The 57,671-nt window shown below is 47.7% G+C and carries 50 protein-coding genes (1 of these 50 running past the window's edge); 41 read left to right on the top strand and 9 right to left on the bottom strand.

From position 1 onward, the window contains the following. From AC3WU2_RS24965 to AC3WU2_RS24880, 18 genes are all read left to right on the top strand, one after another. Positions 1-626, top strand: partial view of an MFS transporter gene (locus AC3WU2_RS24965; RefSeq protein WP_492457697.1) — the 3' portion only. 568 nt of this gene lie to the left of the window's left edge; the window shows 626 of its 1,194 coding nt (coding positions 569-1,194); its start codon lies beyond the left edge, outside the window; the stop codon is at positions 624-626. Positions 627-644: 18 nt separating this feature from the next. Then, a complete protein-coding gene (locus tag AC3WU2_RS24960) occupies positions 645-1,436 on the top strand; it encodes a Cof-type HAD-IIB family hydrolase (RefSeq protein WP_492457696.1) in 792 nt (263 codons plus the stop codon). A 185-nt stretch (positions 1,437-1,621) separates the two neighbouring features. Further along, positions 1,622-2,050: a GntR family transcriptional regulator gene (locus AC3WU2_RS24955; protein ID WP_492457695.1), complete on the top strand. Its 429-nt coding sequence runs from the start codon at positions 1,622-1,624 to the stop codon at positions 2,048-2,050. Beyond that, the gene (locus tag AC3WU2_RS24950) at positions 2,043-2,732 is read left to right on the top strand and encodes an ATP-binding cassette domain-containing protein (RefSeq protein ID WP_492457694.1); all 690 of its coding nucleotides are present in this window, start codon (positions 2,043-2,045) and stop codon (positions 2,730-2,732) included. The genes AC3WU2_RS24955 and AC3WU2_RS24950 overlap by 8 nt, the downstream gene beginning before the upstream one ends. Continuing rightward, positions 2,729-3,559 (top strand): hypothetical protein, encoded by an 831-nt coding sequence (locus tag AC3WU2_RS24945; RefSeq protein WP_492457693.1) that lies wholly within the window; start codon positions 2,729-2,731, stop codon positions 3,557-3,559. The genes AC3WU2_RS24950 and AC3WU2_RS24945 overlap by 4 nt, the downstream gene beginning before the upstream one ends. A 13-nt stretch (positions 3,560-3,572) precedes the next feature. Continuing rightward, complete coding sequence (locus tag AC3WU2_RS24940; protein WP_492457692.1) at positions 3,573-4,790, top strand: hypothetical protein; 1,218 nt, start codon at positions 3,573-3,575, stop codon at positions 4,788-4,790. 17 nt (positions 4,791-4,807) lie between these two features. Continuing rightward, positions 4,808-5,080 carry a hypothetical protein gene (locus tag AC3WU2_RS24935; protein ID WP_492457691.1) on the top strand — a complete coding sequence of 91 codons (273 nt, stop codon included), beginning with the start codon at positions 4,808-4,810 and terminating at the stop codon, positions 5,078-5,080. 172 nt (positions 5,081-5,252) lie between these two features. After that, positions 5,253-7,535 carry a glycoside hydrolase family 3 protein gene (locus AC3WU2_RS24930; protein WP_492457690.1) on the top strand — a complete coding sequence of 761 codons (2,283 nt, stop codon included), beginning with the start codon at positions 5,253-5,255 and terminating at the stop codon, positions 7,533-7,535. 559 nt (positions 7,536-8,094) lie between these two features. Then, the gene (locus AC3WU2_RS24925; protein WP_492457689.1) at positions 8,095-8,631 is read left to right on the top strand and encodes a cupin domain-containing protein; all 537 of its coding nucleotides are present in this window, start codon (positions 8,095-8,097) and stop codon (positions 8,629-8,631) included. A gap of 5 nt (positions 8,632-8,636) precedes the next feature. Then, positions 8,637-9,146: a GNAT family N-acetyltransferase gene (locus AC3WU2_RS24920; protein ID WP_492457688.1), complete on the top strand. Its 510-nt coding sequence runs from the start codon at positions 8,637-8,639 to the stop codon at positions 9,144-9,146. 16 nt (positions 9,147-9,162) lie between these two features. Beyond that, positions 9,163-10,008 carry a class I SAM-dependent methyltransferase gene (locus AC3WU2_RS24915; protein WP_492457687.1) on the top strand — a complete coding sequence of 282 codons (846 nt, stop codon included), beginning with the start codon at positions 9,163-9,165 and terminating at the stop codon, positions 10,006-10,008. 81 nt (positions 10,009-10,089) lie between these two features. Next, complete coding sequence (locus AC3WU2_RS24910) at positions 10,090-10,614, top strand: GNAT family N-acetyltransferase (protein WP_492457686.1); 525 nt, start codon at positions 10,090-10,092, stop codon at positions 10,612-10,614. A gap of 142 nt (positions 10,615-10,756) precedes the next feature. Further along, entirely contained in the window at positions 10,757-11,143 is a 387-nt protein-coding gene (locus AC3WU2_RS24905) for an ankyrin repeat domain-containing protein (protein WP_492457685.1), read from the top strand. Between the two features lie 26 nt (positions 11,144-11,169). Beyond that, positions 11,170-11,751: a CDP-diacylglycerol--glycerol-3-phosphate 3-phosphatidyltransferase gene (pgsA, locus tag AC3WU2_RS24900; RefSeq protein ID WP_492457684.1), complete on the top strand. Its 582-nt coding sequence runs from the start codon at positions 11,170-11,172 to the stop codon at positions 11,749-11,751. A gap of 60 nt (positions 11,752-11,811) precedes the next feature. Continuing rightward, a complete protein-coding gene (locus tag AC3WU2_RS24895; RefSeq protein WP_492457683.1) occupies positions 11,812-12,486 on the top strand; it encodes a hypothetical protein in 675 nt (224 codons plus the stop codon). A gap of 17 nt (positions 12,487-12,503) precedes the next feature. Beyond that, positions 12,504-13,001, top strand: a complete 498-nt coding sequence (locus tag AC3WU2_RS24890) for a GNAT family N-acetyltransferase (protein ID WP_492457682.1) — start codon at positions 12,504-12,506, stop codon at positions 12,999-13,001. A gap of 254 nt (positions 13,002-13,255) precedes the next feature. Then, positions 13,256-13,996 carry a WecB/TagA/CpsF family glycosyltransferase gene (locus AC3WU2_RS24885; protein WP_492457681.1) on the top strand — a complete coding sequence of 247 codons (741 nt, stop codon included), beginning with the start codon at positions 13,256-13,258 and terminating at the stop codon, positions 13,994-13,996. Between the two features lie 59 nt (positions 13,997-14,055). Beyond that, the gene (locus tag AC3WU2_RS24880) at positions 14,056-14,700 is read left to right on the top strand and encodes a hypothetical protein (protein WP_492457680.1); all 645 of its coding nucleotides are present in this window, start codon (positions 14,056-14,058) and stop codon (positions 14,698-14,700) included. On the opposite strand, the gene AC3WU2_RS24875 is transcribed toward AC3WU2_RS24880, so the two are convergent. Continuing rightward, positions 14,686-16,008: an MFS transporter gene (locus AC3WU2_RS24875; RefSeq protein WP_492457679.1), complete on the bottom strand. Its 1,323-nt coding sequence runs from the start codon at positions 16,006-16,008 to the stop codon at positions 14,686-14,688. The genes AC3WU2_RS24880 and AC3WU2_RS24875 overlap by 15 nt on opposite strands. Before the next feature lie 136 nt (positions 16,009-16,144). Here AC3WU2_RS24875 and AC3WU2_RS24870 point away from each other — a divergent pair, with 136 nt between their 5' ends. Then, entirely contained in the window at positions 16,145-17,149 is a 1,005-nt protein-coding gene (locus tag AC3WU2_RS24870; protein WP_492457678.1) for a hypothetical protein, read from the top strand. A 61-nt stretch (positions 17,150-17,210) separates the two neighbouring features. Here the strand turns inward: AC3WU2_RS24870 and AC3WU2_RS24865 are convergent, their stop codons facing one another. Beyond that, entirely contained in the window at positions 17,211-17,696 is a 486-nt protein-coding gene (locus AC3WU2_RS24865) for a DinB family protein (protein WP_492457677.1), read from the bottom strand. Positions 17,697-17,818: 122 nt separating this feature from the next. On the opposite strand from AC3WU2_RS24865, the gene AC3WU2_RS24860 reads away from it, so the two are divergent. Continuing rightward, on the top strand, positions 17,819-18,985 hold the full coding sequence (locus tag AC3WU2_RS24860) for a purple acid phosphatase family protein (RefSeq protein ID WP_492457676.1): 1,167 nt from the start codon (positions 17,819-17,821) through the stop codon (positions 18,983-18,985). A gap of 49 nt (positions 18,986-19,034) precedes the next feature. Here the strand turns inward: AC3WU2_RS24860 and AC3WU2_RS24855 are convergent, their stop codons facing one another. Together AC3WU2_RS24855 and AC3WU2_RS24850 are read right to left on the bottom strand one after the other, a co-directional pair. Then, positions 19,035-20,255, bottom strand: coding sequence for an MFS transporter (locus AC3WU2_RS24855; protein WP_492457675.1), 1,221 nt, complete (start codon positions 20,253-20,255; stop codon positions 19,035-19,037). Positions 20,256-20,370: 115 nt separating this feature from the next. Then, on the bottom strand, positions 20,371-20,967 hold the full coding sequence (locus AC3WU2_RS24850) for a TetR/AcrR family transcriptional regulator (protein WP_492457674.1): 597 nt from the start codon (positions 20,965-20,967) through the stop codon (positions 20,371-20,373). Between the two features lie 181 nt (positions 20,968-21,148). On the opposite strand from AC3WU2_RS24850, the gene AC3WU2_RS24845 reads away from it, so the two are divergent. Beyond that, the gene (locus AC3WU2_RS24845) at positions 21,149-22,345 is read left to right on the top strand and encodes an oxalate decarboxylase family bicupin (RefSeq protein ID WP_492457673.1); all 1,197 of its coding nucleotides are present in this window, start codon (positions 21,149-21,151) and stop codon (positions 22,343-22,345) included. Between the two features lies 1 nt (position 22,346). On the opposite strand, the gene dapA is transcribed toward AC3WU2_RS24845, so the two are convergent. Next, on the bottom strand, positions 22,347-23,234 hold the full coding sequence (gene dapA, locus AC3WU2_RS24840) for a 4-hydroxy-tetrahydrodipicolinate synthase (RefSeq protein ID WP_492457672.1): 888 nt from the start codon (positions 23,232-23,234) through the stop codon (positions 22,347-22,349). 138 nt (positions 23,235-23,372) lie between these two features. On the opposite strand from dapA, the gene AC3WU2_RS24835 reads away from it, so the two are divergent. After that, positions 23,373-24,254, top strand: a complete 882-nt coding sequence (locus AC3WU2_RS24835) for a LysR family transcriptional regulator (RefSeq protein ID WP_492457671.1) — start codon at positions 23,373-23,375, stop codon at positions 24,252-24,254. Positions 24,255-24,485: 231 nt separating this feature from the next. Here the strand turns inward: AC3WU2_RS24835 and AC3WU2_RS24830 are convergent, their stop codons facing one another. After that, positions 24,486-25,781: an aminotransferase class I/II-fold pyridoxal phosphate-dependent enzyme gene (locus tag AC3WU2_RS24830; RefSeq protein WP_492457670.1), complete on the bottom strand. Its 1,296-nt coding sequence runs from the start codon at positions 25,779-25,781 to the stop codon at positions 24,486-24,488. 116 nt (positions 25,782-25,897) lie between these two features. Beyond that, positions 25,898-26,512 (bottom strand): pyridoxamine 5'-phosphate oxidase family protein, encoded by a 615-nt coding sequence (locus AC3WU2_RS24825; protein WP_492457669.1) that lies wholly within the window; start codon positions 26,510-26,512, stop codon positions 25,898-25,900. 133 nt (positions 26,513-26,645) lie between these two features. Between AC3WU2_RS24825 and pdxR the strand changes: the two genes are divergently transcribed. The 3 genes from pdxR to AC3WU2_RS24810 all read left to right on the top strand — a co-directional run bounded on the left by pdxR (position 26,646) and on the right by AC3WU2_RS24810 (position 29,179). Then, positions 26,646-28,130, top strand: coding sequence for a MocR-like pyridoxine biosynthesis transcription factor PdxR (gene pdxR / locus AC3WU2_RS24820; RefSeq protein WP_492457668.1), 1,485 nt, complete (start codon positions 26,646-26,648; stop codon positions 28,128-28,130). A gap of 46 nt (positions 28,131-28,176) precedes the next feature. Further along, the gene (locus AC3WU2_RS24815; RefSeq protein ID WP_492457667.1) at positions 28,177-28,962 is read left to right on the top strand and encodes a helix-turn-helix domain-containing protein; all 786 of its coding nucleotides are present in this window, start codon (positions 28,177-28,179) and stop codon (positions 28,960-28,962) included. 133 nt (positions 28,963-29,095) lie between these two features. Further along, positions 29,096-29,179 carry a putative holin-like toxin gene (locus AC3WU2_RS24810; protein WP_018759281.1) on the top strand — a complete coding sequence of 28 codons (84 nt, stop codon included), beginning with the start codon at positions 29,096-29,098 and terminating at the stop codon, positions 29,177-29,179. 530 nt (positions 29,180-29,709) lie between these two features. Here the strand turns inward: AC3WU2_RS24810 and asd are convergent. Then, positions 29,710-30,501 (bottom strand): archaetidylserine decarboxylase, encoded by a 792-nt coding sequence (gene asd, locus AC3WU2_RS24805; RefSeq protein ID WP_492457666.1) that lies wholly within the window; start codon positions 30,499-30,501, stop codon positions 29,710-29,712. A gap of 174 nt (positions 30,502-30,675) precedes the next feature. On the opposite strand from asd, the gene AC3WU2_RS24800 reads away from it, so the two are divergent. After that, entirely contained in the window at positions 30,676-31,002 is a 327-nt protein-coding gene (locus AC3WU2_RS24800) for a hypothetical protein (protein WP_492457665.1), read from the top strand. Positions 31,003-31,374: 372 nt separating this feature from the next. On the opposite strand, the gene AC3WU2_RS24795 is transcribed toward AC3WU2_RS24800, so the two are convergent. Beyond that, positions 31,375-32,463 carry a YheC/YheD family endospore coat-associated protein gene (locus tag AC3WU2_RS24795; RefSeq protein WP_492457664.1) on the bottom strand — a complete coding sequence of 363 codons (1,089 nt, stop codon included), beginning with the start codon at positions 32,461-32,463 and terminating at the stop codon, positions 31,375-31,377. 374 nt (positions 32,464-32,837) lie between these two features. On the opposite strand from AC3WU2_RS24795, the gene AC3WU2_RS24790 reads away from it, so the two are divergent. The 15 genes from AC3WU2_RS24790 (at position 32,838) to poxB (ending at position 57,509) form a co-directional block, all read left to right on the top strand. Then, positions 32,838-34,001, top strand: coding sequence for a glycosyltransferase family 4 protein (locus tag AC3WU2_RS24790; RefSeq protein ID WP_492457663.1), 1,164 nt, complete (start codon positions 32,838-32,840; stop codon positions 33,999-34,001). Positions 34,002-34,145: 144 nt separating this feature from the next. Continuing rightward, on the top strand, positions 34,146-43,061 hold the full coding sequence (locus AC3WU2_RS24785) for a WIAG-tail domain (protein WP_492457662.1): 8,916 nt from the start codon (positions 34,146-34,148) through the stop codon (positions 43,059-43,061). A 247-nt stretch (positions 43,062-43,308) separates the two neighbouring features. Then, positions 43,309-44,103: a glycosyltransferase family 2 protein gene (locus AC3WU2_RS24780; RefSeq protein WP_492457661.1), complete on the top strand. Its 795-nt coding sequence runs from the start codon at positions 43,309-43,311 to the stop codon at positions 44,101-44,103. A gap of 4 nt (positions 44,104-44,107) precedes the next feature. Further along, positions 44,108-45,025 (top strand): glycosyltransferase family 2 protein, encoded by a 918-nt coding sequence (locus AC3WU2_RS24775; RefSeq protein ID WP_492457660.1) that lies wholly within the window; start codon positions 44,108-44,110, stop codon positions 45,023-45,025. Between the two features lie 169 nt (positions 45,026-45,194). Continuing rightward, a complete protein-coding gene (locus tag AC3WU2_RS24770) occupies positions 45,195-45,926 on the top strand; it encodes a sugar phosphate nucleotidyltransferase (protein WP_492457659.1) in 732 nt (243 codons plus the stop codon). 157 nt (positions 45,927-46,083) lie between these two features. Next, entirely contained in the window at positions 46,084-47,142 is a 1,059-nt protein-coding gene (locus AC3WU2_RS24765) for a GT-D fold domain-containing glycosyltransferase (RefSeq protein WP_492457658.1), read from the top strand. 26 nt (positions 47,143-47,168) lie between these two features. Then, positions 47,169-48,512, top strand: a complete 1,344-nt coding sequence (locus tag AC3WU2_RS24760; RefSeq protein ID WP_492457657.1) for a glycosyltransferase family 2 protein — start codon at positions 47,169-47,171, stop codon at positions 48,510-48,512. Between the two features lie 140 nt (positions 48,513-48,652). After that, on the top strand, positions 48,653-49,030 hold the full coding sequence (locus AC3WU2_RS24755) for an alpha-helical endospore appendage domain-containing protein (RefSeq protein WP_492457656.1): 378 nt from the start codon (positions 48,653-48,655) through the stop codon (positions 49,028-49,030). 279 nt (positions 49,031-49,309) lie between these two features. Then, positions 49,310-49,624, top strand: a complete 315-nt coding sequence (locus AC3WU2_RS24750) for a hypothetical protein (protein ID WP_492457655.1) — start codon at positions 49,310-49,312, stop codon at positions 49,622-49,624. 452 nt (positions 49,625-50,076) lie between these two features. Continuing rightward, the gene (locus tag AC3WU2_RS24745; protein WP_492457759.1) at positions 50,077-51,495 is read left to right on the top strand and encodes an MFS transporter; all 1,419 of its coding nucleotides are present in this window, start codon (positions 50,077-50,079) and stop codon (positions 51,493-51,495) included. 11 nt (positions 51,496-51,506) lie between these two features. After that, a complete protein-coding gene (locus tag AC3WU2_RS24740) occupies positions 51,507-52,337 on the top strand; it encodes a MerR family DNA-binding transcriptional regulator (RefSeq protein ID WP_492457654.1) in 831 nt (276 codons plus the stop codon). Then, a complete protein-coding gene (locus tag AC3WU2_RS24735; protein ID WP_492457653.1) occupies positions 52,334-53,827 on the top strand; it encodes a cellulase family glycosylhydrolase in 1,494 nt (497 codons plus the stop codon). Before AC3WU2_RS24740 ends, AC3WU2_RS24735 begins: the two co-directional genes overlap by 4 nt. A 280-nt stretch (positions 53,828-54,107) precedes the next feature. Further along, positions 54,108-54,713, top strand: a complete 606-nt coding sequence (locus AC3WU2_RS24730; RefSeq protein ID WP_492457652.1) for a TetR/AcrR family transcriptional regulator — start codon at positions 54,108-54,110, stop codon at positions 54,711-54,713. Continuing rightward, a complete protein-coding gene (locus AC3WU2_RS24725) occupies positions 54,713-55,477 on the top strand; it encodes a glycosyltransferase (protein WP_492457651.1) in 765 nt (254 codons plus the stop codon). Before AC3WU2_RS24730 ends, AC3WU2_RS24725 begins: the two co-directional genes overlap by 1 nt. A 310-nt stretch (positions 55,478-55,787) precedes the next feature. After that, the gene (gene poxB, locus AC3WU2_RS24720) at positions 55,788-57,509 is read left to right on the top strand and encodes a ubiquinone-dependent pyruvate dehydrogenase (protein WP_492457650.1); all 1,722 of its coding nucleotides are present in this window, start codon (positions 55,788-55,790) and stop codon (positions 57,507-57,509) included. The last annotated feature ends 162 nt before the right edge of the window (positions 57,510-57,671 follow it).

The following is a 57,671-nucleotide window of genomic DNA, read 5'->3' as shown; positions in this document are numbered from 1 at the left end:
TGGATGCGAATATCGCACCGCCACCGATGTTCAAGAACAACCACATGAAGCGCTACATTCTGTTCGCATTCGTCTTCTTGATTTTCATCTATAGCGGGATCGAAGGGAGTCTGAATCATTTCATGTCTTCCATCTTCCTGACCCATTTAGAAGTTACACCTTATTACGCTTCACTGAGTATAGGACTATTCTGGATGGCGATGGTAGTCGGCAGAGCAGCTACGGGTTGGATTATTCGCAAAGTAAATTATGCGCAATATTTGCGCTGGAGTATGTTCGGCACGCTCGCGGTGATCATCCTGTTTGCGTTATGTAGGGAGGCCGTGGTCGGCTTTATCTTGGTCATAATGATGGGGTTAACGATGTCGGGAGTCTATTCGATTACGATGGTGTACGCGAATCATACGTTTCCTGGCATGGCGCGGCTCGTGACCAGTCTAGTTACGGCTTTTGCCGGATTCGGAGCAGCGGTCTTCCCTGCCTTGATCGGGTATACGATGGACCATTCTGGCACGGTATCTGCGCTGTGGTATATTGCTGGCTTTGCAGTAATTTATTTGCTCACCCTGCTGCTCGGCATTGGTAGATTCTATCGTCATCAAGCGGGTGTGGCGTTAAACGAATGAACATAGGAGGACTTGAAAATGAGTATTCAAATGATCGCTGTAGATATGGACGGCACGTTTCTAAATGACCGTAAGGACTACAATCGAGATCGCTTTCAGGAGCAGTATGCGGAGATGAAAAGAAAAGGGATTCGCTTTGTCGTAGCTAGCGGGAATCAATATTATCAGCTGAAATCCTTCTTCCTTGAAATTGAACATGAAATCGCTTTTGTTGCGGAGAATGGCGCTTATATCGTTGACGGGAATGAGGAAGTGTTCACAGGTCGAATGTCCGTGGAGACGATTGCGAAGACGCTGGAAATTCTGAAGCACTATCCTTCCTCGAACATTGCGATATGCGGCAAACAAAGTGCGTACATGCACCATGATGAATCCGATGACTATTATGACTATTCCATTCAATTTTACCATCGCATAAAGAGGGTAGAAGATTTAACGCGGATTGAGGATCAACTGTTCAAATTTGCCCTTCGGTTTCCGCTTGAAGAGCTGGATCAAGCACTTGTGAACTTAAAACGTGAGTTAGGGGAGGAGGTTACCCCTGTGGCGTGTGGCCATGGGGATGTGGATATTATTGTAACGGGCATTCACAAGGCGCATGGCATTCGGCTGCTTCAGCAAAAATGGCAGATTGCAGACGATAAGACGGCAGCTTTTGGCGATAGCGGCAATGATATTGAAATGCTAAGGCATGCACATTACAGTTATGCGATGGAGCATGCGAGTGACATTGTGAAGAGGGCGGCAAAGTATCAGATCGGTTCGAATAATGCCGAAGCTGTGCTGGATGCGATAGACAGCTTACTATGAGGGGTACATGGAAGCCATTCCGATGAGGAATTGGCTTCTTTTATTTCATTGGGTTCATGTTACACGAGATAAAAATAATGAAAACGAGCTATTGACACTATGGTGTATTACGGGCATAATACACTCATGAAGTGTATGAACTACATAGTACACACACTTGGCGATGAAGACGAGGGGTGAACATAATGATGAATGAAGGGTGGACGAGTGTTGTTTTTAATAACCGAGACCCTGTCTATCTGCAAGTCGTTAGGCATTTCAAGGAGCAGATCGCAACAGGCCGATTGAAGGCAGGGCAGGTTATTCCTTCCCGCAGAGAACTCGGCGCATTGCTCAAAATAAATCCAAATACAGCACAGAAAGCTTATAAGGAAATGGAGGAGCAGCGGTTGATTATTACAGAGGGAAATTCACCGAGTCGGATTACCGAGGAGGCTGCAATATTGCGAGCTATCCGTTCGGAACTAATAGAAAGTGCAGTGGAATCTTTTGTCGTGTCAGTTCGGAGAATTGATGTTCCCGTCGATGAACTGCTGGATCTTGTCCGGACGAAATATGTGGAGGAACGTGCCCGTACGAATAAAGCGGAGGAGGGGGGCAGCATCCATGATTGAGGTTATTGATGTTCATAAACGTTTTCGTGGACGCAAAGTATTGAACGGTGTCTCCTTCACCGCGGAGAAAGGGCAGATTACATGCCTGATCGGCATCAATGGAGCGGGCAAATCGACGATACTTAAGGCAATTATGGGTCTTACGCCGCTGAAGAGCGGTATGATTCGAATTGATGATGAGCCAGTCGGGCCGGCGATGTATGAGAAGGTTGCTTTCGTACCCGATCACCTAACGACGCCAACCGGGATGAGATTGTCGGAGGGTATCCAGTTCATGAAGGATTTCTATCGGAATTGGAATGACGTTCGTGCAAATGAATTATTGGCGTTCTTTAAGTTGGATCGGACGGAGCGTGTGGGTAACCTGTCTAAAGGGATGGCAGCGAAGTACAGCCTATTACTCGGTTTATCGCAGGACACGGACTACATCTTAATGGATGAGCCGTTCTCAGGGATTGATATGTTCAGCCGCGAGATTATTGCGGAAGTCTTCTCAACGGATCTTATCGAGGATCGTGGGGTACTTCTAACCACGCATGAAATTGATGACATGGAGCATTTGATCGATCAAGCAGTCCTGCTTCAGAATGGTTCGGTTCAGCTTGCCTTTGATTGCGAGGAAATGCGTACGACGGAAGGGAAGTCCGTCATTGATGTGATGAGGGAGGTGTATACGGGATGAATCGGTATTTGAAATTGGTCAACATGGAAATTCATCGCTTCCGGTATATTCTCGCTTCCTTAATGGTGGTAACGCTGCTGTCCCAGTGCGGATCGTTGATTTGGACGCTCCAGCGTGTCGTATCGGCCAAGGAGAAAGGGCTTACCCAAGCGGAGGTCGGATTTGCCATTCCTAAATTCCTTTCGTTCCCATGGGCCATCGTGAATACAAAAGTGTGGTTCATCATCCTGCCGATTTTGCTGAGCATTACCGTGCTGGTCTTGTATTCAATTATCATCTGGTACCGCGATTGGTTCGGTCGGTCGACGTTCATTTATCGGCTGCTGATGCTGCCATCGGCGAGATGGGTACTCTATGTATCTAAGCTGACAGCTATTTTGACCTTTGTATTTAGTATGATTGCTTTCCAATTGGTATTGTTGGTTGGAGAGAATGTGCTCTTTAAAACGATCGTGCCGGCTGGTATGCGAACGGATTCGACTTTCGTTGAAGCGAGTACGATAATCCCTGTGCTGGACACGTTGTTACCAAAGCAATTTGAGCAATTCATCTATTCCTATGGACTAGGGATTATCGGCGTCATCGTCATATTTACAGCGGTTCTACTTGAGCGAAGCTACCGGCGCTTAGGCATTCTGTATGCAATTGGTTATTCCGCAGCATGCGTGGGTGTGATTCTTTCCCCTTTCATTCTAGGTCTGGACCGTTCGAACAGTTATTGGTATCCGAGTGAAATCTATACCATGGAGCTAGCTGCTTGCCTCCTTATCTCTGTAATCTCGGTTTGTCTTGGATTCTGGCTTCTTCGCAAGAAGATTACGGTATAAAGGAGGGATTACGATGAAACGTTATTTACTATCGATTGTTCTCGGCGTCTGTACGCTTGGCATATTGTGTACGTATTATACTTATGGCGCAGCGGATCATTTGCCTGAATATAAGCTGACGACGGTTCAAGGAGATCCGAAAGAGGGTACGGTGATCGAGCTATCCGGCGATTTTGGAGGGAGAATGCGTTCGGAGCCGTTATCTGTAACGGTGGACGGAAGCAAGTATCGGAGTCGAGAGACCCTGCGTGATCAGATTCTAGGTGCGCGCTCATGGGTATATAACAATAAGGAGATGGAACAATGGATACGCGACCACCGGCAGTTCATGCGTGGCAAGGATCAGCTCGAAGGATTTTATAAGGATGAGGAATGGTTGATTTATGTGAAGGTGAAGAGTCCATTGGGACGTGTTAAACAGAAGGAAGTTGAATTAAGTGTGGAGCGATTGAATCTCAAAACCGATGAGGTTCAGCAATACACAACACAAATCCCTGTCAAGTCTGATTCTAGTAATTTCACCAATGTGGTTGATGTACAGCGAATCAAAGATCAGCTTCATGTACTTGCTTCACAGGATACGGATAAATCTATTCAATATTTTGACTATATGCTGAACTTTGAGAGTGGTGCCTTCATCCAGGGGGAACAAATTACGCATTGGAAAAATAAGAACAAAGATATAGAGTTTGATTATGATATCCTCTACAATGCAGGGGCTCCGAGCGGGTATGCTGTGTTTAAGGTGCAAGAGAATAAAGTCAAATCAAGGGGAGAGAATTCTTATACTTTTGAACCAAGTGGGGTGCATCTCTATGTTTACTCGTATCAATCAGGGAAACTATCGGCTTTGCCAGATCCGAAGCAGATTCTTATTCACGGAACCGTCTACGGACATACGGGTGAAGTCCTGAATTATGTCAATGTCGATAAAAATGCCGTTCATCTCTCGCGTTACAATCTCTCTACAGGTCAAGAAGAGCGGGATTATGCCACAATTAAGGCTACAGAGCTAGACGCAGCAGAGATTTTAACGGCTAATCTATTCGAGGATAGAGTCTATGTTTTGATGAAAAAGGGTGCAACTCCGCTTATTGCTGCGCTGGATGTATCTAATGGAAAAGTGCTTTATGTAGGTGAAACGGCGCTTGAAGGATCTGCATTGGATCGTGAAAAAGAAATGAAGTTGTTGAATCTCTATAATATATATATAACCAAGACCACTTCTTAGAAAAGAGGTACAGCCCGATGAATCGAACGATGAGCTTTGGGCATAAGATCGAGATATTAAAAGGGTTAGAGACTTACGGGTATCAAGTTGCGCATTATATGCTGCAGGAAGAGGACCTTGCGTTAGATGCAGTCAAATTAGCTCTACTGGAGATCAGTGCGAAGGATGAGTTTTTCACAGAAGAAATCGCCTCTCAGCGAGCACAATGGCGCAAATTGGTTATGCGTCACGCGATCCACTTGAAGCAGACATGGTTAGTCGCGAAGCAGCGGAATCCTATTCTGAATTAGGGTGATTTTTAACCCTTGATAAGTTGGATGAGAGAAAGACGCCCAAAAAGAAGTTAAAAATGGCTACTAAAGTCTATCGTTCCCGCCTGTCTGACGACAGGCGGTTTTTTATATAATGGAAGAGAAATGTAAGCGATATCTTCGCTTAGAAATAGTGCAGGAGGGATCAAGGATGTCCGATCTGAAACAAACACCTACAACAGAACAACAGGATACGATTAAGTACGTCAAAAATAACGGCGGCCCAATACTCGGCTACTCGACAGCATCAGGCGTCTCCATATTGGAGCAAGACGGACTATTTTTCAAGGATTTAAGCAAAGATGGGACACTCGATAAATATGAAGATTGGCGGTTGTCTGCTGATGAGCGGGCGAAGGACCTTGCTTCCAAAATGACGATCGAACAAATCGCGGGACTCATGCTATACAGTAGACACCAATCGATTCCTGCCGTAAGCACGGGGTGGTTCGCCAGCACGTATGGCGGTAAAACTTACGAAGAGAGCGGTGCGAAGCCTTGGGAGCTGACGGATGAGCAGATCGGGTTCCTGGCAAAAGATCATCTTCGTCATGTACTCGTGACGAGTGTAGAGAGTCCGGAGGTCGCGGCACGGTGGAACAATAAGGTGCAAGCATTTGCCGAAAGAACGGACTTCGGCGTTCCGGCGAATAACAGCTCGGACCCAAGACATAGCTCGGATGCGAACTCCGAATTTAATGCGGGAGCAGGCGGTCATATCTCGATGTGGCCAGAGACCCTCGGACTTGCAGCGACGTTCACCCCTGAGATTACGCGTCAATTCGGGGAAATCGCAGCGAAGGAGTATCGCGCCCTTGGACTAGCAACAGCGCTCTCGCCGCAAATCGATATTGCAACAGATCCGCGTTGGTTCCGGTTCACAGGCACATTCGGGGAAGATTCCAAGCTGACGACGGATCTGGCACGTGCGTATGTCGATGGCTTCCAAACTTCAACCGGGGATCAAGAAATTGCGGACGGCTGGGGCTACAATAGCGTAAATGCGATGGTGAAGCACTGGCCAGGGGGCGGATCTGGCGAAGGTGGTCGGGATGCGCACTACGGCTGCGGTAAGTATGCGGTGTATCCGGGAAATAACTTTGATGAGCATTTGATTCCGTTTACGGATGGCGCGTTCAAGCTGGATGGGAAGACGGATAAGGCTTCTGCCGTGATGCCGTATTACACCGTTTCAGTGGATCAAGATCCAGTGAATGGCGAGAATGTAGGGAACTCGTACAGCAAGTATCTCGTGACCGATTTGCTCCGTGAGAAATATGGGTATGACGGTGTTGTCTGCACAGATTGGCTCATCACTGCGGATGAGTCCGGCAGCAAGGATTCGTTCCTCACGGGTAAACCGTGGGGTGTGGAAGAGCTAAGCATTGCGGAACGCCACTACAAGCTGATCATGGCAGGCGTCGATCAGTTCGGGGGCAACAATGAGATTGAACCTGTGCTGGAAGCGTATCAATTGGGCGTAGCCGAGCATGGTGAGGAATATATGCGTGGTCGATTTGAAAAGTCGGCGGTTCGTCTGCTTCGGAATATTTTCCAATTGGGGCTGTTCGAGAACCCATACTTGGACGTAGAAGAGAGTACACATATCGTCGGCAATCCGGCATTCATGGAAGCGGGGTATGAAGCGCAATTGAAATCGATTGTGATGCTGAAGAATAAGAATCAAATGCTTCCGATGAAGCCGAAGAGCAAGGTCTATATTCCGAAGCGTTATTTGCCAGTGGGGAAAGATTGGTTCGGGTTCCCGACGCCGGAATCGCTCAAACATCCTGTGAATTTGGAGATTGTGGAGAAATATTTCCACGTCACCGATAACCCGGATGAAGCGGATTTCGCGATCGTGTTCATCTGCAGCCCGAACTCGGGCACCGGGTATAGCCAGGAAGATGCAGATCAAGGCGGAAATGGGTATGTGCCGATCAGTCTGCAATATCGGACGTACAAAGCCGAACACGGTCGGGCGCAGAGTCTTGCAGGGGATGCGCGTGATAGCGATGTGCTGAACCGTTCGTATCTTGGCAAGAGCGTAACGCCTCATAATACAACGGATCTCGATAGCGTTCTGGAGACTAAGGCGAAGATGAAGGGCAAGCCGGTCATCGTCTCGATGACCTTAACGAATCCGACGATCGTTGCTGAATTCGAGTCGGAAGTGGATGCGATCATCGCGAACTTCGGTGTACAGGATCAAGCGATTATGGAAATTGTGTCCGGTGCGGTCGAGCCTTCCGCGCTGCTCCCATTGCAGATGCCAGCTAACATGAAGACCGTCGAGGAACAGCTCGAGGATGTCGCACATGACATGGCATGCCATGTGGACTCGGAGAATCGTGTCTATGACTTCGCGTTTGGATTGAATTGGAGCGGTGTGATTGAGGATACGCGTACGGCGAAATATAAGAAAGTGAAGTAGTTGATGTGTATAAGTGGCCCTTATTCCCTGATGGAATAGGGGCTTTTTGTGTGTGGTGTGCTGAGATAGGGTGTCGGTAGGAATAACTGCATTATAGCAGTTATTTTAGGAAGGGCGAGCTGATTTGTCGTAAATAACTGTGATAATGCAGTTAATTCGATTCAAATAGCGCGGGTGGTACCCAAATAGCTGCAAAATAGTAGTTATTTCTCTATTTGAGCCGGAAGGTCGATCGAATAACTGCTTAAAAGCAGTTATTTTCTAAAGTAATGGTTCGACATGCCCAAGGTTCAAAGAGTTTTCGGCCTTTCTTTCTTGCTTATACAGGAACTAAAGGGAATATGAGGAATTAAGTAAGAGTACAACTGAAATATGAATCATCATGCATTCGAATTGGAGTACACACTGCTTCAGCTTAAGACACCAGCTAGTTTCTATACAGATATAGATGATCGTATTGAACGTATCGCCATTAAAATGCTATTTGAACCTGGCACGAAAGACATTGAATTTGTGAAAAAAGTAGTACCTACAATCTGATCGTCAGAGGTGAATGCATATGAGAGACCCCCTTGTTCATCCAGATGGCCGAACGGTCACTTTACTCGATCGTGGAACGGATCGTCGCGGAGATTATTTACATGTTGAACATGTGATTCTGAAGCAGGGTCCGATGAATGGTCCGCATTGGCATCCGGTGCTTCAAGAGACATTTACGGTCAAGGAGGGGCGAATGCGGTTTGTCATTGATGGAGAGGAGAAGATCGTAGAGAAAGGAGAATGCGTCACCATTTCACCTTATCAGATTCATCAGTTCTGGAATGTGAGTGAAGGACGGCTCGTCGCACATCACGAAGTTCGCCCTCCTGGGAATCACTGGGAGATGTTCGAGCTTATCCATAAATTAGAGTGCGAGGGAAAGTTAAACAAGAAAGGAATGCCATCGAATCCCTTTTGGTTAGGCATGGCTTGGGCATGTATCGATGGTTATATCGTGGGTCCGCCACGCTGGGTACAGACGGTGTTCATGGGGGGATTGGCACGACTAGCGAGATTGTTGGGTTACCGTGTTCATAACGAGAAAAACGAAGGATGATTGATATGTTCGAAATGACAGCAATCCCTTACGAGGACAAGACGCTCCTTCACCAACTCATTCAGCTATATCGGTATGACTCGAGTGAGTTTGATGGGCATGCCTTGACGTCGCACGGGTTGTATCTCTACAAATATCTGGACCATCAATGGATAGACGAATATCGCCGTCCGCTGATTTTTAGAGTAGATGGCGAATTAGCGGGTTTCGCTTTGGTTGCTCTAGACGTGCCGAAGGAATTCGTAAAGTTAAGCGAGGCAGATGCGACGAACACGATTAACGATTTTTTTATCATGCGGAAGTTTAGGGGTAAAGGGTATGGCAAGCAAGCGGCATTTGCCATATTCGATCAATTTCCAGGTTCATGGGAAGTCCGCCAGACAGCTGCGAACCTCCCGGCGAATCGCTTCTGGAATCGTGTGATTGAAGAATATACGAACGGAGCTTATACGGAGAAGGAACTGCAAGGGGAAGCATGGCATGGGCCGGTGCAGGTATTTATGACACGTAAGTAGAGGAGCGTTGTAAACGGTGGAAGAACGAAAATCAACCTATAATATTCAGCATTCGAGTATTGGGATGGAAGCCGAGGTCAATCGGTTAAAAGCTCAAGTCCAGATGGGCTGGGAGAAGGAGTTTCGGAACTTACAATGGTATGGGATTCAAGATGGCATGAAGGTGCTAGAAGTTGCTTGTGGTCCAGGGTTTATGACAGAGAAGCTAGTGGAGAATCTACCGAATAGCCAGATTACAGCGCTCGATATCGATCAAGGTCTATTAGATCAAGCGAAGGCATTATTGAAGCTTGCTTCAGCTGATCACGTTGAATTCGTTCAAGCCTCTGCATATCACACAGGGCTGCCGGATAACGAATATGATTTTGCGATAGCGCGGTTGTTATTCCTTCATTTACATGACCCACTCCAAGCCGCACAAGAGATGACGCGTGTTCTGAAACCCGGAGGTAAATTAGTGATTATCGATATTGATGATGGCATATTCGGGGTCATTGAACCGGAAATGGAGATTCTACCATTGATTCTGAGTAAAATAGCGAAGTCACAAGCATCTAACGGAGGAAATCGACATATAGGAAGAAGCTTGCCGCGATTGTTAGCCAGCGCAGGGTATCAAGATGTTGATATGGATGCCGTTATTCAGCATAGTGATCTGCAGGGCCTGGATGGATTTAAGCAGCAGTTTGATAGTGAACGGTTCACCGGATTTTATAAGCGAGGCATACTCAATGCCATGGAGTTCGAGAATTTGAAGCAATCGTACGAAGGTTTTAGCCAGAACGCTGATGCTTATGCCATGATGGTGTTTCTGATGGCGTGTGGGACGAAACCAAAATCAACTGTAGTAACAACGGGTTGAATATTCTACGGGGTTGATTATTTTTGAAGGCTTTGTTATTTTTATCGGACAATTATTGAAGTGACAGGATGGTGGAGAACAATGTCTGAGCAGGTGTATTTAATCAAACCGACGGTAGAGTTAGAGGAAGCTTATTTAGATTTTTATCAGGATTGGATCGCAAGTGGAGAGAGTATGGTCCCATGGGTGATTAGCAAGGATCCATCCGATTTCCAAGAGCTGGTGCTATTTCAGACGGAGCGTGAGAAGGGTGAGAACTTGCCTGATAACTGGGTACCAGATTCTACGTACTGGCTCGTTTCTGAGCAGAATATGGTCATCGGAGCTGTGAACATTAGACATGAACTGAACGAAAGACTGTTCCAATCCGGCGGTCACATTGGCTATGGCATTCGCCCTTCCGAACGACAGAAGGGTTATGCGACCAAGCTTTTGGCTCTTGCACTTCACCAAACCAAGGAACTGGGGATCTCGAAAGCTCTCGTTGTCTGCGATGCGACGAATATTGGATCGGAACGAACGATTCGTAATAATGGAGGAATTGAAGATACGAATTTCGTAGAGGAAGACGGCAATGTTTTGAAAAGATTCTGGATCACAATCTAGAAGAACGACGTATTTGCGAAAAGGTGCGGATCGGATGCTGGTTAATGATCATGGTGATACCCCCTATGATGTGTGTGTTAAACAAGGGCACCTAGAGTTAGCATTACTCTTCAAATAAATAGAACAGTAAGGGAGATTATTTATGGAAAGTAAATCGATTGCACCAGATCTTGTACAAAGTTATGTCGGTAGTGCGCACGGTGATTTTGAGCGTGTTAAAGAGCTGCTTGAGCAAGAGCCTGGCTTATTGAATGCTTGCTGGGATTGGGGGAATGGCGATTGGGAGACGGCTTTAGGAGCTGCCGCGCATATGGGAAGAAGAGATATCGCCGTTTTTCTCATTTCGAAGGGCGCCCGCATGGATATTTTTACGGCAGCTATGCTCGGAAAAATAGATATTGTTCGAAGTCTGATTAGTGATAATCCAGAGCTGAAGAATTGCCTAGGTCCGCATGGTATACCTCTTATTAATCATGCTGAAGCGGGTGGGGCTGAAGCTGCTCAAGTCGTAGAATTTCTAAAGCAATAATAAGCTCATGATCGGAGGGAACCCTCATGAATCTAGCGAATAAAATCACGATAGCAAGAATCGGGCTCATTCCTTTATTTATGTTGGCACTTCAACATTATCCGGTATGGATGGTAGAGCGAATGCCTTTTCTAAGTCAAGTGAACCTGTATGGATCAGGTTTAGCGGTGTTCATCTTCCTCCTGGCCTCAACGACCGACAAACTCGATGGATATATTGCACGTAAATATAATCAGGTGACACCTCTCGGCAAACTGCTGGACCCCTTGGCCGATAAGCTGCTCATTTCGGCAGCGTTATTAATGATGGTGGAACAGCGTATGATTCCGGCGTGGATGGCGGTTCTCATCATTGGCAGAGAAGCAGTGATCACGGGAATTCGGGTCCTTGCTGCTGCAAGAGGCGTAGCACTAGCGGCTGACAAGCACGGCAAGCTCAAAATGGTCCTGCAAGTCGTTGCAATCGCCGCCATTCTACTCAAGAACTATCCATTTGCATGGATCACCTCTTTACCTGTTGATTTTATGTTGATGATCTTGGCGGTTGTCCTAACCATCTATTCAGGGTATAAGTACATCGCGAATAATTATCGTACACTTCACTTATGAATACCTCACCCGCTCTAGAGAAATAATACCTAATATTTCCTGTGAGGAGTTAGGTGAACGATGATAGTTAAACAAAAGGTTCTTATAGCATCCATATCTGGGCTATTGGTGATGTCCGGTTCAATATACGCAGCGGTAGCGAGTTCGAGAATTTTTATCAATGGCGCAGAATTTGCGAGCAGTGTGTTTAACCTGAAAATGGAGAACGGGACGGCGATGGTATCCTTGAAGTCGATCGTCGAAGAACTTCGTGGGAAGGTAGCTTACAAAGACAATGCCTTCTACGTCACGATGCCTGAAGCATCGGAGATGCAAATGCAGATCTATAGTCTCGAAAATGGACTCCAAGCTTATTCGCCAGAGGAAGCGGTTCAGACCTGGATTCGGGGCGTGCAGCGGAGAAGTGGTGGAATGCAATATGCGGTGTTGTCACCAAAGCTTCGTAAGCAGACGAAGAAGGAATTTATGGAGAGCTTCTGGGTGACAGGCGGTTCCAGCCCGCATATGGGCAAGGTGGATGCACTCCAGACGAAGACGATATCGCCGGATCAAGTGCAAATCTCTTTTCACTATCCGCTCGTAGCGCAGGATAAGGTGATCGGTACAGGAAGTGCTGTCTTAACGGTTGACAAAATTAAGCGAGAGTCCTTCGATTATTGGGGAATCTCACGTATTGCCTTGAAGGATCCCGGAGATACGGGTGTGATGATCGGGGCAACCAAGCTAACTTATTAATCAATTGAGGTGATGGGTTGGAACTGAAGTTAAGTCGAGCGAAGGTATCGGAAGCGGAAGTTATATTCAACCTTCAACGCGAAGCATTTCTGCCTTTACTGGAAAAGTACAAGGACTACGATACGAATCCTGCGAATGAATCCATAGAAAAGGTTGTCGCTCGGATTATGAATCCGAGACGTGCCTACTACATGATTCGTTATAACGAAGTATCTGTTGGTGCTATTGGCGTTCGATGGGATGAGACAGAATCACATTATTGGATTAGCCCGATGTTCGTGATTTCGGCCTATCAAGGACTAGGCATCGCGCAACAAGCCATCAATACAGTTGAGAGCATGTACCCAATGGCAGAGACATGGGAATTAGCTACGATCTTAGAAGAGACAAGGAATTGTTATCTCTATGAGAAAATGGGGTACCGCACAACTGGCGCTATGAAGCGACTAAATGAATTTGCAACACTGGTTTTTTATTATAAGAAAATGCAGTCTTCAAAGGCTGCCAGCTGTTGAGAAGCCCTGAGAATAGGGTTTCTTTTTTGGTTTAGGAACTTTTTCCCTCAATTGCAACGCAATATAGGAATGATTCACCGAAGTTTAAAATGCATTCGAGTTCCATAGTACGGGACCTATAATATGAATCCAATCAGTGTTAAAATATGGACAGACCAGAAAAAAACTGCAAAAAAGCAGTTAACCGGCCCGTTCTAGCGCGTCCCGCCTGAAATAGCTGGTAAGACAAACAACCATGAAAGTAGGGTTTCTCCATGAAAGATACAGCACAGATCATGGGAATTCAGTTCCCTAAACGAACACTAGACGAATCCGTTGATATTCTCCGCCAAGTTGTCGAAGAGCCACAACCTGAGTTGTTCCATGTGGTGACGGTAAATCCAGAGATCACAATGGCTTGTCAGAAAAATACCGAGCTACGTTCCATTGTCGAGGAAGCGGGCATGATCACCGCGGATGGGATCGGCATTGTCATGGTCTCCCGTATTAAAGGCAGCCATCTTCCAGAGCGTGTTACGGGATACGATATGCTGCTGAAGCTGCTTGAAGTAGGGAATGAGAAGAACTGGTCCTTTTATTTGCTCGGGGCAGATCCTGTAACCAATCCCAAAGCATGTGAGGTTATTCGAGCTACCTACCCGAATCTTGAGATTTGTGGGAATCAACACGGATTCTTTAAGCCAGAAGAAGAGGGAAGAATCATTGAAGAGATAAGCGCGGCCAAGCCGGATTTTCTGATCGTTGCGCTGGGAGCGCCTTACGCGGAACAGTGGATTCATCAACATAGAACCAAGTTGAATGCGAAAGTCGCAATTGGGGTTGGGGGAAGCCTAGATGTCATTGCTGGAAAATTGAAGCAAACTCCTGAAGTATGGAAGCGTTGGAATGTGGAGTGGTTGTATCGACTCATTCAACAGCCTCATCGTTGGCGTAGACAGTTGATTTTACCGCAGTTTGCGATTCGGGCCATTTTGTACCGCGAGGAACGACGTTAGCATAAGTCCGATACGAGGGTTCAATGCATTAGATCTCATGAAAAGTTGGGGGTGATTGCTTGGCATCACTTCACCGTATACAGTGGATTGATACATGCATTCGAAGGGGAAATTATCCGAATGTTGACGCGATCAAGGAACAATTCGAAATTTCAAGAAGACAAGCGATGCGGGATCTCGAGTATATGCGAGATTCACTCGGAGCGCCAATTGCCTATTGTTCTCGTCGTAGAGGATATTATTATGAGGATGAATCATTTGTAATTCCAGGCCCACAGATTACTGAGAACGAACAAGAAATGCTATCTTCTTTAGCAGCCCATTACGAGGTTCTAGCTCAGCATAATCATCGCACAACGGGAATGTTCACGGAACTAGCAGCGCTATTATCACGTCTTTCGGGCAGACCGCTAAACCTATCGATGAAAATTCATCAGATTCAACGAGATGGCATCATACCATTTCAAGCTGTGGCAAGACTAGAATCTCGGGATAAATCACTGAACAGCATTCCGACCTCGTTACAGCCATATTACCGAGGTCGGAATGAAGAACAGTCCGTGATATTTGAATTCTATGATTCCTATGAATTTATCCCTGCGCTATTAGCCTCAGGATTGACATTCGTCATTACGCATCCCAAATGGTTACGGCAGAAACTCATGCAATATCTCGATCGGATGCACCAGTTACATCGCGGATGATTTCGGCACCGCAGATTTCCGCCGCGTCCAGATCACAACCGGGATCAGTAACAAGGAGAGAAACCCTCCTGCGTAAGACAATACGGCATAACTGCTTGAGGCAACGACCATACCGGAGAGGGCTCCGCCCGCTGCTCCCGCTAATGCCGTAAGTACATCCAGCGTTCCTTGCGTTTTGGCACGTGTCGATGCTGTGGTCGCATCTACGATCAGCGCCGTACCGCTAATGAATCCTAAATTCCACCCTAGCCCCAATAGTGCAAGGGCCGTAATCAAGAGAACGAGGGAATCCCCTGGCGCGATGGCAGCGAGTAACCCTGCAGCGAGCAGTGTAACTCCAGATGTGTAAGCCATGAAAGTCCGTCCCAATTTATCCACGAGGATACCTGTAACAAGAGAAGGGAAATACATGGCACCGACGTGGATTCCAATAACGAGTCCCACTTCACTCAGTCCGTGTCCATGGTGCTTCATATGGATTGGTGTCATCGTCATGATGGCAACCATTACAAGTTGGGTTAAGACCATGACGGTTGTCCCCACAATGATCCCACGATTGTTGACGATAGAAGATTGATCTGTAGATGGATTCGCCTCAGCAGATTTCTTCGGTTGCTGTCCATCCCAGCTCTTTGCGATCAACAGTGGATCTGGTCTGAGAAATGCCAGTAATACGAGTCCGGCAAGGATAAATGCTGCGGCCCCTAGCATAAATGGGCCTGCTAATGCAGGAACTCCCACAGAGAGGGCGAACCAACCCATCGGCTCGACTAAATTCGGACCTGCTACGGCGCCAAAGGTTGTCGAGACCATGGCAATACTAATGGCTGTTGCTCGTTGGGTAGGCCCCGCTAGATCCGTCCCTGCATAACGAGCTTGGAGATTGGTTGCGGTTCCCGCTCCGTATACACACAGCGAGGCGAACAATAAGATGATATTACTCATGATTGCAGCCATGACAACGCCAATCGCACCTATTCCACCCACTAGAAATCCTAGGCCGAGCCCGAGCCGCCGCCCCGAACGTTGGGAGAATCGACCGATGAGAAAAGCGGATAAGGCAGAACCTAATGTGAGTAGGGCAGCCGGAATTCCGGCATAGCTATCTGTCCCGAGCATCTCTTGGGCTAATAGCGCCCCAACCGTTACCCCCGCAGCGAGACCTGCACCGCCAAAAATCTGAGAAATAACGACAATGAGCAGTGTTCTTTTATACAGCCTCTGCTGCTCGACAGGGGAATGTATGTAGCGATCCGCTTTTTTTCTATTATTCTGGATAGCGGATGAATGTTCGTGTTTAAGCTCCATTCAAAATCACCTCCATTTAACAATACCACATGACAATATATGGCACACCCCTATGATATATTTGAGGTAGTTCAAAAATTCAAGAACACGAATTTACGAATCATAACGCTAACAGCGAAGATGGAGGTTTTTTTCGATGACTCAAGCATCTTTTCAAGCTGGAACAACGACAGCAAGATTAAGTCCATGTTGGACGACCTATCTCGGTGCAGTACATGGTGTATTAACTGCAGCGCAAATGACGGATCTCTCTTTCAGCGAGATGGCGGGGATGACAGGAATGGCCTTTCAATTGATCGTACATAAGCACTGCGATGTGGCATCGATTACCGTCTACGATTGGGTAGGGCGCCACCGTAATGCGTTGGATCGGATTGGCGTGTTGTCGGAGGTCTATCATTATGAGCCGGGAGCACGAACCTATGAAGCAGCCCGAATACGAGCTGTTGAACATATTAAAGCTTCGATCGATCGCGGAATCGGCGTTATAGCTTGGGCTATCGATACGGGAGAGTTCGGGGTGATTTACGGGTACGATGATGAAGATGGCGTATTCCTCGTAGATGGTGTGGATAAATTCAACCGGACACTTGGCAGTGATCCGATGCTGTATGCGAATATTGCGAAGAAGTTCTCGCCCGCCCCGTTTCTTCATTATCAAATTCCAGTTGAGCGTGTGCCTTATGACTGCGAGCAAGTGTATCGAGACTCGTTACATTATTATGTGAACGAAATGGAGAAAGAGGAGCATATTGCTCCGGATTTCCAATGTGGATTCAAGGCATATGATAACTGGATTCAATCGCTAAGAGAGGCATCCTATCAGGATTTCGGACTGCGATATTTGGTATCGGTCTATGCGGAATCGAAAATGTGTGCTGCGGAGTATGTTCGCAAGTTATCAGAGACGTGGATGGGAATATCCGGGTTAGCTGATATTGCAGCGAAATTCGAAGAAGTATGGGAGATCTATCGGGTGATGTCGGAAGAGGTGCTCGTGCAGGACTGGAATGGAAATCAGCATCTTGGCAAGCACGTATCGAAGACGCAGGTACAGCAAATGATACCGCTTCTGGAGCGGGCTAGGGCATTAGAGGTAGAAACGGTCGGTCTGGTTAGACAAGCATTATCGATAAGCTGAGGAGAAGATCACACCTCGATCGCGGATCTTCTCCACCAATCATCAATCAGCCGGTAGTCTTCTAATATAAAATGAACATATTAATGTCGTGACCCAACGCTTTCAAATAATTGAACAACTGGGCGCGGTGATGGAACACGTGGGTAACGACTTCAATAAGCCATTTGACTTGGACGGAACCTTCTTCCGCATAGAAGGCCTTGGTGGATTTGTTTAGAAAATCTTCTTTATCCAGGGAAACCATATAGTCCTTCAGTGCTTCGTAGCTCTGCTGCATGCTATCACATAACTGCTGTGGATCCGTTACGTCCTGAATACTACCTTCGATGCGCGCGAATTCGGAGCCATCCTGTTCCTGGATAATAGCGAGGTCGGTTGCAGGGAGCATGACGAGATGGTGTGTCAACTCGCGTAAGGAGCGCATGTTCTCCTGTGGACGATAATCCCACTGTTCGGGTGTAATGAGACCAACCAATCGTTGTGTGCTGACCACGCCATGCTCTAATTCATGTAACAAGTGGTCACGAATGATGGATACGTTACTCATAATAGAATTCCTCCTCAGTAAATGGGTTGCTGTTTCATAGATGCAATTTATTAGATTCATCGTAACGAATTCACTAGGGTTTAGCAATTTTTACATAAATCCACGGTTGAGAGGTATCCACTATGCTAGAGATCATAAAAGGACCATACTTGCAATCTCCCAAAGTAGACGGCATGACGATCATGTGGGAGACTTCCGTGCCTGCTTCGTCGAGCGTTGAAGTATTGCTAGCTGAACGCATCCATAGCGGGCATCAGGGCAATTACCGCAAGCCAGATCAGGTATTGTGCACGATTCAGCATGAAGATTTTACGACGATTCATCACGTCACTGTGGAGGGGTTGGCACCGGAACAGCTGTATTTCTACCGCATTTCATCCAGAGATACAGACAGCGAAGTGATGTCTGACGCCTATCCCTTGAAGACTGCCGTTCCACCCGGTGGAGCATTCTCCTTCGCGGTCACCAGCGAGACGGGAGGATATAGCGGATTCGATACGACCGGAGGAGCGATTAATCGACGCATCTTCCAACAAATGCAGCGCTATCGTCCTGATTTGGCTTTATTTATTGGGGATATCGTGAATGATGGGCGGGAGTATGAAGATTGGGAGACGTATTTTTTCGGCCCGGGCCGAGACTTCCTTACGAATACTCCCTTTTATAGCTGCCTTGGCAATCATGAGTGCAACGGTGAGTGGTACTATAAGCTTCTCGATTTTCCAGCCCCTCGGAACTACTATTCGTTCGATTATGGCGATGTTCATTTTACATGTCTGGACACCACGAGCTTTATTCCCGATGACACTTACCCGTACGCAAATGGAGGTATTGCACCGGGCAACGCACAGTTTGATTTTCTTGTTCAAGATCTGGCTTCTTCGACGGCCAAGTGGAAGATTGTCTTCTTTCACTATCCACCGTATGTCTCTGGCGGTTATCAAGTGGAGGATCTGCGGCAGCTAAGTTCAGTTTTCGAGGCAAGTGGGGTGGATCTCGTGTTCACTTCCCATACGATTGTCTACGAACGGAGCCATCCCCTATATCAAGGACAGATCGATGAGGCGCGAGGCATTACCTATATCGTGGCGGGCGGTGCAGGAGCAATGCCAGCGTGGTTGCTTCCGAAGCGGGAATGGCATACGTCCCAATCGGTAGCGGTACCGCATTTCGTGCAGGTAATCGTCACATCATCCAGATTAGAGGTTCGAGCCATCGATGATGAGGGGCGGCTGTTCGATCAATTTATTCTCAAAAAAGATCAAGCGAATCAGAGAACATATTTATAATGCAACCAAAAGAGCGCCCCATCGGAGCGCTCTTCGTCATTTTACTAAATTATGATTCGTTATTTTTCACTTTCATCTGAACCGGATCTGGAGCGCTAAGTCTTGATCTGAGGGCCAAAATAAACCCAAGGAATAGGATGATCGCCGCTGAGATGTACGGGAAATTCAAGTTCATATCGAACAGGACGCCTGCCACGGCAGGTCCGGCGATATTTCCGAGACTCGTGAATGCGGAGTTCAACCCGGCGATATACCCCTGTTGGTCTTCGGCCACCTTGGACATTTGCGTACCGATCGCCGGTCGCAAGATATCAATCGACAGGAACAGGATGAATGTGACGACAATAATCAGCCAATACGTGTGAACAGCGAGTGTTAACAGAACAAATATGCTTGCGATGAGCAGACAGGTGCTGATCACTTTTTTCTCGCCGAATCGGTTAAGCAGCCATCCAAAGATCGTGACCTGGACCACAGCGCCTGCGATGGAACCGAATGTAATAATGAAGGCAATATCTTTCGCGGTGAATCCGAATTTGTGATCCACGAACAGGCCGAAGATCGTCTCATAATTGGCGAGGCCGAATGAACACACGAATACAATGATCAGACTGATGAAGTATGGCTCGCGATAGGATTGCAGAACCTGCTTGATCAGAGGTTGTTTCTTTCGTTTCTCGTTATTGGCTGCGGTACGCTTCTCCACAGATCGAGATTCCGGCAGGATCAAGAAGGTAAGGACAGCTGCGATGACTCCGGCGACTGCGGCCGAGTAGAAAGGCACACGAATCCCGAAATCTGCGATATATCCTCCAATTCCTGGACCAATAATAAAGCCGGTTGTGATTGCTGCATTGATGAGTCCCATCCCTTTGGCACGCTCTTCAACCGACGTCACATCAGCAGTGTAAGCCATGACGGAAGGCATAATGAGCGCCGCACCCACCCCTCCGAGCATCCGGGAGAGGAATAATAGCGTAGGTGCATTCGCAGCACCGAATAAATATTCGGAGATCGCGAAAACAATCAGTCCGGCGATGATCGTCTTTTTACGACCCAATGTATCGGATAGACGCCCTGCGATCGGCGAGCAGATGAGCTGGGTGACCGAAAATGCTGCGACGAGCAGACCAACGACACTTCCGGAAATATGAAGCTCGTTCATATACGTTGGCATAATCGGAATGACAAGACCAATTCCGGTAAAGACTAGAAATAGATTTAACATGAGGAGCAGCAAGGCCCCACGATTACGTAGTAATAATGACATAATAATCTCCTTAACTGTTGAAAAAAATAGAATAATACTGAATGTTCGGTCTATATTTAATGAAAATATTCGACCCTTTCGTTTACTAGAGAGGGCCGAGTTATGTTGAGCATCGCTAAGATTCGGTTGCAATGCCGTGCAGGACGACTTGGATCGCCATTCGATAGAGCCCAAGCTTCTCCTCAAGCGTCGATTTCCGGGACATTTGATTCAGCCCGTAGGTTAGACTTTCCAAAATGATGGCCATATATTCGACGTGAAGCGGCTTGAATTCCCCTTGCTGGATGCCATCCTGTAGTAAATCTTGATAGAACACAAAGTGGCGCGCGACCATCTCTGCAATGCGCTCTTCCGCTTGGGGCGTAATCTCCTCGGTGTAGAAGAATTCATCTGCAGCCTTCGTCAGCGGGTGATTCAGATCATCGAGCACCAGCTCTTCGGCAATCTGGAATAGCTTCTCGGTCGTCGTCTTGTACTGTGATTCCTTCTGCTTCCACTTCACTTCCCATTCCTGATCCCATTCATCGATCAAGTGGAGGAACAATCCTTCTTTACTCTTGAAATGATAATAAATATTCCCTTTGCTGCTTCCTGTCGCTTCGACAATATCTTCAATCGATGTGGCTTTGTACCCCTTCAGTGTGAAAAGAGCCCTAGATGCATCAGCTATCCGCTTCTTGGTCTGCTCACTCTGGATTTGCTTCTTATTCATCGGAATCCCCTCAATCGTAGGACGGTTCATTATCCCAAAATCATACATACTGAACGCTTGTTCAGTATGTTATCACAGGTTGCTAGTGGATTCAAGTCATAGGACGAGGCGGATTGGGCATAGGTTACTTGGTGAGATATGATGTCGTTTGTGAAAAGTCAATGCGAGAGGAGTGTGTCTGATGGAACACCGTCAGAGAACTTCAACGGGAAATGGAGCTAGGAGCGGAGATATTCCCCAGCCAATACGGCGTGAAGACGGTGCGGGCGCTACCGATCTTGGACCTCGCGATGTGATGCGGGATTGCGAGAATCCGAATATGCTCGTTCCGCCGGTTACGGATAACGGCCTCATTCCGAACATGAGATTCTCATTCTCGGATACACATATGCAGCTCAATCAAGGCGGCTGGTCCCGGGAAATCACGGTAAGAGAGCTGCCGATCGCAACCACGCTTGCCGGCGTCAATATGCGATTAACGCCAGGAGGCGTACGTGAACTGCATTGGCATCAGCAAGCGGAATGGGCCTTCATGATTATGGGCAAAGCGCGGATCACATCGGTGGATACTGAGGGACGAAATTTTATTGCGGATGTCGGTCATGGAGATCTATGGTATTTTCCAGCGGGGCTTCCACATTCGATTCAAGGGCTTGAGGATGGCTGCGAATTTCTACTGGTCTTTGATGACGGGCACTTCTCTGATCTGAATACATTATCGATATCCGATTGGTTCGCACATACGCCGCGTGATGTGCTCGCAGCGAATTTTGGCGTGTCGGAGAAGGCATTTGAGGATATTCCTAAGGGGCAAGTCTATATTTTTCAAGATCAAGTGCCAGGTTCGATCGATAGCCAGGAGGTTCAATCGCCGTATGGAACGATACCGCTCAGCTTCAAGCATCAATTGCTGGCACAGAAACCGATCATCACCCCTGGGGGAAGCGTGCGCATTGTGGATTCTTCTAACTTTCCCATCTCGAAGACGATCGCGGCGGCGTTGGTTGAGATACTGCCTGGCGGTATGCGTGAGCTGCATTGGCACCCGAATAATGATGAGTGGCAGTATTATTTGACGGGGCAGGGACGAATGACCGTATTCGGTGCAAATGGAGCAGCACGCACCTTCGATTTCCGGGCAGGCGATGTCGGGTACGTGCCGTTTGCGTTCGGGCATTATATTCAGAATACAGGGACAGACACGTTGTGGTTCCTTGAAATGTTCAAGAGCGATCGATTCGCCGATATTTCCTTGAACCAATGGATGGCGCTCACGCCGCGTGATCTCGTGCGAGATAATTTAGATGTGGGAGACCAACTACTGAACGCGCTCCGCAAGGAAAAGTGGCCTGTGGTACGCTATCCGACATCGCCATAGTCTAGGTTTGTAACTGCTGAACATAAGGCGCGAGCCGTTCACGCAGCTCAGGACTGATCGGGAGCATCGGCAGTCGTAAGCTTTCATGCTTGATGATGCCTTGCTCGTGAAGCAGCCATTTGAGTGGTGCGGGATTTGGCTCGGCAAAAAGGAGACGTACCAACGGCAACAGTGCGTCGAATTGCGCTTCAGCGTCGGCATGCTGGCCTGCTACGAATGTATTATAGAACGTGACGAATCGATCGGTATGCACATTGGCAGATGCGGACATCATGCCTTTCGCTCCAGCGGATAAGGAAGCGTAGAGCAACGTATCCTCGCCGCATAGGATCGGCTTCGTCTCGGAGCCTTGCGCAAGTGCTGTCACAAGATCGGTGTTCGGCGTGCTGTCTTTCATCCCGATCACGCTATCGATATCGAGGATTCGACGAACCGTATCATGTTCGAGCTTAAGCCCGGTACGGTGTGGAATTTCATAGAGAATGACAGGTACGCCTACCTGCGCAGCTCTGCGGAAATGCTCAACGACCCCTTGCTGCGAGGGACGATTGTAGTAAGGGACGACGACTAGTACGGCCTCTGCGCCAAGCTTACCAGCCTGTTCGATGCGAGATACCGTCGAACGGGTATCATTGGTGCCTGCCCCAAGGACAATAGGGATGCTGGAGTCAGCTAATGCGCTTTGTGCGGTTGCCATCATGCGTTCGATTTCTTCTTTCGAGGTCGATGGCGATTCGCCTGTCGTACCGTTCAGCACGATGCCATGCACGCCGCTCTTCGCTATGGAAGAGACAAGGTGATGCAGTGATTCGAGATCTAGTTCTTCATGCGCGTCAAACGGGGTAACGACAGGAACATAGACGCCGTGTAGTTGGTGTTCATTAAGCATAAATAGAGTCCTCCTTCAAGTGGATGATACGTTGAATCGTTTCTTCCACCTTATCATGGAATATTCCATCGGAGTTATCTATAATAAGTGATCATAGGTATCGAAAATATTGATGATTCAGTGGAGGGCGGACACGCGATGGACATGACGACATTCCAGACATTCCGAGAGGTGGCAAGACGGGGAAGCTTCACCCGTGCGGCTGAGGCTTTGGGTTACGCGCAATCTAGCATTACGGCACAAATTCAGAAGCTAGAGCAGGCGTATGGCGTTACGCTGTTCGAGCGGGCTGGCAGGCAGATGCGATTGACGCCGCCAGGGGAAGAACTCTTGAAGTTCGTCCTGCCGATGCTAGATTTGTATGCGGAGTCGATGGAGAAAATCTCGCAGCAAATGGGCGGCACGCTGACGATCGGAACGATCGATTCGCTCGCTGCTTATGTAATGCCGACGTATTTGCAGCAGCTGCGTGTGGAAATCCCAGGACTATCCGTTCATTTATTCCCGGACCGTGAAGATGTTTTGCTCGCGAAGGTGAAGGAAGGGGATTACGATATTGGCTTGTTGCTCGACCGGATCCCGGCAGATCCTGCTCTGCAATGTCAGGTTGTGCGTGAAGAGCCGCTTGTTCTTATTGCTGAGCCTGGACATGCCCTATCGTTACAGGACCAGGTTGAGATTGCTGATCTGGAAGACTGTGAATTCATTATGACGGAAGGAAGCTGCCTGTACCGCAGTATGTTCGAATTGCTACTGAAAGATACGAAGATTAGGTATCGTACTGTCTTCGAGCTGGGCAATTTGGAGGCGGTCAAGCATTGCGTGATGAAGGGTCTTGGGATTGCGCTCTTGCCGCGCGTTGTTGCGGAGGAAGAAATTCAACGTGGGAGTCTTGCGGTCATCCCGTTCCACCACCCCGACCTACGCATCTACCTGCAATGGGTGATGCACCCGAAGAAGTGGCGTTCCGCTGCGCTCGATCATTTCATCCGACTGATGGATAATATACATCTCCGCTAACCCGCTAACGAACCGTATCATGCTTATTCTCAAGTAAATCGTATCTTTTTTGCGCTAACGAACTCAGTTATCGCTATTTGATCAAATTCAGGTGAAATTGGGCGGAATTGAAGACAATAGCGCCGCTGGAGTTCGTTAGAATTTCAAAACACGGTATTTTGCGCCAATAAGCAATGTAGGGTTCGTTAGCCGCCACACAAGCCGCCAACGAACCCTACATATTAAGCTAAATTAGCCTTGCAGATCCAATACACCCTGGTAAATCGTATCGAATAGATCTTGCAGATACTCTTCTTCAATACAGGAGAACGCTACACGAAGATCTGTCTCGCCAAGGGCGATCGTTCCGATCTGATATTGATCAAGTAAGTGTACACGCAGTTGATCGGCATCCACTGTATTTAGCTTCAAGCACATGAAGTAACCAGAGTTGAACGGATAATATTCCCATACATCCCCGTATTTGCCGCTGTCGAGGATCGATTTGACCTTATTCGCACGGCCTTTCATGATGTTGAATTTCTCAAGCTTCTGGCTTTCGAATTCCGGCGAATTCAGCGCATGAAGCACGAAAGTCTGTGAAGGATGCGAACAGCTGGAGATCGTCGCACGAATGATACCAAGTGCTTTTTGCTCCAATGCCACAAGTGCGGCTGCCGATTCCGATGCGAAGGTAATGAATCCAACGCGGAAGCCCCATACATATTCTTCTTTGGTTGCGCCGTCGACTTTGATCGGCAGGATGTTCGGGTGTAACCCCGCCAATTTACCGAATAGCGATTCTTGCAAGGAATCTTCGAAGAAGAGTCCGAAGTATGCATCGTCCGTTACGACAACAAGCTTAATGCCCGCTTCCGCACCCGCTTGAAGCGCTGCGATAATCGCGTCACCGTCTTCGATGCTTGGCGTGTAGCCCGTTGGGTTGTTCGGGAAGTTCAATACAACGATGGCTTTGCCTTTGTCCTGTTGCGCAAGAATCGCTTCCCGAAGTCCTTCGCTGTTGAATTTATAATCTGCTGTATAGAGGGGGAAATTCACGATTTCTGCACCGCGGCGAATACCGAAAGTCAGCTCGTAATTCTCCCAGTTTTTATCCGGGTAGATCACCACATCGCCTGCATCAGCGAACAAGTCTGCTACGATACTTAGGCCGTGTGTCAATGCATTTGTTACCATCGGGTTACCGAAGGACTTGCCTTCGAGCGATGGGTTTTCTTGAAGCATTTTGTTCCGCCAAGCAGTACGCAGTTCAGGTTTGCCTTGCGGAGGTGCGTAAGGATAGAGATCCTTCGGTTGATATGCGGACAATGTGTCCTGAATGATGCTCAGGTGCATTGGTCCTTTGCCTTCGGTTGCAATTCCGATCGTTGCATTATATTTTTTCGCTTTACTACCAGCTTCTGCCGATTGGCTCAGAATGCCTTCCTTTGGAAAGTAGATCTGCTTCCCTAAAGTTGATAACATCGCGTATACATGTGGTGTTTCTTCTTGCAGAGTGTTGTTCAATTGCTGGGCTAATGGATTCATTTGTTTTGTCATCCTTCCAGAATCAGTTTCAGAGGTTTCATGATTATTCGTGCCTAAACACATTCCCCATATTATAGCATTTTGGAAGGCAACCGTCACTTGCGGGATAGGAATTTTCACTGATGGTGCGGGCAATATTTTTTCATCAATGCGATGGTCTCTTCATCAAGATCCAATTGGCGTTCCGCGAGACCGGATGTGATCTGATCGAATTTCGCTTCGGAAGCATTTTGTCCGAATTTGAACTTGGCCGTAATCGATTCGACGGAGAGGCGAACCATAGCTACGCCAGCCACCTGTTTAGCATACTTCGGATCCGACATATCGAATGGGGCATAACCGCCCTCAGGTTGTAATTTCTGCATGAAGGCCGTGAAGACGCGGGCTTTCTCTTCTAGATCTTCCATAATCGAAGCTGTGCCTTTGAGCAGAACCGCTTTGAAAAAGGCCGTTGCTGGACAAGCATAAGTCGGTTCTGTGAAATAGGACGGGATAATCGCATACTCTTTGGCTACCGAGAAGGTGACGCGCGCATCCTTTTTCATCTGCCGCATCTTATCCCCGATTTTACTGCCATGAAAATAAATATCGCCTTCGAAGTACACATAATTCAGCGGTGTAATATGCGGCCAACCATCCTCACTAATCGTGCCTAGAAATCCGAAGGTCATCTCCGCTAAAAAGGATTCAATTTCTTGTTCTTCTTGGATCGAAAATTCTTTTCTACGCATGGTTCTTCCCCCTGGTTCATCTTTTTCAACTAACAATAACGGGGAAGTTGACAATAAAAAAGAACCAATTTAGAGTATTTTTAATAGACCATTTCGTCGTGAGATGGATGGAATGGTGCGAGGGGGTACGGAAATGGATTTTGGTGTTCCATTTGCATCCTATTTGCAGGAGTATCGGTATAAATATTTGGCCCTATTTCATGCCCTTCGCGCAGCGATTCTTGCAGGTACAATCCCGCATGGCGCGAAGCTGCCTTCGACGCGGGAAATGTCGGACCTGTATCAGCTGTCTCGGGGTTCGGTTAATCAAGTATATGACATGCTGTTGGCTGAGGGATATGTTACTGCTGCGATTGGCAGCGGGACTTATGTAACCTATGAGCTGCAGGAGCCGCAGGGGACAGATCCGGAGAGAAATCAACACATCTCGCTCTCCGCATGGGGGAGACGGGCTACACAGGGGATGCCGTTGCCACGTGAAAATTGGCCGGAGTCACTGAAGCAGCCGTACATTAGCCTAGAGATGGGCAAGATGGTGGTAGATGCATTTCCCACAGACGCCTGGAACCATGTACTCTATCAAGAAATTCGGCAGCTTGAGTCCGCCCGAATGGATACGGAACATCCGGATACGTTAGGTCATGTCCCGTTACGCGAGGCGATCGCGCTCCATCTACGTCGGATGCGCGGGATTCAAGCCGATGCGAAGCAAGTCGTCATTTTCAACGGTTCGATGCATGCGATCGCATTGCTTACGCAGCTGCTCATCGATCCGGGGGACCGCGTGATCGTCGAAAATCCGGGTTACATGGGGATGAAGCGGGCGATCGAAGCGGCTGGAGGCATCGTGAAACCGAATGCGGTGGATGAACAAGGGATTTTGGTGCAAGACTGGGAGGAGAAGCTGGTCTTCGTCACGCCGAGCAGACAGTTCCCAACGGGTGCTGTGCTCAGTCTAGAACGCCGACAGCAGCTGCTCGCATGGGCAGCAAGGCGGAATGGTGTCATTATCGAGGACGATTATGATAGTGAGATCAGGTATGGCGGCAGGCCCATTGAGCCGCTCAAGTCGTTGGATCTTGAAGGCCGTGTTGTCTATGTGGGAACTTTCTCGAAGACGTTGTACGCAGGACTTCGAATCGGGTATGCTGTATTGCCGATGTGCCTCGTTGAACCGATGCGACGTGCGAAGGAGATCTACGAGCCGAGTCCCATTTCGATGATCGAGCAGCGTGCGCTAGCAGCCTTTATTCAGAATGGGCATTATGAACGCCATTTGCGTCGCATGCGCCGAATATATAGCAGGAAATATGCATTTTTTTATCGAATGATGCAGGAACATGTCGGTCATTTGTTTAATGTATTACCTTGTGATGCCGGGATGCATGTCTATGCGTCGTGGAAAGGTATGGCGAAGGATTATGAGGCCTTCCGGTGCTCCGCAGCAGCGCATGGTGTTGGTTGGACAGACGGCGGGAGGTATCTCTATTTGCCAAGTACGCGGAATGCTGCTTGTTTTGGATTTGCGCATTTACAAGAGGAAGAGCTTCTTCAGGGCATTCTGCGGATGAAGACAGCATGGGAAGATAGACACACACACAAAGAAGCAGAGCAATGAAGATTAACCGTAAGAAAGCTTTCGCAGATCAGTAGGAGGGAATCCGATGATTGATGTATCACCTTCATCATTTGTATTAAAACCGGCTTTTGCCAAAATCGTATGTGAACCAAACTGGAAGTGGGCCAAGCGGGAAAAACCGCTGGCGAACTTCGATCTGTTCTATGTATGGAGCGGCGAAGGCGAATTGATTCTGAACGACGAGCCGTACCAAGTGGGCAAGGGCAGCTGCTTTTTATTTCGTCCGGGGGATCATACGAGTGCGACACATAATCCACAGAAACCGCTTGTCCTTACGTACATTCACTTCGATATTGAAGAAGCCTTGAATCTTATACCTGCTCGTTATCGAGTGATCCAGGATACACTTGATTTTGAATATTTATTATCTCGGTATGTTCGCTTGTTCCTCGTGAAGACGTTCGCTGCCGATGTTGAGGCGAAGCTGATGCTCAAGCAGATGATGATTCATTTGCTTCGGGAAGAGCAGGAGGTACCGGTGGAGAAGAAAGTGAGCAACCAGATCACTGAAGTGATCCATGAGATCGCGAACTTTATTCGTCAGCATCCGAGCGTGCAGCATCGCGTGGAAGATTTAGCGAAGAGGGCACAGCTGTCGCCGCGATACTTTTCCATTAAATTCAAGGAGCTGATTGGCGCTTCCGTACAGTCTTACATTATTCGGACGCGTATTGAACGTGCGGAGCATTTGCTGCACCATGCAGGGATGAATGTGACTGAAGTCGCGGATGCGCTAGGTTATCGAGACATTTTCTTCTTTAGTCGACAATTTAAGCAGTATACTGGAAAAAGTCCTTCGGAGATTCGTTAGAAATCTTAGGAATAAAGAAGGATTTCACACAATGCATGTTCCTATTTTGGAAAAATATGTTATAATCATAACACAATAGACTAAGGTGATCGGTTGCATTCCTAACAAGTCGGAGGACGGAGGGGGTGTTACTATGGAAGTAAAGGATGCATTAACATTGATGCTCTCATTTGGGCTATTTCTCATTACTTTACTTTCGTACATGAAAAAGAAGTAGACCTCCCTTGATTTATCTTCGCGGATAAGGGAGGTCTTCGGATACGATGCTATGCAGCCGGCCGCCTGTGAAGGCGATCTATTGTCAAGGCCGCAGGTGCGCCAACACTTACGGCCTTTTAGGTTGTTCAAAAAGTCATCTTTTGATCACGAAGTGATTCAAGTAGTGGATTCGACATCGAATCTTGCGCTCACCCTCGAAGTCCGGTACTCATTTAGGTTTTGCCTAAACTCCGTTCCTCTGAAAGTTTTTCGAAGAAAAACTCGCTACGGAAGCATTATCCGAGGTTCACGCAACCTAAGCTTACGCTTACGATGTAAGTTTTCTTCGAAAACTTTTAGGTGCTGAAAAGCCGACTTTTTGAACACTTACTTTTAAGACGCTCTCCATCCCGCCAAGGATGTAGGGCGTTTTTTGCATGAATATGCAAAAATTGGTATAGCTTCGGGCAGTGCTGCCCTTTCACATAACGCTATTCTAACATAGTTGCCAATATTTTGAAAAGGGCAAATCGCACACTCACGTCCAGATTAGGCTTTCGGATGGATTGTGCCGAGTGCTTCGCCCATCTTGACTGTGGAGCCGAGCGCTAGATCGCTTCGCGGGGTGAAGGTGCCGTTTTCTGTGAGCAGGACGACGGTGGATCCAAATTCAAAATATGCGAGATCCTGCCCTTTCTCCAACGATTTAGGCAGCGGTGTCACGTATTGAATGCTGCTGACATTCATCGCGCCGACCTTCACAACAACCACTTCACCAAAGTGATGACGTATGTATGTAATTAGCCTTTCATTCCGGCTAAGCACCCGCTTCATGTGATGGAGTCCAAAATCGTTGACCGGATAGACTTTCCCCGGTACATGCTCGGATTCAACCAAGTTCCCTGCGATAGGCGTATGAATGCGGTGATAGTCAGTTGGGCTTAAATAGAGGACGAAATAAGTTCCATGCTTATACTTTTGCGTATAAGGGGATTGATTGAGCAGCTCCTCGATCGTGTAATCTTGCCCCTTCACGTTCAGCAGCAGTCCATTTTCAATCGGACCGATTCCTGTGATCAGTGCATCGACAGGGCTGACGAGGGTATCCGGATTCGGATCGATCGGACGAAGTCCCGGCTTGAGCCGTCTTGTAAAAAATTGATTCAACGTACGGTATTCATGTAATTCTTTCTCCGCATCTTCAATTGATATTCCGTAAATCTTTGCAAATCTCGGAATGAGATGCCGGCTTGCGCTGGAATGGGCGAACTTCCCCGTCAACTGTGAGATCCACTTCCGTGAGGAGAGCTCGGTCATTAACCGCAGCAATGATTTGGCCATGTTTCTTTCACCCTTCCTTCTCATCCGTTATATTGCCATATAACGCAGTGTAAATCAATACGGAAGATGGCGGGGCGAGTGTTCGTGGGAGATAAGCCGAGGCAGACTGTCGCCATGCTGTAGAGGAAATTAACGATTTTCAAGTCATGCGCAGTAGATTATGATTTACGATAAATGAATAACGTTGAGGGTGTGTCATTGGTGAGCGAAATCCTAGGGTTAATAACTTTTGGAGTTCTTCTTGTCGGGTTATATCTTGTCTATTTAAGAAGACCAAATGATATTTTTATTGCAAAGGTACTGAATAAAGAAGAGGAAGAATTTACGGTTATGGGAGCGGCGAATACAGTACAATCGCGAACGGTTATGTTGTTAAAGGATAGCGCTCAAAGCGTTATGTTTACTGTCATGGATCCTGCTTTGTTCGAGAAAATGAAGATTGGTGATGAAGGAAGGGCGACGGCAAAAGGGGATCTATTAATTAGCTTTGAAAAGAATTAAAAATCCGCGTGATGATGCCGCAGTGTCACCCCCTGCTGCCTACACTGGATATTTACAGTAACTTTCTATGCATTCGTATCCGGTTAAGGACTATCCTGTATTTTTGCATTAACTTTGGTGTGATTGGGCTAAAAAGTGTTAAATGGAGGCCTCTATCCTGCTAGAATCCATGATAGGAAGTAAATGGGGGCAAACCGTGCCCTTATGTTGCATGGAATCCATGATAGGTAGAATCGTATGCGAGGATCAGATAGGATTCCGGGCTCAAACGTTGTTCCCGGATGGAGGATATATTTTACGGTAATTTCAATAGACAGATAGTTAACACCAATAGCCCCGCAAGTCTTCACCAGGCCTGCGGGGCTCTTCATCTTAATGTGATTGCTTCAATACATGATTCGCATACGCGATTGGGTTACGGAAGGTTGACTTCCAGACCTGCGTCAGTCCCGCTTCGCGGAAGCTGTAGCGCTGATCCCGGCCATTGCATTCGATGAACATGGGAACGCCTTCTTGGGTTAGGCCCATATCGAGCCCTACGTCAGCGAGATGGGGGAGTGTCATCTCCAGGCGTTTGACAATATACATAGAGAGGAAGCTAACGTGACTCATGAGGTACGCTTTGGAAAGGGTTGGTAGAGCCCTTGCGATTACTTTATCCGCAGGTAAGCTGGTGCCGCCTCTAGCGAGATTGGTGACATACCGATGGTGGGCGGCGACACGTGCGATCATGCCGGTGATCTGCCATTCGCCGTTCACGTTTCGCTGCACGGATACTCTTAGGTCGAAGGGACGACCTTGGTATTTCGCGAGTGGAATATATTGTTGAATGATATATTGTTCTTTTCCAATTTTACGCTGGATGACGCCAGGCAGCTCGCCCATACGACATTTGACCGTTCTCCAGACGGTCCTTCTGCCTGTGATCGGGTAGGTTGCATGCCAAGTGCCATGGATGCACCGGAGCTTCATGACCCCGCGCCCTAGACTGCTGTTATTGGGTTTCAAGATCAGTCCGGCGTGTCTTTCCATCATATGCGCTAGGTTCACATTGCTGAGCGGAAGGGTCTCCGGCAAATGTGTCTTGAGCATCAGATCATGCTGGAGCAATTCATGAACGTATAGCTTCCCATAACGATTTTCTTCGTTGAAGATATAAATCCCGCTCTCGACGAGTGATCGAATCTGGTGATTACTATCGGATTTGAAATAGATCGCTCGATTGTGCACGACACGGGGCGTGGGAACACTTTTTCGAATATACCCATACTTCGATTTGACATAAGCGGTTGTGAACGGTTCCCCTGGCTGAATGTCCGAGAGGCGAAAATAACACGGGATGATTCCGAATTCTTGACCGGCCTCTTCGTAGGCGGATAATGATTCGTTCTGCGTCCTGCCTAACGGTATGCCGCGATACGCACTGGCATTGAGTAATATGCCCACATAGGCTTCCCCCATGAGCTTCTCTCCTCCTGTTCTATCGGATACATAGACGTTTGATGCTTGTATGTTAGTGTATGAGTTTGGAAGATGTTTCGAAAAGGCGATTGCTGACGGTGATTTGACCATTTTTGGCGAAGATATGATCGTTCTCGGACGAAGGTGTATATGCTGTGATATAGAATTATCCATTAGTGCGAGTTCAAAAAGTCGGCTTTTCAGCACCGAGAAGGTTGCGAGAATCTGAAGAAGGAGGAACGGAGTTTAGGCAGAACCTAAATGAGTACCGGACTTCGAGGGTGAACGCAAGATTCGATGTCGAATCCGCATCATGAAAATACTTCGTGATCAAAAGATGATTTTTTGAATATCCTCTGGAAGGGAGAAATACGATGGGACGACCTAGAGTGGCGATTGTTACACCGGGCTCCTTTCCGATTCCTTCGGCGCGAGGCAGCTCGGTGGAACGGGTGGTAGAGCAAGTCGTTCCGCTGGCGCAGCATCGGCTCCATTGTTATATTTTTGGCCGTACTGCGAAGCATCTTCCTAGTTATGGGACGATTCATGGCGTACCTTGTTATCGGATTCCATACGGAAGTGGAGCACGCTACATCCAAGCGGTGATCAGGCATCTGCTCCTCCTTAGACCAGACATCATTCAGGTTGAGAATCGACCCAGATATGTCCTGGCGATCAAGAAGCGTATGCGGCATGCGCGTATATTTCTCTATTTGCATTCGATGACCTTTATTTCGAGGGCCGTCATACCGGATCGAACCTTACGCCGCGCACTGCAGTGTGCGGATCGGATTATGGTGAACAGCATGTTCCTGAAGGAGCGCCTTATTAGTCGGTTTCGTGATATGGAAGCGAAAATTGTCGTGAATCATCTTGGGGTCAATCCAGAGCAGTTCCAGCGTCATAAGAGTGAACTCGGGTATAGGGACGTGACCAATGACTGGAAGATTCGTCAAGGGTTATCGGGACGGCGAATCATATTATTCGCAGGAAGATTGAATCCCCAGAAGGGGGTGCATCATCTGCTGGAAGCGATGCGGTACATCGCGTTGATAGAGCCTTCAGCCGTGCTGGTCATTGTGGGCAGCGCCTTCTATGGTTCAAGACGACGGACCGCTTATGTTCGTAAATTAGAGCGGATGGCACGGCGAATCCCGCACCATGTGCGGTTTATACCGTATGTCCCTTATGATGAGATAGCACGCTGGTTCAGCATTTCTGATGTTGTCGTTGTCCCTTCCGTACGGGATGAAGCATTCGGGCTTGTCAATGTGGAGGCCATGGCTGCAGGGGTGCCTGTCGTTGCTGCGAGGACAGGCGGAATCCGTGAGATTGTGCAGCATCATATAACAGGATTCCTCGTAGACACGCAGCAGCTCACGAAGGAACTCGTCCCGTATATCCTCTATATTCTGCGAGACGCTTCGCTTCAACATCGGTTGGGTCAGGCAGGTGCGGAGCGGGTGCAGAAGTATTTCACATGGCAGCATACAGCGGATCGCTGGGCCAGCCTTATCGAACAACGTGCCAGTGTTTGATTGAGTTCTTATAGCAGATTTATCAAGCGTACACCGAAGGAAATTCGTTCGGTGTTTTTCTTTTTTCAGGGCTTAGGCGAGTGACAGGGTCCTAGTCGAGTGCATATGATGCAAATGACGATCTATGCAGGAAGGAGAGGGCTCATGAAAAAACCGAAAAGATCGGCGAGATCGACGAAATCGAAAAAGCCGCTTTATTATGTCGATAACCCGAACTCTCGCGAACTAAATTGGCTCGGAACTGCGAACAAAACGCAGGCGGCCGTCGATCCCCAAGAAGAAAAGGATGTATCGATTAATGCGATGACTCCACTTCCGACTCGGCCTGAAACAAATTCGAAATCCGATGACACTGAAATATTGATCCCATTGGAAGATGTCCTTAGCCAAGTGATAGAAGAAGCTCAAGTGCAGCTGCAATCCGAGCCAGAAGTCAAATTACAAGAACGGAAGCTTGCGATGAGCTTGAAGTCTGAGATTTCGAAAGACACGGAATCCAGGCCCGCGCCACTAGAGCAGCGACCGGAATCATCCGAATCCGATAATTCGGCATCGTCTGCATCACGGACGAAGCTGGAAGCAAGAAGAGCATCTGCGATGAAGCCGCCATCTGAAGTTGCGGCGGAAGCAGACAGCGCCACGCAACCCCCGTCCACAAGAGGGAACAAGACCGCAAGCGAATCCGTTGAAGAACGACGCGCAGCCGTCAGAGCGCGATCCAAATCGAAGTCAGAGCCTCAAGCGGAAGTGACACCGCCAGAAGCCCTACCTGAACCTCCAAAGGTTGAGGTGGTTAAGAGCGAAGCAGTCCAAGAAGTGAAGGTCGAGGTACAGCAAGTGCCAGAAGCCTTTGAACAACATGAATACGATGAAGCGAACAGCCTCTCGCGGATCTTCTCTCCGTTCGGGCGCAATAAAGGGGTCGTCTATACCGACGATCTTGTCGACGGTGCCGTTACGAATGAGAAGCTCGCACCTTATTCGATTGACGGATCGAAGATCAAGAAGGAGAGCATTGGCGCTGACGCGCTGAAGGATTATGCCATTCAGAGCATTAAGATTGCAGACGGAGCCATTAGCGCCGCCAAAATTGCTCCAGAATCGGTATCCGGTGAACACCTCATCCGTCAATCCATCACCAGTGGTAAAATCCGCGATCGTTCCATCACGGGTGAGAAGCTTAAAGACGGAAGCATTACATCTGAGAAACTCGCCGACAAGACCATCGATTCGAATAAAATCGCAGAAGGTTCTATTCAGACGAAACACTTGGCTTCGCTTATCGTATCCAGCGATCTTATTCAGAACCAATCGATTACCTCCGAGAAAATCCGCAGCGGTGCGGTACAAACCGAGAACCTCGCGAATGACGTTATCGATACTTCGAAGCTTAGCGATGGTGCGGTGACATCAGATAAGTTGCAGGATGAATCCGTAACGGAGAGCAAAATCTTCCCGGGCAGTGTCGTTGGCGTCCACCTGAAGGAAGGCGCTGTAACGAAACGCCATATCGCGAAGAAGTCGATCCAACGTGATCATATCGAGGACGCTCAGATTGATTCCCATCATATCTTGCCTGCCGCGATTCATTCGGTGCATTTGAAGCCGAATTCGATCTCGTCGGTGTTACTCGACTCGCAGGCTGTAGGCACACCGCATCTCCAAGATGACGCGATTAAGCAGCAGCATATCGGTGTATCTGAAATTCAGACATGGCATTTTGCGGATCAGAGTATTACATCGCCGAAGCTTGCAGATCAAGCGGTATCCACCGTCAAACTCGTAGACCATGCGGTGACGACTTCCAAAATTGCGGATCAGAGCATCATTCCGCAGAAGTTAGCCGATGAAGCCATTCAATCCCGTCACCTCGCTAAGAACACTGTGGTCGCCGATAAAATTGCTCCGCTTGCCATCGGTTCAGGCCATTTGAAATCAGAGTCCGTAGGACCGGAGCATATTCAAGATCAAGCGATCATGGAGATTCATCTGAACAGAAGCGCCGTGACATCCGATAAGATTAACAATCGTGCGGTTCAATCGGAGCACATCGAACTTGCAGGCATTCATACCGAACATTTGGCAAATGAAACCATTACGAGCGATAAATTAGCGAAGAATAGTGTCCTAACCGAAGCCATCGTCGATGGTTCCGTGACGGAAGCGAAGCTGGCTTCCCAAAGTGTCACTTCCGATGTTCTGGCCGATGACGCGGTTCAGGCCTTCCATATCGCAGAGAAGTCCGTCACATCACAGGCGATTGCACAAGAAGCTGTTCAATCGTTCCACATTCAGGCTGGTTCGATTGGCAGTGAGCATCTCCAGATGTTCTCCGTCGGTCAACCGATGCTGAAGAACGAGGCGGTATCTGCGGAGAAAATCGCATCCAATGCGATCCGTGACCGACATATCGGACCGGGTACGGTATTCTCCCACCATCTGGCAGATCATGCCGTGACATCGCTCAAAATTTCTCCAGAGAGTGTCTCCACAGATAAATTAAATGACATGGCTGTTACAACACCAAAGTTGGCAGATCAGAGTGTCAACTCTTCTAAAATTGGATACGAAGCTGTTATGACATCACATCTATCCGCTGGTGCTGTAACTTCGCCGATTATTGCAGAACAGGCGATTAGCTCCGAGCATCTACAGGATCAGATTGTCGGGACAGAGCATCTTCAATTCGATGCGGTTGGCACGGAACAGTTGCAGGACGGATCCATTACTTCAGAGAAGCTTACGAAGCAGAGTATTACCAGTGACAAGATGGCCATCGGTTCTGTCGATGGGCCGCATATTCGCAATCAAGCCATTCACAGCAGTCATCTAATGCAAGAAACGATCCAGTCCCAACATTTAAGAGATGAGAGCGTATCGACAGCGAAGCTCGCGGACGGCAGTGTGACGAGTGATAAGCTCGCCATCGAGAGCATTACGGAAGATCATTTGGCGTCAAGCTCCGTGGGGCAAGACAAAATTCAGCCTGGAGCCATTACTTCTTTGCATATCCAAGATGAGTCGGTTCAGGATCAGCACCTCGAGGATCATGCTGTGGGAGAACGTCATATTCAGCAGGATGCCATCCGTACGGATATGCTGCAGAATCAGTCCGTCACGAGTGAGAAGATTAGCTCGGGAGCGATTGAAGGCCGCCATGTTGGACTTGAAGTGATCTCCAGCAAGCATCTGAGAGTCGAGTCCGTTCAAGGATATCATCTGAAGAAAGGGATCATCACGACGGCGCATCTCGCCCAAGATGTATTGAATTCGGATTGGATGCCGGAAGAAAGCATTGTCGGCGGCAAAATCAAGCCGGGTGTCATCGAATCGTATCATCTTGCAGATCTCTCCGTGGCAGGTAAGAAGCTGCAATCCAGCTCGATTACATCGGATAAAATATCGCAAGCTGCCATTCAATCGCAGCATGTGCAGCCGGGAAGCATCCTCTCGGAACATCTGCAGCCTCGCTCGATTCAGTCATCGCATATTCAATATGGCGTCATTCAGCCAGAGCATCTGGCAGAAGGATCAATATTCGCCGAGCATATTAAGCAAGAAGCGATCCAAGAAGGACATCTGCAGACGGGCTCGGTAGGCTCCGCGCAACTTCAAGCTGGAAGTATCGTGGAATCTAAACTCGCACAAGGCGCAGTATCAGCCTCCAAAATCGCACCGGAGTCTATTCAGACCGAGCACTTGGCTGTGGGATCAATCCAGGCAGAACACTTGAATCCACTAAGCGTGGGTAACAGCCATTTGCAGCCGGGCATTATTGACTCCAACCATTTGAAGCCGAATATTATTCAGACAGAGCACTTACAAGAAGGGGTTATTCTTCCACATCATTTGCGTGAGCAGACCATTTCGGAACTGCACATTCAGAACAATGCCATTCATACCGGGATGCTGCAGGATCAAAGCGTCACGCGGAATAAACTGAATGACCGCGTCGTATCCGGTGATAAGCTGGCGCTCAAGTCGGTGACGGCTGATCATATGGCAGAGGATTCGATTCTATCCGAGCATATTAGTGCGGGAGCCGTAGAAGGCGTTCATATAGGAGCGATGGAGATAGGGTCCGATCACCTGCTGCCGCGCAGTATCTCTGATGTGCATCTGCAAGAAGGGAGTATTCAAGAAGCACATCTGCAATCTGGAATTATCGGAAGCAGCCATTTGAAGGAGAGTATTGTAGAAGCCCGACATTTACAGGATAGCTCTGTAACGCGCGATAAGCTCAGTTATCGATCTGTTGGACGGGAGCATCTGGTACTGAAGTCGGTGACCTCCACCCATTTAGCCGCAGAAGCCGTAGGTCAAGAGCATGTGCAGCCGGGTAGTATTGGGACGGAGCATTTGCAAGATGGGATCATTCAGAGCAAACATTTGCAGGAAGGCATCGTACAAGAGGAGCATTTGCAAGAGAAAGCTGTTAGCGGGAGTCACCTGCAGGATGGATCCGTTACCCGCGAGAAGCTTGGCGAGGCATCCATAGGACGTGAACAGCTCGCACCGCGTTCTGTAACTTCATCGCATTTGGCCCAGAGCTCCGTCGCATCGGAACATCTTCAACCGCACATCGTCTCCAGTACTCATCTTCTCGAGAACGTCGTTCAGAGCCATCATTTGCAGTCATCGAGCATCACCCACGATCATTTACAGGATAGTATCGTTCACACGAAGAATTTGCAGGAAGGCGCCGTGACGCGTGATAAGCTGAGTGAGGGTGCTGTAGGACGGGAACATCTCGTCGATAAATCGGTAACCTCTGTTCATTTGGCGTCAGGATCTGTAGGCATGGAGCATGTGCAGCCGAATAGTATAACGACGACTCACCTGCAGAAGAAAATTGTGCAGAGTACTCATTTGCAGCAAGGGATCATTAGCAGTGAACATGTGCAGGAAGGGGCTATTCATACAAGGCATCTGCAAGACGGTTCCATTATGCGCGAGCAGCTCAGTCCGCAGTCAGTAGGCAGAGAACAGATTGAAGAGAACGCGATTCAGAGCTCGCATTTAGCAGCAGGAGCGGTGGATTCCAATCACTTGCAACCTTCTAGCATTAACGATGTTCATTTACAGCTCGAAATTATTCAAGGGCCGCATCTACAGAAACGAATTATCGATAATAGTCATTTGCAGGAAGAGATCATTCAGAATCGGAATATTGAGGATGGGACGATTACACGCCATAAATTGAGCAGAGATTCGGTGGGACGCGACCAACTGATGCATGACACGGTAACCTCAGCTCACCTCTCCATGGAAGTGATCGGTTCGGAGCATCTGCAACCGCAAATCATTACAGCCGCGCATTTGAATGACAGCATTATTGGAAGCGCGCATTTGCAGCAGGGCATTATTCGAAATGAGCATCTGCAAGCGGGTGTCGTGCATTCGAATCAACTGAAGGATGGCGCAGTTACGCGAGATAAATTAAGTGACGGATCTGTTGGCCGGGAGCAGTTGATTCAAAAATCTGTGAATTCCTCGCATCTCGCTTACGATGCCGTAAGATCAGAGAACATCACGAGCGGAGCGATTTCGAGCGATCATCTGCAAGCAGGCAGCATCTCGACACTGCATTTGCAGCAGAATGCTGTCGCCAGTGATCAACTGCAAGAAAATAGTGTTCAAGGAAGACACGTACAGGATGGGGCTATTACTCGGAGTAAAATCGGGCGAGGTGCCGTCAGCAGTGAGCAGCTCGCGGAGCATGCGGTTAGCGATTCGCATATTGCTCGCGAAGCGATTCAATCACAACACATTGCAGATGGTGCCATTACGTCACGTCATCTGCAGTCGGATACGATTCAGAGCACCCATTTAACGAATGGACTGATCGGTAAAGAACATTTGCAGGATGCTAGTGTTCAATCGCGTCATATTCAGGATGGTGCGATTACTCGTTACAAGTTAAGTGAGGGAGCCGTAGGACGGGAGCATCTACTGGATCAATCCGTGACTTCGGAACATTTAATGAGCGACGCGGTCACATCCGAGCATATTGCATCTGCATCCGTAACGACAGAACATTTGCGTAAAGGCATAATAACAAGCGATCATTTGCAGGAAGCCAGCGTGCAGACACGGAACATCCAGGATCGTGCCATCACGCGAGATAAATTAAGTGCAGGTGCAGTTGGCCGAGAGCAGCTCGCGAACCAATCTGTAGACACAGCCCATATTGCTTACGAATCTGTGAAATCCGAACACATTGCAACGGGTTCGGTCACGATGGAGCATTTGGAGCCAGGGCTGCTGCAGCGTGTAAATCTAGGTAATGAATCCATTGGACGCGAACATTTGCAAGCAGGCAGTGTACAGACGGAGAGTCTGGCCGATGAGATCGTTACACGGGAGAAATTAGCGAGAGATGCTGTTGGCAGCGATCAGCTCGGTGTTGGCGTGATCACATCCAAGCATTTGGCGACGGAAATAGTCAATACGACGCATCTTGCTCATGAGTCCGTTACATCGGATCATATCCAAGCGAATTCGATCAGCAGTGAACACCTGCAAGATGGAATTATCGGCAGTGAGCATTTACGTGTAGGCATCGTAGGTTCGGAGTATTTGCAGTCTAAATCCGTGTCAGAGGACCACTTGCTTGAAGACAGTGTAGGAACGCAGCATTTGCAAGCAGGTAGTGTTCATGACGTGAACATTATGGATGGAGCGGTTACGCGGGAGAAGTTAGCGGCAAATGCAGTGGGTCGGGAGCAACTTGCATCCGAATCCGTAACAGAGGCGCATCTCTCGGTGGAAGCTGTTCATGCAGAGCACCTTGCGCAAGGAGCCGTGACTGCGGATCATCTGCAAGCTGGTGCTGTTGGAATCCACCACCTGCAGGAAGATGTGATTGGCAAAGAACATCTGCAATCCGACAGCGTAACCGATGAGCATTTGAACAATAACAGTGTAGGATCCCGTCACTTGAAGGCAGATAGTATCCAGAGCCATCATATCCAGAAAGGCAGCATTTTATGGGATCATCTGCATGCAGGTATCGTGCATACGAAGCTGTTGGCAGACGGTGTTGTCACACAGGAAAAATTAGGGATGGGTGTCGTCGGCAGCGATCAGCTCGAAGAACAGTCAGTGAACTCGGTACACCTCGCGACGGAAGCCGTCAATACCGAACACATTGCGATCACATCCATTACATCGGATCATCTGCAGGATGGAATTATCGGCAGTGTGCATCTCCAAGAGAAGATCATTGGAAGCGAGCATATGCAGCAGGGCAGCGTGAAGGGTGAACATCTCAGCGAAGAAAGTGTCGGATCACAGCAGTTGCAAGCTGGAAGTGTTCAAGGACAACATATCCAATCAGGAAGTATTTCATTCGAGCATTTAGAGCTGGGTATCGTGCAGACAGAGAATCTGATAGACGGTGCAGTTACGAGAGAGAAAATCGCGTTTCATGCCGTTGGCAGTGAACAACTCGAACCACAATCCATCAGCTCAGCACATTTAGCGAAGGAATCGGTGGGTACTGAACAACTTGCTGTGGCTTCCATTGCGTCAAATCATCTGCAAGACCATAGTATTAGCAGTGTGCATCTTCAAGCAAATTCCGTTGGCAGTGAGCATTTACAGCAAGGGATCATAAAGAGTGAACATCTCGGTGAGGAAAGTGTCGGATCACAGCAGATTCAGCCAGGAAGTATTCAAGGTCATCATCTCCAAGCGAACTGCATCTCATCGGAACACTTGCAGGCGGGCAGTATACGAGCTGAACATCTCACGCCATCGTCGGTTACTTCAGTTCATTTGCAAGAGGGCATGATCAGCAGTATGCATCTGCGGGAAGGTATCATCGGCAGCGAACAGCTGAAGCAAGGAATCGTTAGTAGGGAGCATCTCCAAGACGGTGCAGTGACGCGCGAGAAGATCGCTATAAATGCTGTCGGCAGTGAACATCTTGGCGTCGAATCCGTAAGGGGTAACCACTTGGCGAAGGAATCCATTCAAGGGGAGCATCTGGCCCTAGCCTCTGTCACATCGAGTCATCTGCAAGCCGGTGTCATCGGAAGCCTGCATTTGCAAGAAGGTATTGTCGGCACAGCACATTTGCAAATAGGCGCAATTGGCAGTGAATCTCTGCAAGAAGGCATCATTAGCAGTATGCATCTACAAGCTGGTAGCGTGACCGAAGCACATCTTGGCGAAGGCTGCGTCGGCGCAAGGCAGCTTCAGACGGGAAGTATCAAGGGCGATCATTTGGAAGCAGGCAGTATTGCATCGGATCATCTGCATGAGGGTGCTGTAACGCGAGATAAGCTTGCTCTTGAGGTTATTGGCGGTGAGCAACTGGCTAAGCAATCCATTGGCGTGGAGCATTTGCAAATCGAGACACTGGATTGTATCCAAGCGATGTCTCGCTCCATGACGATAGAGTTACCAGAAAACAGTGTAACCAGTGAGGTTCTGGCCGATGAGTCTGTGACTTCGAATAAAATAGCGCCTCTTGCAGTTACCTCTGCCCATGTGACCCCAGGATCGATTCTTACAGCGCATATCGGTGGTCAGCAGATTGAAGCGGGGCATTTGCAGGAGCAGGTGATTCAATCCCATCATCTGGTTGAAGGAATTATTCAAGGTCAGCATATTGGACCGGATGAAGTGACGACGGATCATATTCGGGCTCAATCGATCGTATCACGCCATATTCAGCCGTCATCGATTCTTTCCTGGCATGTTCAGACAGATAGTATTGGTACGGATAAGCTGCAGAATCAATCCGTTACCCCAGAGAAGCTATCCTTCCAGCCTGTTCAGACCGTCGCTTCGAATGGAGCCACATTGCAGCAATTTGGAATGACACCGTTCACCTTTAATCTGCATGACGAGAAGATTGAAGTTACAATTCCATTCCAAGAAACATTCGGCAATTCGAACTATGTGGTTGTCGCAATGACGAATCAATCGACATGCTATACCTCGCTCAAATCCAAGAATGAGAAGTATGCGGTTGTTGAGGTCGTGCGCACAAGATTCACACCGGAACCGAACGCGGTCATCTCGTGGATCGCTATGGGAACCAAAGGTTAATGAGCTTCAACCATTAGGCAATACGTCGAGCCTCAGTGCCATTATGCGTAACAGGTCAATAAAGGAACAAAGAGGATCGCGCTCCAAAGCATAAAGCTTGGGGTGGCGATCCTCTTTGCGTGTGAAGCAGTACAGAAGCCGTCGCACAAAGGAATGTACAACATAAAATGTCTGGTATATAGGGTTATAGAAAGGCATGCCACGCATGAGGGAGTGGACTTTTCTTGGATCTGGAGGTGAATCGTCATTGATTGCAAACAACCGAAAAAGGGCTCGGAAACCAAGACGCAGCGTACGATCCTATCCGCATGCCTCACCTTATCTTTCCGTCATCATCCCGGCCATGAATGAACGGCGTACGATCGCGAGAGTGATTCGAGAGGCGAAGCGAATCCACCCGAATACGGAAGTCATCGTCGTCGTGAATGGTTCAACGGACGGAACCAAGAAGATTGTTGCCCGGCAAAGGGTGACATTGCTCTCTTACGAAGAACCATTGGGCCATGATGTGGGACGCAGTATTGGAGCGGACGCGGCAAGAGGGAAAGTGCTGTTATTTATCGACGGAGATATGGTTATTCCTTATAAGCAATTAAGGCCCTTTGTTCAAGCCATTGCTAGCGGAACGGATGTTGCGCTCAATGACTACTCAGGACCGACACATAAACGAACTGTGCATGGCGTCATATTAGCCAAGCATGTGTTGAACATCATGCTCTCAAGACCAGATCTTCGCGGGACTTCCATGACAGCTGTTCCGCATGCATTAAGCCGGCGAGCGCTGGATATCATCCAGTCGCCGAATTTATCCATTCCCCCTTTAGCGCATGCGATGGCTGTCCAACGTGGATTGCGTGTGCAAGCCGTACATCATGTGAATGTTGGTAAGCTTAATCCGAGTCGTGTTCGCAATCGAAATGGTGATCCGCTAGAGAATCTCATTATTGGCGATCATTTGGAGACGATGGACTGGCTAAGTCATGAGCTTGGTGTTCGCGGGGGATTCACGGATTTGACGCGGAATCGTGAGATCGTGAGGTGAGCAGATGAGACAACGAAAGAATTTGCCTACTGCCAAACGGCAGCTTACTGTAAGATCCAAGCCACGTCTGGCTAGACGATCACGACCGCGATCACGATCACAAGTAAGATTACGATCTGCCGCTGAGCTATCCCCACGCTATCCGATTCATACGGGGACCGTCTTCCCACCGCTTCAGCAGACGGTGTCGGCCATTCTGTCCGTGCAGAATGAAGAAGATTCCATTGGCGAAGTTCTGAATGAACTGAAGAAGCTGCAAGTTCATGAGATTATCGTTATCTTGAATGGGTGTACGGACCGTAGCTATGACATTGCTATGCAGCATGAAAAGGTGAAAATTGTTCATTATGCAGATCCGATCGGACATGATGTTGGGCGGGCGATCGGTGCCAAGCTCTCGACCTCGGATATTCTATTGTTCGTGGATGGGGATATTCCTATATCTGCAAATGCGTTAATGTCTTTTATCTATGCTGTGCATCGAGGAATCGATGTCGCACTGAATGATATTAGTCCATTCATACCCACATTTGATCGTCGGGATGATTTGACCCGCTGCAAAGAATTTCTGAATCGAAGCTTAGGTCGCAGTGATCTGACGGTGAATTCCATGACAGCGGTCCCGCATGCGTTATCCCGCAGAGCGATCGAAATCATTGGATATGACAACTTGATGGTCCCGCCAAAAGCGCAAGCGATCGCGATCTTGAGGGGACTTAAGATTGAGCTTGTTGGGAGTGTAAATGTGATCGAACGTAATAAGGTGCGTAAGAGTAATGTAGGCCATGTGAATCCTGTCGCACAAATGATTATCGGCGATCACCTCGAAGCGATTCGTCAAGCGATGAACTTGACCGGGAATCGATTATCGTTGCCCGATCATTCGCGGAAACGCATTGCGGCGAGTAGGAACGGGATATGAGACCGAGAGGCGTGGATCGACTTGGAGGTTTCTGCTTGCTTCAAGGAGCAGCCGAATGAAGCGTTACAGCAGGTATTCAAGCGTAACCACCGCTTATTTATGGATAAATGGAGTGTGGATCCTCACATTTATATCTAGATGGGGCCTCTACAGGAAAGGGAGGATTTGCGTGAAAGGGATAATATTAGCCGGCGGGACAGGAACCAGACTTTATCCGCTGACGAAGATGATGAATAAGCATCTGCTGCCAGTCGGTAGATTCCCAATGATTTGTTACGGGATTGACCGCTTAAGGAAGGCGGGAATCAAAGATATTCTGCTCATCATCGGTAAAGCTTCCGCAGGACTTTATCTGAATTTTCTAGGGAGCGGTAAAGAATGGGGCGTGAATATCTCATACAAAATTCAAGAGAATGCTGGTGGAATTGCTCAGGCACTAAGTCTTGCCCAGGGCTTTATCTCGCCGCAAGAGAAATTTGTCGTCCTGCTCGGAGACAACTTATTCCATGATGATCTGACGCCTTATGTTGATGCCTACAGGGATCAACCGCCAGGTTCTGCACGTGTGCTGCTCAAGCAGGTGAGTGACCCCAAACGATATGGTGTGCCCATATTCGATCCGAATAATCCGGATCTGATCGTTCGGATACAAGAAAAGCCGAAGAAGCCGCCATCTAACTATTGCGTCACGGGGATTTATATGTATGATTCTTTTGTCTTTGAAGCCATTGACCAGATTCTGCCTTCAGCGCGCGGTGAACTCGAAATAACGGATGTCAATAACATTTATGCGGAATTAGGTCGATTGCAATTTGGTGTTCTTCGCGGATGGTGGACGGATGCGGGTACATTCGAATCTTTACAGGAAGCGGGTCGCAAGCTGCGAGGACTTCATCCTTAAGAACGATGGATTATTTTCATGACTTGCGAGAAAGTGGGGTGCTGAAATGCTCCTTCTGCCGAGAAAAAGACGTAAGAACAAAACAGCGCATCGTAAATCGGTGATCAGGAAACCGAGGAAAAGCAGTAAAAAGCGACCCACTTCACGTAAATCAAGAATGAAATCCAGACTGCGAGGTCCGGATGTATCGTATCGTTCGTCTGCGAACCATGTTCGAAGAAAGCTGGGAAGGTATAAGGAAGAGCTGGAAGAGAAAGTGCTGGTACCTGGTACTGAACTTGACGATCAAAGAGACCAGTCCATTCCTGATGATCAAGCTTGGAGGAACGACGCCTACGATCAAGCTTGGAGGAACACCTACGATCAAGGTTGGCGTAGCGCCTACGATCAAGGTTGGCGTAGCGCCTACGATCAAGGTTTTGATACGGGGTTCTACGAAGGCGGGGAGGGTATCCTAACACAGATGATTCCGCCTTTTACGGTACTGCCGAATGTTGAATTGCGAGAAGTTCTGCAGGCGGGGCTCAGCCAAATGCAACACTTCCTGCATCCTCTCGTCGATCCGTTTACGCTATACCGCGAGATGAAGGAAGCAATGGACTCGGGGAAGCCGATGTCCATCGTTCGATTAGGGGATGGTGAGATGTTGACGCTGTCTCATGACTTGATTATTCCTGCAGATCAAGCGCGACAGAGTGGCCCTTTTTTAGCTTATGCAGGCGTTAGTCTACCTGATCCTACAGCGCGGCAATTGCTAGCCGATTCAATTAGACGTGCCACCATCGTAGGCATTCCCGTCTCTCGTATGCGCAGCTTCCAAGGAATGCTATTCCCGGCACTTCGAGCGCATGGCATCGATTATCGAGGCTTACGTATGACCATATCGACAATCAACTATTTGTTCTATCAATTGGGGTACTTAACGTTATTGCTCGAAGGAAGACGTGTGCTGATTGTCGGGAATGAAGCCCATGCGCTGGGGGATGTACTTGCATCCCGTGGTGTACGTATCGTCGGAATCGTCACGCCGGTTCAAGGGATTCACGATGTGGATCGTGTAGTGTGCGAAATCGCTGCACATGCTTTTGATATTGCACTTGTCGCAGCAGGTATTCCAGCTGTCATCATTTCGGAGCGGGTTGCAACAGAGCTGGGTCGTGTCGCCATTGATTTCGGGCATCTCGCTAACAAGCTTGTGAAGGGTGAACCTATCTAGACGAAGGATAAAGGAGGTTCTGGGGGATGCTTCGCACGAAATCGAGAAAAAAGAGATCACTGAATATGTATCCGTTAGGCTATAAGAATGGATTCCTTGAAGGTCGTCATACTGGTCAAGCGGAGTTCAACCATCATCTCGAGATGACGAGTATCATCATTCCGACGTATAACAAGGTTGATCTGCTGCGTCAATGTATTGAGAGTATCATGTGGTACACGGATGCGCCGTATGAGATCATTGTCATCGATAATGGTTCTACCGATGGAACGCGAAAATATTTGCATTCCTTGGGTAGAGCCATTCGCCGTTATATCGATTCCCAGAACCGAGGGTTCGCAGGTGCCGTGAACATTGGACTGATGATGGCCAAGGGCACGTCCATCGTCATCCTCAACAACGATATTCTTGTGACAACCCACTGGCTGTCCAATCTGCTCCGCTGCTTGTATAGCAGCGAGCAGATTGCGCTCGTCGGGCCTGTTACGAATTATATTAGCGGGGACCAATGTATTGAGGTTCCTTATCGCCGCGTGGAAGATATGCAGACTTTTGCAAGATATTACAATAGGTTAGATCCACAGAAGTGGCAGAAGACGCATCGACTTGTCGGGTTCTGCTACCTGTTCCGGAGAAGTTTATTGGAACAGACGGGTTATTTTGATGAAGGATACGAGGTTGGGAATTTCGAAGACGACGACTTTGTGATTCGGGTCCGTCTACAGAAGAAGGATTTGATGATCGCTCGGGATACGTTCATTCATCATTATGGAAGCCAGAGTATGAGAGAGCTTGGAGAACAATTTCAGGTGGTCAATCGTCGGAATGAACAGTTTTTTATCCAGAAGTGGGGAAATCCTTATGAGCTTATTGATTATTTGAATCAGACAATCTCCGAGTTAAGGAGGACCGTTCCCAGTACGATGAAAGACTTCTATCCCACGCATATGATCGTAAAGGGATTAAGTCCTACGTTGTATTGGATTGAGAATGGAATGAGGCATCCGCTTCTTGCAGCAGATCATCACAGTCTCGCATTCACTTCGTTGTCACAGGTGGATATCCGATCCTATCCGCCCGGTAACGCAATTGAATTAGGAGAAGTATTATCGCGATGGCATCGGACTGCTGTCTCCCTACAAGAGGAGAATGCACGGATTCATAACATAGGCGTGGTCGTGAAAGATGGAGCAGGGACGCTGTACCAATTGAACGAAATGGAGCGAAGACGGGTCTTGAATACGAATTCGGCCATGCGCTGGCATTTGCAGGAGCGTGCGCATACGGTATGGACCCAAGAGGAACTTGGTCTATATCCCGAAGGACTTCCGATTATTGCTCCACCCTTGTTTCGCAATCCCCAATTATAGCCTTGGAACTGGGCGAATGCTCAGTAGCACGGTACACCTGTCAGCATATGCTGTAAAAGGGTAGTGCTAAGGGCTCTCTTTTTCGAATGATTAACGTTTGAGAGGGGGGTTCCTATGCAGAACAGAAGTGAGGGTTGTGTATGAGAGAACAAGCATATCTGAATATGATGGACGCAGCTGCCAAGATCCAATGGAATGTCGCTATGATTCTAGAGGCGAAAGCTGTTGAAGCAGAAAAAGTGCGTAATTGGGCGCTGAATCATTTGTCGGAGCAAACCTTCACGAGTCATACGGAACTACTTAAGGAGTCTCTCGGCATTCATGATTCACTCGTGGATGTCCTCGATGGATTAACCAAGCTAGAGAACGGACTTGCGCATAATTTAAAGGTTGTACTGAACCGGGAGGCCGATGGTGGTATGGGCGGTTTCGGTGAAGGCGGTGGGTTTGGTGATCAGTTCGGAACGAGAGACACTGATGATGGATCTTCATCGCAGGGAATGGGCAGCAAAGGTTAAGTTGATTCATGCGATAGCGAGAAGTCAAGGTGCGTTATCGCGTATCCCCTCGATTCGGTTGCGGACGTCGCGACACACGACTCGCCGAACAAAGAGCTAGCGAAGAAGCTGGTTGGGAATTTCAAGTGTTAACGAGATATCAGAATGCATTGTGTCGTATGGCGACAGGAAAATCGTTCATTCGGCGCTATAAAAAGGGAACTCCTACAAAGCCGTGGAAAGCTGCAGTCTTCGCCAAAGTACCGAATGTAACCCGAGGAGTACAGGAGGATAACAGAAATGTTAACAAAAGTAAAAACCAAAAAAACTGGCCTGAAACGCAAGGTCAAAGTGCTACGCAAAGTCAGAAAAGTAAGCCGCCAATTGGTAAAAAAACGTAGAGTGGTTAAAGGAAAAAAACGTGTACTTAAACGCGGACTCCGCAAAATTGTGCGTAAAAAACGCCAAAAGACTTCGAAGCCTCTTGTGATGCATCAAGGCCAGCATTCAAAGGAATTTAACCAAGAATTTGATCAAGCGTATAATGAAGGATTTAATGCCGGATTTGCGCAAGGTTTCGAGGATGGTCATAAAATCTCCTATAGCAACAATTAATTATAATCTTACTCTTCTATAGAGAGGTATCTCCCGTATGACGAGGTACCTCTCTTTCTGCTGCCTCCCGAAATGCGAATACGAGTCTTTGAGAGGAAACTGCTTCCATGTGGCGGCGAAGGGGAGCGTCCTGTAAGGCGTTGGGACGATAATCCCTCTAGATCATGATTAAATCTAAAGATCTTCCCGTGAGGTACTCCACGGTCTAAAAAAGTTGTGTGCATGGCTCTCTCCCTTGGACACATCCAAACCAATGACTGGATTCATGACATTACTCCTGTAGTATTTTCACCGGCAACCCCTAACCTTCTTGTCTTCCACACTTCTCGAAGAATGCTAAATTTTATTTGTTATTTCCTATTGAGCCTGGAGTTACTCCATAGTTTATAATAACCAAGATGGAACTTGGGCTTAAAGGAGTTGTGGATCAGCGAGCTACTTATAAGAAGGGAATGATATTCTTGAAAAAAGTAATCGGTTCTATTCGAGGGGCCTTCCGCTTCAGCAGCACTGGACTGACCTCAGGTCAGAAATGGCGGCTTGCTCTCCCCGGACCTGTCCTATCGGTTGGGGGCGTTCTGATCCACAATGTGTTTATTAAATACTATACCGATATGATTGGCCTAAGTCCGAAGTATATTGGCTGGGTGTACATAATTTATAATATCTGGAATGCCATTAACGATCCGATGATAGGCGTATGGATCGATAAAATGAGACACCGACCGAAGCGTGGAAAATATGTCTACATTATGCGCGTGACGGTGCCGTTTATGATCATATCCTCCTTTCTCATGATGCTATCCAGTCCGACTTGGGATCAGTGGCTCATTTTCCTGATCTATACAGTAGAATTGTTTATCTACGATACAGCGGCAACGGCCTATAGTGTGGCCTATCAATCTTATACGTTGATCGCAGCACCTACCAAAGAAGAGCGTATTGATGTCAACATAATACAAAACTACATCTCTCAAGGTATGTCGTTTCTTATCACCATGATTCCGACTCTGCTGTTGGTTGGTGATGGAAAGCGTGAGGTAATCATCCCGGTCTTTAGCGCGGTAATTTTGGTGGAAACGATATTCTTCACTCTGGCTTTACGAGGATTGCGGGATGATGCGAAAATGTATGAAACCCTCAACAACCAACATATCCAATCGAAAGCTGTTTTGAGCGAATCCTGGCAAATCATAAGATCTCGTTCTTTCCTCACTTATGTTCTCTACTCAGTCATCACTGTCGGCCCGATTAGTTTTTACTTCACACCATACCTTTACTATATGGATGATGTGTTAAAAACAGGAGGTTTCGTAGCTACGGTTGTAGATGCGAGCACTCATGTAATCGCTCTCATTTTTCTACCGGTCATGGGAAATTTCATCAAAAAATATGGTACGAAAATAAGTATCTATTGGGGCACAATCACTGCAGTTCTCGGTTACGGTGGAATATTTTTCGCCAACAATATCTGGACTGCGGCGGCTTCCTACATCTTGATTGTTTTCACAGTGAACTACATCAGAACTGCGGTTTCGCCGATGGGCTCACTGATCATTGATGAGAACGAGCGTACTACAGGAGTGAGGAAAACGGGACTATTCAACGGTCTGATCTCGTTATTTACGGTTGCCTTTTCCAGTGTACAGACGGTAATCTTCATCAATGTAATCGGCGCATATGGTTATGACGGTCTTGCGGCAACTCAGTCTGAATCCGCAGTATTCGGAATTCGATTGGCCACGGGTTTGGTTCCACTTATGGCTGTAATTATCGGCCTGATACCAATAGCTTTCTATCCATTCGACAAAAAGAAAGAGGAAGAAATCTCGGCATTCAGTAATCATGCCAGAAGGGGAGGAGCGGCATAGGTGAAACGACTATGTTAAAACTTAAATTTACGATTGGTGAGGTATCTAATATCCTGAATATTCCGATTGATACTCTGCGTTACTATGACAAGATCGGACTAATATCTTCGCATCGGGACGTGAATAAGTACCGTTATTATTATCTTGAACAGTTAGATTCCCTAATCACAATAAGAATGCTTAGAGCAATGGATGTTCCTATTGAGCGAATTCAAGCACTTCTCACAGATGACAGTCTAAATGATATGCGAGAGTTGCTCGTTAATAAGCAGAGGGATATCGACCGGCAGTTGACCTATTTGAAGCACCTGTCTCATAAGCTTGATTTTCTGAAAGATAAGTTTCAACGATTCGAAGAAAGAGATGTTATTGAGTTAGTACAAAGTAATCCAAGCTGGGTGTTTCTTACGGATTCTATTATGGAAAGTGCAGACAAGAAGCTTGGGAGTAAAGTGCAACAGCAGATACGTAAAATCAGTACCGATCAGGAGTGGCTCGATTTCTGCCATATTATATCCATCGTATCGATGGAGAACCTTCTTGTGGGCAATTACCATAGTTATTTGAATAACGGGATTTTGTCCACCTTCCCGATGGATGAAGCTGCGGGTGTATTCCTGAAATTAGAGCCAAGCTTTTGCGCAAGAAAATGCGTGGTCATTAACAAGGACTGTTATACCGATTTAGACGATCATTACGAGCAAATGAAAGAATTCATCCTTAAGCGTGGCTTAAAGATTGCTGGAAATTCTCTTGAGATCAATCTATTTAATCAGTACAACAATCACTACATTGAAATTTATATTCCTGTAAATGAAATTGAGGAAGGGGAAGAGAGATGAAGAAGCTTACAACGGATGGGCAACGAATTGTAAATGAAGATGGAGCACAGGTAATTTTAAATGGCGTGAACTTGGTCTGCAAGGATAAAGCCAAAGGGTATGTGGACCCTTGTGGTGAGGAGTTGTTTAAATGGTTTCATGAACAGGGGTTTAATGTCGTCCGATTGGGTTTGATTTGGGATGGCGTGGAGCCAGAACCTGGTGTCTATGACAACGAATATCTAGGCAAAATCAAACAACAAATCCTCTGGGCGGAGCAAAATGATATCTACGTTTTTCTTGATATGCATCAGGATTTGTATAGTTTGCTTTATGGCGATGGAGCTCCTGAATGGGCGACCCTCTCGGATGGCCTCCCTCATGTAGTTGGCCAAATTTGGAGCGACGCTTATTTGGAAAGTCCGGCAGTGAACCGAGCGTTAGATCATTTTTGGGATAACACTCCCGCTAGTGATGGTATAGGTTTGCAGGATCATTATGCAGCGATGTGGAAACATGCAGCAGCGTTTTTTGCCGACTGTACCAATATCATTGGCTACGATATGATGAACGAGCCCTATCCTGGTTCAAGCGGACAAGAGGTATTTGGTGCAATTATCGCAGCCTATGCAACGACTGTCATGGGAATGACTGAAGTCAACATGGAACAACTCTCCGCACTCTGGTTTGATGAGGAGAAAAAACAAGAGGTACTTGTTGGCATGGCGGACATGGATATCTATCGAGTGTTGGTCGACAGCGCGAAGGAGGCTTCACAGGTATTTGAACGTGAAGTTCTCGCGCCCTTTTTCAACAAAACGGCGGCAGCGATTCGTTCGGTTGACACGGACGGCTTCTTGATGCTAGAAACAAGCTATTTTGCTAATATGGCAGTGGAGTCTAGTTTGGAATTAGTACACAACGATGAAGGAGCGGTTGTTCATCATCAGGTCTACGCTCCCCATGGTTATGATCTGGTAGTCGATACTGAGCATTATGAGATATATAATCAGGATCGGGTTGATTTGATATATTCTACTCATCGCAAGGTACAGGAACGTTTGAACATTCCTACCTTGATCGGGGAGTGGGGAGCATTTACCAACCATCCTGCGACCCTCGAACTATCCAAAGCGCTGATTGCCATCTTTGAACAGTACCTTTGGAGTAATACCTATTGGTGCTGGTGCGATGGATTCAAGGAATCCCCTTACTCAATAGCATTAAACCGCGCTTATCCACAAGAAACAGGGGGCGTGCTTATCGGATATCACTATGACTATGATACGGACATAATAAATGTGGATTACGTACCGACCGGTGGTGAGACTTTGATCTACCATCCCCACGCTGCATTGCTCTCCAAGGAAGATGTAGTTATTTCTGGAGCGAATGCTCATGCATGTGAGATCGAACTTCGTCCTTTTCCTAGTTCAGAGGGAGGGATCGTTTCAATTATTGCCCCGCAAGATGACATTGGGATAACAGTTACCGTAGGGGAACATCAATAGAGCAATTATATTCCAATAGAGCAATAAAAACAGCAGCAGCCTAGGACTTTAATTCCAGGGCTGCTGCTGTTGCTGCGTCTTCGTCATACATGATTGTTTTGGGTCAAGAACATGGAACCGATGTTTGAACTCTTGCATCATTATTACGCAAGCAGATACGCCCAATTGACTGCGAATTTCCACCTTAGCCACAGAAAATTAACTGGAATTATTCCCCACATTTGATTACGATTAGAACATACCGACTACTCGGTATGTTTTGAAAGGGATGTGAGTATTCTTGAGTAGAAGAGCATACGATGCTGAGCAAACAAGAGCGAATATTATCATGACAGCACGAGAGTTATTTGCGAATAAAGGGTATATCGCAACATCGATTGATGATATTTGCTCTGCGACAGGGTACAGCAAGGGAAGCTTGTATTACCATTTTAAGAGTAAGGAGGATCTCTTCATCCAATTGGCTGAAGGAGCGTTCCAACATTCCTGGGAGGCTTGGGATGCACGGTCGGCAACTTATGAGACGTCGATCGATAAACTTTATGCTTACGCCGATTACTTCGTAGACACGCTCGAAAAGCCCCTGAATAAAGCAGGGGAAGATTTTATGGCCAAGGTCGGTATGGAATCAGAAGTTGGACAGAAGTTCTTGTCGATCATTATGGAGTACGTTGCTAGATTTGAGACATTGGTGGCAGAAGGTGTGGCACGCGAAGAATTCAAGCATGAGAATCCTAAAGAGCTGGCATTCATCCTCATGAGCTATTATTCAGGGCTCAGTGACAGTCATCACTTGATGGACAAGGCGGTTATGAAGCAATTGTACCGAAAGGCAACACGGCTGATACTCGAAGGCATTGTAAATCCAAATCATGAGGTGAAGTGATGATGGGGAAATACGTATTCGTCGGAGAACAAGAAGAAGCAAGTGTGAAATTCAGTATTGTCATTCCTGCGCATAACGAGGAAAAATATATTGGACGCTGCCTAGAATCGATCGCCGAAGCGGCGGTACCTTATTTAGGTCAGGTCGAAGTGATTGTTGTGCTGAATCGTTGTCAGGATGGTACTGAGCAGATTGCAAGAGATTACAACTGTGTGATTGTCGAGAATGATATGAAAAATCTATCGCAAATTCGCAACGCAGGAGCGAATAAGGCTCGGGGTGACATCCTTGTGACGATAGATGGGGATAGCCGGGTGACAACGAATATGTTATCGGAGATTGATCGTCATCTTCAGATAGGATCGTATATTGGCGGGGGGGTTAGCGGCAAATTCGAGCGTGTTTCGCTAGGGATAATCGTATCGACGATGATGTTGATTATTCCCTTGTTATTCAAATATGGTGCTATCTCTGTCGGCATCTTCTGGTGTTATAAGAAAGATTTCGATGCGATTGGCGGATTTAATGATCAGATGTTGATGTCAGAGGATGCTGATTTTGCTTTGCGGTTAAAAAAATGGGGGAAACAAAACGGTAAGAAGTTCGGCACGATCAAAAAAGCGCAGATGATCACCTCTTGCCGTAAATTCGATCAAGGTGGCGATTGGATTCTAGTGAGACGTCCGCAATTGATCATGGCGTATCTGAAAGGGACAGATCGTAAATATGCTGATGAAGCATATTATGAGGATCAAATCCGATAGAATCAAGTATCCCTAATACTAAATGCCTCCCATCAATTGTTTGTCTGTAAAATCCGAGCACATATTAATAAAATAACTCTAAAACGAGGCTGCCGACATGGATCGGCAGCCTCGTTGCGCTAACGGGAGCATTCCTACAATAAGGAATGAAATGACCGAAATTTGACTACTTAATAAAATTGAAGCCCAACAAACCCGAGATGTGGATTGTCGGGCTTTCTTCTTGGTTCAGGCTTAAATCGTTGTGAAATATCAAGAATAGGCTGCTCGTATTATGGCAATATAATAAAAACAAAAAGGAGAGATTCCCTTGAGAAGAACGATAGCGGATTCCATTGTGGAATCCCTTCTGAACGCCGGCGTGAAGCGAATTTACGGCATTATCGGCGATTCGCTCAATGCCTTGCTCGATGCGATCCGTCGTTCCGGAAAAATAGAATGGATCCATGTCCGCCACGAAGAGGTTGCAGCGTTCGCGGCGGGCGCGGATGCCACCCTCAGCGGAGGAATCGCCGTATGTGCAGGTAGCAGCGGACCAGGTAATTTGCATCTCATTAACGGATTGTACGATTGCCATCGAAACCGGGTGCCAGTACTTGCGATTGCCGCTCATATTCCGAGCAGTGAAATCGGCAGCGGCTTTTTTCAAGAGACCCGTCCGGACATGTTGTTTCAGGAATGCAGCTTCTTTTGTGAAGTCGTAACCGGACCGAAACAAATGCCTCGAGCAGTTACGATGGCGATGCAAACCGCGACGGCAAGGTCTGGTGTGTCTGTCTTAGTTCTTCCGGGTGATGTAGCCGCTTTCGAATACGACGAAAGCCCCGTTCCGGAACGCGTCATCCATTCCACCCGGCCGAATGTCTGCCCTTCTACAGATGAATTGAAGACGCTTGCCGACTACTTAAACAAAGGCAAGAGGATCACCTTGCTGTGCGGTGCCGGCTGCGCGGGAGCTCATGCTTCGCTCATGAAACTGTGCGAGAAGCTGCAATCCCCGATGGTCATCGCGCTGCGAGGAAAAGAATATCTGGAATACGACAACCCGTATTCCGTCGGATTAACCGGCCTCATTGGATATTCTTCCGGCTACCACGCCATGATGGAATGCGATGTCTTACTCATGCTGGGTACCGATTTTCCATACCGGCAATTTTATCCGCAAGAAGCGGCCATCCTTCAGGTTGATTTGGATTCCTCCCGACTAGGCCGGCGAACGACGCTCACATACGGGGTGTGTGGAGACGTTAAGACGACGGTCGAAATGCTGTTACCCCTGTTAAAGGAACCGCACTCCCCTGATCATCTGCAGCACTTTGCCGCACATTATGCCAAAGTCCGCGAGGAGCTGGACAATCTTGCAGATCCCGGCCGAGCGCCTATTCATCCGCAATTCCTCATGAAGGTAATCAGCGATCTCGCAGATGAGGATGCCGTTTTGACTTGCGATGTTGGGACGCCGACTGTGTGGGCTGCCCGATACTTGAGCATGAATGGAAAAAGAAGACTTATTGGCTCGTTTAACCACGGGACAATGGCGAACGCCATGCCTCAGGCGATTGGGGCGCAGGTTGCACAGCCGGGACGCCAGGTCATATCGCTGTCGGGGGACGGGGGACTCACCATGCTGCTCGGAGATCTATTGACCCTTCGTCAGCATAAGCTCCCGATCAAGATCGTTGTCTTTAATAATGGTGCGCTTGGATTCGTGGAATTGGAAATGAAAGCAGCCGGCTTTTTAGAATTCGGAACGGAACTCGACAATCCAAACTTTGCGGTACTGGCTCAAGCTATGGGAATCGAAGGAATCCGGGTCGAGGATCCGATTGACTTGGAAAGCGCCGTTCGCCGAGCGTTCGAACACAGCGGTCCGGTAGTGCTGGACGTCGTCGTCAATCGTCAGGAGCTGGCTATGCCGCCGAAGATCAACTTCGAGCAGGCACGCGGATTTACGATGTGGATGCTGAAAGCTGTTTTGAACGGGCAAGGCAATGAAATCATCGAACTGGCGAAAACCAATCTCCTTCGGTAATAAATAGGAGTACTTTGAAGTGGTGTCAGAAGTCAGAAATATTCCACTGCCTTGGTCGTAAGCGTAAAATAGCCCCCATCTGATTTGAAGTGCACCCCTTAGAATAGACATTGGAATAAACCCCTGGTTTATCCGATGAAATTCTAGGGGGTGCATTTTTTA

This window comes from Paenibacillus sp. EB106-05-06-XG162, from assembly GCF_058791655.1.
This window is presented reverse-complemented; position numbering and strand designations above follow the sequence as displayed.

Excerpts from the sequence above, each read along its gene's own strand:
- AC3WU2_RS24960 (WP_492457696.1), top strand. The coding sequence starts at position 645 with ATGAGTATTCAAATGATCGCTGTAGATATGGACGGCACGTTTCTAAAT.
- AC3WU2_RS24955 (WP_492457695.1), top strand. The coding sequence starts at position 1,622 with ATGATGAATGAAGGGTGGACGAGTGTTGTTTTTAATAACCGAGACCCT.
- AC3WU2_RS24950 (WP_492457694.1), top strand. The coding sequence starts at position 2,043 with ATGATTGAGGTTATTGATGTTCATAAACGTTTTCGTGGACGCAAAGTA.
- AC3WU2_RS24945 (WP_492457693.1), top strand. The coding sequence starts at position 2,729 with ATGAATCGGTATTTGAAATTGGTCAACATGGAAATTCATCGCTTCCGG.
- AC3WU2_RS24940 (WP_492457692.1), top strand. The coding sequence starts at position 3,573 with ATGAAACGTTATTTACTATCGATTGTTCTCGGCGTCTGTACGCTTGGC.
- AC3WU2_RS24935 (WP_492457691.1), top strand. The coding sequence starts at position 4,808 with ATGAATCGAACGATGAGCTTTGGGCATAAGATCGAGATATTAAAAGGG.
- AC3WU2_RS24930 (WP_492457690.1), top strand. The coding sequence starts at position 5,253 with ATGTCCGATCTGAAACAAACACCTACAACAGAACAACAGGATACGATT.
- AC3WU2_RS24925 (WP_492457689.1), top strand. The coding sequence starts at position 8,095 with ATGAGAGACCCCCTTGTTCATCCAGATGGCCGAACGGTCACTTTACTC.
- AC3WU2_RS24920 (WP_492457688.1), top strand. The coding sequence starts at position 8,637 with ATGTTCGAAATGACAGCAATCCCTTACGAGGACAAGACGCTCCTTCAC.
- AC3WU2_RS24910 (WP_492457686.1), top strand. The coding sequence starts at position 10,090 with ATGTCTGAGCAGGTGTATTTAATCAAACCGACGGTAGAGTTAGAGGAA.
- AC3WU2_RS24905 (WP_492457685.1), top strand. The coding sequence starts at position 10,757 with ATGGAAAGTAAATCGATTGCACCAGATCTTGTACAAAGTTATGTCGGT.
- pgsA (WP_492457684.1), top strand. The coding sequence starts at position 11,170 with ATGAATCTAGCGAATAAAATCACGATAGCAAGAATCGGGCTCATTCCT.
- AC3WU2_RS24895 (WP_492457683.1), top strand. The coding sequence starts at position 11,812 with ATGATAGTTAAACAAAAGGTTCTTATAGCATCCATATCTGGGCTATTG.
- AC3WU2_RS24885 (WP_492457681.1), top strand. The coding sequence starts at position 13,256 with ATGAAAGATACAGCACAGATCATGGGAATTCAGTTCCCTAAACGAACA.
- AC3WU2_RS24875 (WP_492457679.1), bottom strand. The coding sequence starts at position 16,008 with ATGGAGCTTAAACACGAACATTCATCCGCTATCCAGAATAATAGAAAA.
- AC3WU2_RS24870 (WP_492457678.1), top strand. The coding sequence starts at position 16,145 with ATGACTCAAGCATCTTTTCAAGCTGGAACAACGACAGCAAGATTAAGT.
- AC3WU2_RS24865 (WP_492457677.1), bottom strand. The coding sequence starts at position 17,696 with ATGAGTAACGTATCCATCATTCGTGACCACTTGTTACATGAATTAGAG.
- AC3WU2_RS24860 (WP_492457676.1), top strand. The coding sequence starts at position 17,819 with ATGCTAGAGATCATAAAAGGACCATACTTGCAATCTCCCAAAGTAGAC.
- AC3WU2_RS24855 (WP_492457675.1), bottom strand. The coding sequence starts at position 20,255 with ATGTCATTATTACTACGTAATCGTGGGGCCTTGCTGCTCCTCATGTTA.
- AC3WU2_RS24850 (WP_492457674.1), bottom strand. The coding sequence starts at position 20,967 with ATGAATAAGAAGCAAATCCAGAGTGAGCAGACCAAGAAGCGGATAGCT.
- AC3WU2_RS24845 (WP_492457673.1), top strand. The coding sequence starts at position 21,149 with ATGGAACACCGTCAGAGAACTTCAACGGGAAATGGAGCTAGGAGCGGA.
- dapA (WP_492457672.1), bottom strand. The coding sequence starts at position 23,234 with ATGCTTAATGAACACCAACTACACGGCGTCTATGTTCCTGTCGTTACC.
- AC3WU2_RS24835 (WP_492457671.1), top strand. The coding sequence starts at position 23,373 with ATGGACATGACGACATTCCAGACATTCCGAGAGGTGGCAAGACGGGGA.
- AC3WU2_RS24830 (WP_492457670.1), bottom strand. The coding sequence starts at position 25,781 with ATGAATCCATTAGCCCAGCAATTGAACAACACTCTGCAAGAAGAAACA.
- AC3WU2_RS24825 (WP_492457669.1), bottom strand. The coding sequence starts at position 26,512 with ATGCGTAGAAAAGAATTTTCGATCCAAGAAGAACAAGAAATTGAATCC.
- pdxR (WP_492457668.1), top strand. The coding sequence starts at position 26,646 with ATGGATTTTGGTGTTCCATTTGCATCCTATTTGCAGGAGTATCGGTAT.
- AC3WU2_RS24815 (WP_492457667.1), top strand. The coding sequence starts at position 28,177 with ATGATTGATGTATCACCTTCATCATTTGTATTAAAACCGGCTTTTGCC.
- AC3WU2_RS24810 (WP_018759281.1), top strand. The coding sequence starts at position 29,096 with ATGGAAGTAAAGGATGCATTAACATTGATGCTCTCATTTGGGCTATTT.
- asd (WP_492457666.1), bottom strand. The coding sequence starts at position 30,501 with ATGGCCAAATCATTGCTGCGGTTAATGACCGAGCTCTCCTCACGGAAG.
- AC3WU2_RS24800 (WP_492457665.1), top strand. The coding sequence starts at position 30,676 with ATGAATAACGTTGAGGGTGTGTCATTGGTGAGCGAAATCCTAGGGTTA.
- AC3WU2_RS24795 (WP_492457664.1), bottom strand. The coding sequence starts at position 32,463 with ATGGGGGAAGCCTATGTGGGCATATTACTCAATGCCAGTGCGTATCGC.
- AC3WU2_RS24790 (WP_492457663.1), top strand. The coding sequence starts at position 32,838 with ATGGGACGACCTAGAGTGGCGATTGTTACACCGGGCTCCTTTCCGATT.
- AC3WU2_RS24785 (WP_492457662.1), top strand. The coding sequence starts at position 34,146 with ATGAAAAAACCGAAAAGATCGGCGAGATCGACGAAATCGAAAAAGCCG.
- AC3WU2_RS24775 (WP_492457660.1), top strand. The coding sequence starts at position 44,108 with ATGAGACAACGAAAGAATTTGCCTACTGCCAAACGGCAGCTTACTGTA.
- AC3WU2_RS24765 (WP_492457658.1), top strand. The coding sequence starts at position 46,084 with ATGAAATCCAGACTGCGAGGTCCGGATGTATCGTATCGTTCGTCTGCG.
- AC3WU2_RS24760 (WP_492457657.1), top strand. The coding sequence starts at position 47,169 with ATGCTTCGCACGAAATCGAGAAAAAAGAGATCACTGAATATGTATCCG.
- AC3WU2_RS24755 (WP_492457656.1), top strand. The coding sequence starts at position 48,653 with ATGAGAGAACAAGCATATCTGAATATGATGGACGCAGCTGCCAAGATC.
- AC3WU2_RS24750 (WP_492457655.1), top strand. The coding sequence starts at position 49,310 with ATGTTAACAAAAGTAAAAACCAAAAAAACTGGCCTGAAACGCAAGGTC.
- AC3WU2_RS24745 (WP_492457759.1), top strand. The coding sequence starts at position 50,077 with ATGATATTCTTGAAAAAAGTAATCGGTTCTATTCGAGGGGCCTTCCGC.
- AC3WU2_RS24740 (WP_492457654.1), top strand. The coding sequence starts at position 51,507 with ATGTTAAAACTTAAATTTACGATTGGTGAGGTATCTAATATCCTGAAT.
- AC3WU2_RS24735 (WP_492457653.1), top strand. The coding sequence starts at position 52,334 with ATGAAGAAGCTTACAACGGATGGGCAACGAATTGTAAATGAAGATGGA.
- AC3WU2_RS24725 (WP_492457651.1), top strand. The coding sequence starts at position 54,713 with ATGATGGGGAAATACGTATTCGTCGGAGAACAAGAAGAAGCAAGTGTG.